48 protein-coding genes (2 of these 48 cut by a window edge) are annotated in these 57,671 nt (G+C 38.3%); 16 read left to right on the top strand and 32 right to left on the bottom strand.

The window, feature by feature from the left end; genetic code table 11:
* Positions 1-2,509 carry the 5' portion of a TonB-dependent receptor gene (locus H4J56_RS07500; RefSeq protein WP_182259122.1) on the bottom strand. Its footprint begins 632 nt before the window's first position, so the window shows 2,509 of its 3,141 coding nt (coding positions 1-2,509); the start codon lies at positions 2,507-2,509; its stop codon lies beyond the left edge, outside the window.
* A gap of 661 nt (positions 2,510-3,170) precedes the next feature.
* On the opposite strand from H4J56_RS07500, the gene H4J56_RS07495 reads away from it, so the two are divergent.
* The 4 genes from H4J56_RS07495 to H4J56_RS07480 all read left to right on the top strand — a co-directional run bounded on the left by H4J56_RS07495 (position 3,171) and on the right by H4J56_RS07480 (position 7,389).
* Positions 3,171-3,815, top strand: a complete 645-nt coding sequence (locus H4J56_RS07495; RefSeq protein ID WP_259367747.1) for a TetR/AcrR family transcriptional regulator — start codon at positions 3,171-3,173, stop codon at positions 3,813-3,815.
* A 54-nt stretch (positions 3,816-3,869) separates the two neighbouring features.
* On the top strand, positions 3,870-5,051 hold the full coding sequence (locus H4J56_RS07490) for an endonuclease/exonuclease/phosphatase family protein (protein WP_182259121.1): 1,182 nt from the start codon (positions 3,870-3,872) through the stop codon (positions 5,049-5,051).
* A gap of 28 nt (positions 5,052-5,079) precedes the next feature.
* Positions 5,080-6,483, top strand: coding sequence for an alkaline phosphatase (locus tag H4J56_RS07485; protein ID WP_182259120.1), 1,404 nt, complete (start codon positions 5,080-5,082; stop codon positions 6,481-6,483).
* 507 nt (positions 6,484-6,990) lie between these two features.
* Complete coding sequence (locus H4J56_RS07480) at positions 6,991-7,389, top strand: type II toxin-antitoxin system HicB family antitoxin (RefSeq protein WP_070373558.1); 399 nt, start codon at positions 6,991-6,993, stop codon at positions 7,387-7,389.
* 262 nt (positions 7,390-7,651) lie between these two features.
* Here H4J56_RS07480 and bioD read toward each other — a convergent pair whose 3' ends face one another.
* The 4 genes from bioD to bioB are packed head-to-tail and all read right to left on the bottom strand — an operon-like array spanning position 7,652 to position 11,340.
* Positions 7,652-8,341, bottom strand: a complete 690-nt coding sequence (bioD, locus tag H4J56_RS07475; protein WP_182259119.1) for a dethiobiotin synthase — start codon at positions 8,339-8,341, stop codon at positions 7,652-7,654.
* The gene (gene bioC, locus H4J56_RS07470) at positions 8,334-9,119 is read right to left on the bottom strand and encodes a malonyl-ACP O-methyltransferase BioC (RefSeq protein ID WP_182215194.1); all 786 of its coding nucleotides are present in this window, start codon (positions 9,117-9,119) and stop codon (positions 8,334-8,336) included. Before bioC ends, bioD begins: the two co-directional genes overlap by 8 nt.
* The gene (locus tag H4J56_RS07465; protein ID WP_182215196.1) at positions 9,119-10,258 is read right to left on the bottom strand and encodes an 8-amino-7-oxononanoate synthase; all 1,140 of its coding nucleotides are present in this window, start codon (positions 10,256-10,258) and stop codon (positions 9,119-9,121) included. The genes bioC and H4J56_RS07465 overlap by 1 nt, the downstream gene beginning before the upstream one ends.
* A gap of 35 nt (positions 10,259-10,293) precedes the next feature.
* Positions 10,294-11,340 (bottom strand): biotin synthase BioB, encoded by a 1,047-nt coding sequence (gene bioB, locus H4J56_RS07460; protein WP_070373554.1) that lies wholly within the window; start codon positions 11,338-11,340, stop codon positions 10,294-10,296.
* 112 nt (positions 11,341-11,452) lie between these two features.
* On the opposite strand from bioB, the gene bioA reads away from it, so the two are divergent.
* Positions 11,453-12,754 (top strand): adenosylmethionine--8-amino-7-oxononanoate transaminase, encoded by a 1,302-nt coding sequence (bioA, locus tag H4J56_RS07455; RefSeq protein ID WP_182259118.1) that lies wholly within the window; start codon positions 11,453-11,455, stop codon positions 12,752-12,754.
* A 49-nt stretch (positions 12,755-12,803) separates the two neighbouring features.
* Here the strand turns inward: bioA and H4J56_RS07450 are convergent, their stop codons facing one another.
* The gene (locus tag H4J56_RS07450) at positions 12,804-13,172 is read right to left on the bottom strand and encodes a hypothetical protein (RefSeq protein WP_182215202.1); all 369 of its coding nucleotides are present in this window, start codon (positions 13,170-13,172) and stop codon (positions 12,804-12,806) included.
* A gap of 198 nt (positions 13,173-13,370) precedes the next feature.
* Between H4J56_RS07450 and asnS the strand changes: the two genes are divergently transcribed.
* Positions 13,371-14,771 (top strand): asparagine--tRNA ligase, encoded by a 1,401-nt coding sequence (gene asnS / locus H4J56_RS07445; protein WP_070373551.1) that lies wholly within the window; start codon positions 13,371-13,373, stop codon positions 14,769-14,771.
* A 69-nt stretch (positions 14,772-14,840) separates the two neighbouring features.
* On the opposite strand, the gene H4J56_RS07440 is transcribed toward asnS, so the two are convergent.
* A complete protein-coding gene (locus H4J56_RS07440) occupies positions 14,841-15,257 on the bottom strand; it encodes an N-acetyltransferase (protein ID WP_182259117.1) in 417 nt (138 codons plus the stop codon).
* An 18-nt stretch (positions 15,258-15,275) separates the two neighbouring features.
* A complete protein-coding gene (locus H4J56_RS07435) occupies positions 15,276-15,824 on the bottom strand; it encodes an NAD(P)H nitroreductase (RefSeq protein WP_182243519.1) in 549 nt (182 codons plus the stop codon).
* A gap of 270 nt (positions 15,825-16,094) precedes the next feature.
* On the opposite strand from H4J56_RS07435, the gene sppA reads away from it, so the two are divergent.
* Positions 16,095-17,981, top strand: coding sequence for a signal peptide peptidase SppA (sppA, locus tag H4J56_RS07430; RefSeq protein WP_182215210.1), 1,887 nt, complete (start codon positions 16,095-16,097; stop codon positions 17,979-17,981).
* Between the two features lie 120 nt (positions 17,982-18,101).
* On the top strand, positions 18,102-19,112 hold the full coding sequence (ansA, locus tag H4J56_RS07425) for an asparaginase (protein ID WP_182215212.1): 1,011 nt from the start codon (positions 18,102-18,104) through the stop codon (positions 19,110-19,112).
* A 372-nt stretch (positions 19,113-19,484) separates the two neighbouring features.
* On the opposite strand, the gene H4J56_RS07420 is transcribed toward ansA, so the two are convergent.
* The 12 genes from H4J56_RS07420 to lrp form a co-directional block, all read right to left on the bottom strand.
* Complete coding sequence (locus H4J56_RS07420; protein WP_182259116.1) at positions 19,485-22,310, bottom strand: DUF349 domain-containing protein; 2,826 nt, start codon at positions 22,308-22,310, stop codon at positions 19,485-19,487.
* Positions 22,307-22,597, bottom strand: a complete 291-nt coding sequence (locus H4J56_RS07415) for a YeaC family protein (protein WP_182243517.1) — start codon at positions 22,595-22,597, stop codon at positions 22,307-22,309. The genes H4J56_RS07420 and H4J56_RS07415 overlap by 4 nt, the downstream gene beginning before the upstream one ends.
* A 49-nt stretch (positions 22,598-22,646) precedes the next feature.
* Entirely contained in the window at positions 22,647-22,973 is a 327-nt protein-coding gene (locus H4J56_RS07410; protein WP_182243516.1) for a hypothetical protein, read from the bottom strand.
* 139 nt (positions 22,974-23,112) lie between these two features.
* Complete coding sequence (locus H4J56_RS07405) at positions 23,113-24,603, bottom strand: sodium:alanine symporter family protein (RefSeq protein ID WP_182215215.1); 1,491 nt, start codon at positions 24,601-24,603, stop codon at positions 23,113-23,115.
* Positions 24,604-24,723: 120 nt separating this feature from the next.
* Positions 24,724-25,851: a carboxypeptidase family protein gene (locus H4J56_RS07400; RefSeq protein WP_182215217.1), complete on the bottom strand. Its 1,128-nt coding sequence runs from the start codon at positions 25,849-25,851 to the stop codon at positions 24,724-24,726.
* Between the two features lie 73 nt (positions 25,852-25,924).
* Complete coding sequence (locus H4J56_RS07395) at positions 25,925-26,410, bottom strand: TlpA disulfide reductase family protein (RefSeq protein WP_310733834.1); 486 nt, start codon at positions 26,408-26,410, stop codon at positions 25,925-25,927.
* A 148-nt stretch (positions 26,411-26,558) separates the two neighbouring features.
* Positions 26,559-27,839, bottom strand: a complete 1,281-nt coding sequence (gene serS, locus H4J56_RS07390; protein ID WP_070373544.1) for a serine--tRNA ligase — start codon at positions 27,837-27,839, stop codon at positions 26,559-26,561.
* A 49-nt stretch (positions 27,840-27,888) separates the two neighbouring features.
* Positions 27,889-28,290: a fluoride efflux transporter CrcB gene (crcB, locus tag H4J56_RS07385; protein WP_146800116.1), complete on the bottom strand. Its 402-nt coding sequence runs from the start codon at positions 28,288-28,290 to the stop codon at positions 27,889-27,891.
* Positions 28,283-29,611 (bottom strand): replication-associated recombination protein A, encoded by a 1,329-nt coding sequence (locus H4J56_RS07380; RefSeq protein WP_182215268.1) that lies wholly within the window; start codon positions 29,609-29,611, stop codon positions 28,283-28,285. The genes crcB and H4J56_RS07380 overlap by 8 nt, the downstream gene beginning before the upstream one ends.
* 46 nt (positions 29,612-29,657) lie before the next feature.
* A complete protein-coding gene (lolA, locus tag H4J56_RS07375) occupies positions 29,658-30,350 on the bottom strand; it encodes an outer membrane lipoprotein chaperone LolA (protein ID WP_182259115.1) in 693 nt (230 codons plus the stop codon).
* Between the two features lie 46 nt (positions 30,351-30,396).
* The gene (locus H4J56_RS07370; RefSeq protein WP_220465915.1) at positions 30,397-32,922 is read right to left on the bottom strand and encodes a DNA translocase FtsK; all 2,526 of its coding nucleotides are present in this window, start codon (positions 32,920-32,922) and stop codon (positions 30,397-30,399) included.
* 140 nt (positions 32,923-33,062) lie between these two features.
* Entirely contained in the window at positions 33,063-33,545 is a 483-nt protein-coding gene (gene lrp, locus H4J56_RS07365; protein WP_182259114.1) for a leucine-responsive transcriptional regulator Lrp, read from the bottom strand.
* A gap of 134 nt (positions 33,546-33,679) precedes the next feature.
* On the opposite strand from lrp, the gene ald reads away from it, so the two are divergent.
* From ald to infA, 6 genes are all read left to right on the top strand, one after another.
* Positions 33,680-34,801: an alanine dehydrogenase gene (ald, locus tag H4J56_RS07360; RefSeq protein WP_070373540.1), complete on the top strand. Its 1,122-nt coding sequence runs from the start codon at positions 33,680-33,682 to the stop codon at positions 34,799-34,801.
* A gap of 160 nt (positions 34,802-34,961) precedes the next feature.
* Complete coding sequence (locus H4J56_RS07355; RefSeq protein ID WP_182243513.1) at positions 34,962-35,801, top strand: isopenicillin N synthase family oxygenase; 840 nt, start codon at positions 34,962-34,964, stop codon at positions 35,799-35,801.
* Between the two features lie 163 nt (positions 35,802-35,964).
* Positions 35,965-36,921, top strand: a complete 957-nt coding sequence (gene trxB / locus H4J56_RS07350; RefSeq protein ID WP_070373538.1) for a thioredoxin-disulfide reductase — start codon at positions 35,965-35,967, stop codon at positions 36,919-36,921.
* A gap of 68 nt (positions 36,922-36,989) precedes the next feature.
* On the top strand, positions 36,990-37,640 hold the full coding sequence (gene aat / locus H4J56_RS07345) for a leucyl/phenylalanyl-tRNA--protein transferase (RefSeq protein ID WP_259368169.1): 651 nt from the start codon (positions 36,990-36,992) through the stop codon (positions 37,638-37,640).
* A gap of 1 nt (position 37,641) precedes the next feature.
* Positions 37,642-38,343, top strand: a complete 702-nt coding sequence (locus tag H4J56_RS07340; RefSeq protein WP_182215222.1) for an arginyltransferase — start codon at positions 37,642-37,644, stop codon at positions 38,341-38,343.
* 84 nt (positions 38,344-38,427) lie between these two features.
* Positions 38,428-38,646 (top strand): translation initiation factor IF-1, encoded by a 219-nt coding sequence (infA, locus tag H4J56_RS07335; protein WP_011043571.1) that lies wholly within the window; start codon positions 38,428-38,430, stop codon positions 38,644-38,646.
* A gap of 100 nt (positions 38,647-38,746) precedes the next feature.
* On the opposite strand, the gene H4J56_RS07330 is transcribed toward infA, so the two are convergent.
* The 3 genes from H4J56_RS07330 to H4J56_RS07320 form a co-directional block, all read right to left on the bottom strand.
* Complete coding sequence (locus H4J56_RS07330; protein WP_182215224.1) at positions 38,747-39,217, bottom strand: low molecular weight protein-tyrosine-phosphatase; 471 nt, start codon at positions 39,215-39,217, stop codon at positions 38,747-38,749.
* A 201-nt stretch (positions 39,218-39,418) separates the two neighbouring features.
* Complete coding sequence (gene nhaC, locus H4J56_RS07325) at positions 39,419-40,954, bottom strand: Na+/H+ antiporter NhaC (RefSeq protein ID WP_182259113.1); 1,536 nt, start codon at positions 40,952-40,954, stop codon at positions 39,419-39,421.
* Between the two features lie 138 nt (positions 40,955-41,092).
* Positions 41,093-41,548 carry a hypothetical protein gene (locus tag H4J56_RS07320; protein WP_182215228.1) on the bottom strand — a complete coding sequence of 152 codons (456 nt, stop codon included), beginning with the start codon at positions 41,546-41,548 and terminating at the stop codon, positions 41,093-41,095.
* Positions 41,549-41,993: 445 nt separating this feature from the next.
* On the opposite strand from H4J56_RS07320, the gene H4J56_RS07315 reads away from it, so the two are divergent.
* The gene (locus H4J56_RS07315) at positions 41,994-42,197 is read left to right on the top strand and encodes a hypothetical protein (protein ID WP_182259112.1); all 204 of its coding nucleotides are present in this window, start codon (positions 41,994-41,996) and stop codon (positions 42,195-42,197) included.
* Between the two features lie 296 nt (positions 42,198-42,493).
* On the opposite strand, the gene H4J56_RS07310 is transcribed toward H4J56_RS07315, so the two are convergent.
* The 9 genes from H4J56_RS07310 to H4J56_RS07270 form a co-directional block, all read right to left on the bottom strand.
* The gene (locus H4J56_RS07310) at positions 42,494-43,222 is read right to left on the bottom strand and encodes a PRC-barrel domain-containing protein (protein WP_182259111.1); all 729 of its coding nucleotides are present in this window, start codon (positions 43,220-43,222) and stop codon (positions 42,494-42,496) included.
* Between the two features lie 303 nt (positions 43,223-43,525).
* Entirely contained in the window at positions 43,526-46,567 is a 3,042-nt protein-coding gene (locus H4J56_RS07305) for an efflux RND transporter permease subunit (protein WP_182259110.1), read from the bottom strand.
* A 2-nt stretch (positions 46,568-46,569) separates the two neighbouring features.
* On the bottom strand, positions 46,570-47,688 hold the full coding sequence (locus H4J56_RS07300; protein WP_182259109.1) for an efflux RND transporter periplasmic adaptor subunit: 1,119 nt from the start codon (positions 47,686-47,688) through the stop codon (positions 46,570-46,572).
* A gap of 88 nt (positions 47,689-47,776) precedes the next feature.
* A complete protein-coding gene (locus tag H4J56_RS07295) occupies positions 47,777-48,247 on the bottom strand; it encodes a Dps family protein (RefSeq protein ID WP_182215235.1) in 471 nt (156 codons plus the stop codon).
* A 225-nt stretch (positions 48,248-48,472) separates the two neighbouring features.
* A complete protein-coding gene (gene putA, locus H4J56_RS07290) occupies positions 48,473-52,297 on the bottom strand; it encodes a bifunctional proline dehydrogenase/L-glutamate gamma-semialdehyde dehydrogenase PutA (RefSeq protein WP_182259108.1) in 3,825 nt (1,274 codons plus the stop codon).
* Positions 52,298-52,430: 133 nt separating this feature from the next.
* Entirely contained in the window at positions 52,431-54,116 is a 1,686-nt protein-coding gene (locus H4J56_RS07285; RefSeq protein WP_182259107.1) for a thiamine pyrophosphate-dependent enzyme, read from the bottom strand.
* Between the two features lie 98 nt (positions 54,117-54,214).
* Positions 54,215-54,712, bottom strand: a complete 498-nt coding sequence (locus H4J56_RS07280; RefSeq protein ID WP_182259106.1) for a pyridoxamine 5'-phosphate oxidase family protein — start codon at positions 54,710-54,712, stop codon at positions 54,215-54,217.
* 334 nt (positions 54,713-55,046) lie between these two features.
* Positions 55,047-55,754 carry a Crp/Fnr family transcriptional regulator gene (locus H4J56_RS07275; protein WP_182259105.1) on the bottom strand — a complete coding sequence of 236 codons (708 nt, stop codon included), beginning with the start codon at positions 55,752-55,754 and terminating at the stop codon, positions 55,047-55,049.
* Between the two features lie 419 nt (positions 55,755-56,173).
* Positions 56,174-56,938 carry a Crp/Fnr family transcriptional regulator gene (locus tag H4J56_RS07270; RefSeq protein ID WP_182259104.1) on the bottom strand — a complete coding sequence of 255 codons (765 nt, stop codon included), beginning with the start codon at positions 56,936-56,938 and terminating at the stop codon, positions 56,174-56,176.
* Between the two features lie 540 nt (positions 56,939-57,478).
* Between H4J56_RS07270 and H4J56_RS07265 the strand changes: the two genes are divergently transcribed.
* On the top strand, positions 57,479-57,671 hold the beginning of the coding sequence (locus H4J56_RS07265; RefSeq protein ID WP_182173371.1) for a universal stress protein. Its footprint extends 257 nt past the window's final position; only the first 193 of its 450 coding nucleotides appear in the window; it begins with the start codon at positions 57,479-57,481; its stop codon lies beyond the right edge, outside the window.

Below are 57,671 nucleotides of genomic sequence, written 5' to 3'. Positions count from 1 at the left end.
CAAATCTGTGTTCTGTTTCAAAACCAGAACGACCTACTACAGCGTCATTACGGTTAATCACCGTATTATAGCCAAAGTTACTGCCTGCTGTAGCACTTGTACTTGTGTGTGCATCAGTTACATCTTGGTTAGTGTATGACGTTGTTAATCTAACACCACTGTCCCAATCTTTGTTCAAAACAACGCTGAAGATTTTAGAACGACCATCTTTACCGGCATTTGTTAACATTAAGTCAGTAATTGAACCATCGGCATCATCATAAATAGTACGACCGCCATCTGCTGTCGTGCCATCTTCATCACCCAACAAACTTGCATCTTGCCAAAAAGCAGTATTCTCTGACTTTTTGTATAAGTATTCTGTGGTTAATAAAAAGTCTTCACCTAATACCGGAATATCGAAGCGGTAATCAAGAGCTATCTGGTAGCGCCAATCAGAAGGTAAATCAAAGTTTGGATCAACAAAGTTTGTGCCAGCAAATGTGGTTGAATTAGCTACTGTGTCTTTATCTTCTTGACGTGGACCGCTAATATCTACATTTTCAAAGGTACCGTTTTCAAAAACTTTACCGATTCCAACGCCAGGGTTTGAATAAGAGTTAGATACCCAAACTGTTGGTTGACCACCAGAATAACGACCAACACCACCGCGAACGATAAGGTCATCACTTGCATCCCACTTAATACCAAAGCGTGGTAAGAAAATACCCGTACCGTCTAAGTTGTCAGTATTGTCATAACCTGTACGTGCTTGAGATTGTTCGTTATAGGTAGGTATGTCGCTAGACGCTAACATTTCGTATCTTAAACCCATGTCGATAGTAATATCGTCATTGAACATCCATTCATCTTGAATGTAAAAAGCATGCTCGTCACGAACAAATGAAGCGGCTGCGTCATTTGCATCTAAGCTCGTTGCATTTTGGTAGATAACTCTGTTTGCCACTTTATTTTCAAAGTCTTCAATACTACCAAAACGGTAATCGCCTTTGGTGTTTTGTAAAAACAAGTTAAAAATGTCTAAACGCTTAAACTGGTAACCAAAAGTTAAACTGTGATCGCCCACTAGGTAATCACCGTCTAAAGCCATGATAAAAGTCTTTTTATGTAAATCGTTAGAATGGCGAGAGTGATCTGCACCAATTGCGATATCACCAGAATCAGCTTGAATAACAGTGTCAGAATAATCACCTAATGAAGCTTGAGTTGTTGGGTTATCAAGGTAAGTTAGGCTAAGTTGAGTTGAAAAATCGTCATTCCAATCAGAATAAAGTTTAAACGCGTAGTTGTTTAATTCTTCAGTTCTGTCATACCAATGTGATGATAAACGTAATTCGCCACCATAAGTAGACTGGTTACGTGTACTGTTACCTTTAGTATATTGGTAAGTAAACGCTGAACGATGATCATCGTTAATGTTCCAATCGAGTTTCAACAATAATTTTTCATCGTCTACTTTAGGAGATAAATCCCATTCGCCTGGCTCTACGCCGTAGACTTCACGAGCAATTCTTTGTACTTCTAAAACATCAGCAACGCTGGCATCAGCAGAGTTAGGTACGTTAGCGCCATCTGGTCCCCACTCAACAGTTGATGTTGCTTCGTAATATTCGTATGAAGCGAAGAAAAACAATTCATCTTCAATAATAGCGCCACCAAGGGTTGCACCAAAAGTTGTTTCATCAAAATCTAATGGTGCTTCGTCTGTACCATTTTTAGGTGTGCCGGCCATGCCGTCATTTTGAGTTTCATAAAAGAATGAACCTGATAACTCGTTGGTACCTGATTTTGTTACTGCGTTAATCTTAGCGCCTTGGAAGCCGCTGTCTTTTGCATTGAAAGGAGTAACATCGATAGTTACCTGTTCAATCGCGTCAAGAGAAATAGGTGAACGCGTTGTAGGGTAACCATTGGCATTCAGACCAAAGTCATCATTTTGGCTAATACCGTCAACACTGATGCTGTTAAATCTTGGGTTAGTACCGGCAACACTTAACTCGCCATCTTTAGAAGATAAAACGGCTAGAGGGTTGTTACGAACGATATCTTTGATATCACGGTCGAAACTTGGAGCATTAACAATATCATCAGCACCAAAATAACTGTTGCTACCAATATTATTAGAAAAAATCTTGCTACCTGTTACAGAAATACGTTCAACATCGTCTGCAGCTTCAAGTTTTGCATTTAAACGAAAGGTATCACCTAGTGTTAAAAAGATATCTCTGTAAACAGTAACACCTTTTTCATCAGTGATTTTAATCGTGTAAGGACCGCCTACGCGAAGACCTTTACTTGAAAAGTTACCAGCGTCGTTAGAAGTGGTAAGCGTTTTTGTGCCTGAAGGTTCGTGGATAATTTCAATTTTTGCGTTAACTGAAATAGCACCCGCTGAATTTTCAATACTACCTCGAATAGCGGAGGAGGTATCGTTTGCCATAGCAGAAGTCGATAAGCCAAGTGCAAAAATAACTGCACTTGAAATAAGTGAGAGACGTTGAGTGTTCATCGGTTATTCCTTGATTACGTTTTTAAGTGTTTACGAATTATTTTTTTTAGCAACCAAAAAACTTAACCAGTTGCTCTGTTTTTAATTTCGGATGAAATTAGACCAGATTTTTATTACACTTTCATTACATATTTTCAGAGTTTTTGAAATTCAAATAGTATCTGTTAGTGATTAAAAAGAAATCAACCAGAAAAGTATTTTAAAAAGCCTTAATAAACAACGGGATGCATCGTAAGCTTATGACTATCATTTATATTAATAACGAAGATGGCCTTTATATAAGATATTGTTATCTATAAACAGGTTTAAGGCTTTTTAGTTATAAGCTTAGTGAGCCAATTTAGATAAAAAACAGACCATAATAAACAATTAGCCATATATACATGGCCTTAAGCCAATTAATACTCATTATTTAACTAAATGTTTTTATATAGAGAAATTAAAAACATCAACTAAAGCACTAAAGTTCCCTTTCATATAAATGGCTAAACATTTATAGTAGAATTTCATTGAAAAATGGCATTTAGTGATTTAAATCAATGATAAAATAAAGATAAGTATAACAAACCATAAAAGTTAACTATTTGGTCAACAGATAGTATTAAAGTAAAATTATAATAACAATTTAACTTAAAAATGTTTTATTTATGCATTTTAAATATTGAGCAACTTAATGAAAAATAACAAAGAAATAAAAAAAACAGGGAATATTCGCGCACTAAGCCAGCACAAGATTTTAATAGCGGCTAGTACAGAATTTGTTTTACAAGGGTATAAAGGCGCTACGGTACAATCCATTGCCGATAGAGCAAGCCTACCTAAGGCTAATATACTTTATTATTTCAAGAATAAAGAAAATATATACCATGCCGTACTAGAACATACCCTACAAATGTGGGACGAAGGCATAGGTGATATAAATCCTGAAGACGGTCCTAAAGCAGCTATTGAAAAATTTATTGAAGCAAAAGTAAGGATGTCTTTTAAACACCCTGAATCTTCAAAGATATATGCCATGGAGATTATTCAAGGTGCACAACATTTGAAAGATTTTGCTCGTACCTATCAAAGAAAATGGGTGAGAGAGAAAGCACAACTATTCCAGCAATGGATAGATAATGGAGAAATGCGCGATGTTAACCCTACTCATTTAATTTTTCTTATTTGGTCAGCAACTCAACACTATGCCGATTTTGAAACACAAATTTTAACGATTATGAATAGAGCGGATTACGAAGATGAAGATGTTGAAGATGTCATCGCTTTTCTAACTGACATGATTTTACGTGGCTGCGGTTTACACTAACGTTGATATAATCATCGACACTTAACCTATTACTTAACATTAGCACTAACTTATATGAGTAGAACACAAGCACAGCCTCTTAAAATAGCAACATTTAATGTAAGTATGGAGGCTTTAAACTATCAGTCTGCGCTGAGTTCTGAGGCTCCTAATATTTCAAATAACACCCTGCAAATAGCCATAGACAGTGATCATCAACAAATTAAAAATATTGCAGAAATTATTCAGCGTAATAACCCAGACATTCTGTTACTGAATGAATTTGATAATCAAGATAATAGCAACAATAACCACCACCACGCCCTAAAGACTTTCATTAAACGTTATTTGAACAAAAGCCAAAATGGACAAAAAGAAATTGATTTTCCTTATTTTTATCAAGGACCCGTTAATACGGGTGTCAATTCAGGCTATGATCTAGATGGCGACGGTAAACAAGGTGTTTTGCCGGGTGATGGTTTTGGTTACGGACATTTTTCAGGTCACTTTGGTTTGGTACTCTTGTCAAAGCACCCGATTAATAGTAACGCTATTCGTACCTTCCAGTACTTTAAGTGGCGAGATATGCCTAACGCCCTTCAACCTTTAGATCCTAAAACCTCGACATCTTGGTTTAGTGATGAAGCTTGGCAAAACATGCGTTTATCTTCTAAATCTCATTGGGATATTCCGGTTGAGGTTAATGGGCAAGTCGTTCATATTTTAGCAAGCCACCCTACACCGCCGATATTTGATGGTCCAGAAAATAGAAATGGTAACCGTAATCATGATGAAATTCGTTTTTGGGATGATTACATTTCGCCAGAAAAATCAGCATACATTTACGATGACAAGGGTCAAAAAGGAGGTTTGAAATCCCTTGAACCTTTTGTTATTTTGGGTGATCTTAATGCATCTAATGTTGAGGGTGATGCGTTGAATTCGGCCATATCAAGCTTACTAAATAATGATAAAATTCAAGATGCATTACCCCAAAGTGAAGGGGGAAAACAGCACAGTAAAAATAACGAACATGCAAATTACCATACGGCCTCCTGGCGAATGAGAGCCGATTACGCGTTACCATCGAAATATGGATTAGTTATTGAAAAATCAGGCGTTTACTGGCCAACAGAAAATGAAGAAACTTTTAGGTTAATAAAAAACAGAGCAGCATCTTCCGATCACCGTATGGTATGGATTGACCTGTTACTGAAGACTAAAGAGTCATCTGAAATAATCACCAACCCTTATTAATTATTAACACTTATATAAGAAGATAAAAATGAAAAAACTCCTATCTGCTGTTAGCATTATACTTGCATTAACAGCCTGTCAAACGATTGATAATGACTCAACAGCAATGCTTTTAAATACAGAGACTGCTAAGAATATTCCTTCACCAAAAAATATCATTATGGTGATAGCTGATGGCATGGGTCCCGCTTATACAACATCGTACCGATACTTTAACGACGACCCAACAACTGACATTGTAGAAGAAACAGTATTTGACCGTTTACTTGTTGGCTCAGCTAGTACTTATCCGGCAAGTGTTTCTGGTGTTGTCACTGATTCCGCCGCTGGTGCTACTGCACTTGCCACGGGTTATAAAACTTACAACGGCGCAATTGCTTTAGACGTGAATAAAAATAGCGTTGAAACTGTACTTGAATTTGCCAGAAAACAAGGCAAAAAAACAGGTGTTGTCGTAACATCACAAATAAATCATGCGACCCCTGCTGGATATTTAACACATAATGAAAGCAGAAATAATTATAATGCTATTGCCGATAGCTATATAGATAACGGTATAAAAGCAGATGTCTATTTTGGGGGAGGCTGGAAATACTTTATACGTGAAGATAGAAATTTAATTGAAGAATTTAAAGCGTCAGGATTTCAGTATATTGATAACTACAACGCCTTAAACACGCTTAAAGCAGATATGCCTGTTATTGGTCTTTTTGATGATACTGGTTTACCGTCAGCCTTAGATGATAGTGACCCATATCGTTTATCCGCCATGACTAAAGTTGCAATTAAACAACTAGAAAATAGTAAAGGTTATTTTATGCTCGTTGAAGCTAGTCAAGTAGATTGGGCTGGTCACTCTAATGATATAGCAACGGCGATGGCTGAAATGTCAGATTTAGCTAAAACGATGGAGTACTTAGAAGAGTACGTAAAACAAAACCCTGATACGTTAGTTATATTAACAGCTGATCATAGTACGGGTGGTTTAACCGTTGGTGCACGTGGCAAGTATGAGTGGCACCCTGAAGTTTTACGCACAATGAAAAGTTCGCCAAGCACAATAGCTAAACAGTTAGCTAACAGCCAAATAACACAACAAGAATTAAGTAAATTGCTTAACTTCGATGTAACAAATAGCGAAGTTGAACAAATTGAAGCGGCGAAAATATTTGCAGTTGAGGAAATTGCTACTTACAAATCACTTGATGAACAAGAAAAACTAAAGACTAAAGAGCCCACCATGAATAACATCATATCAAGTGCAATTAAAAACATTATAGATATTAGAACAAACACTGGCTGGACATCAGGCGGCCACACCGCAATTGATGTTCCTTTACATACACTAGGTAAAAGCAGTGAAGTCTTAAAGGGCAAGGTTGATAATACCGACGTAGCTAAACAAATATTTTTATTACTCGGTAAAAAGTAACCTCCACGTTAATAATATAACAACGGCTAATGAAAATTAGCCGTTTTTTTTGTGTTCAAAAACTACACTCCCTGCTATAAAACCTCTTTATCTCATCAATAAATATTTTATTGATTAAACGTTTATCCATGCCATTGCTACCTTATTTTATGTGAATAACTCAGCTAGAAAGAGTCGCTAAAAATCCTTTGTTGTTTGTTAATCTCCCTCAAACAACTTAATCAAAGTAACCCCAACCCCCCTGTATTAGCTTCGTTAAAGCATTCTTGCCTATCTATAACGATAAAGTTTAACTCGTTATTACTTTTATTATTTATAAAGAGTCTAGTGCTAAGTGACCATTCACTTCGCAACACGTGCAGGGTTATTAGAGTTACCCTTGCGGCTAATCAAGGGGTTACTGGGGTTATCAAATAACTAAACGAGGAGTTATCAGGGTTGTCATGCTATTGCTATCCGGGGTTGCTGGAGTTACACTTAAGGGCGTTAATTAAAGAGGCAAAAACAATGAAATACCCTATCGCATTAAAGAAAATAATTGGCGTTGAAAACTACAAAACATACGTCCCTGACTTACCCGGTTGTGTAGGTAATGGTGAGAGTATTGATGTCTCTTTAAACAATATTAATGACAGCATCGCTGCACATCTTTCTATATTGGCCGAATATGGTGAAGCCATCCCACACGCTACAACGATTGAAAATCATCTGACAGCCTATCCAAATGTTATTTGGTGTATTCTTGATATCGATATAACACCCTATTTAGGGAAAAGTCATAAAATCAATGTCACCTTACCGGAGTTGTTGATTAAACAAATTGATAACCGAGTCAGTAAGTCTTCCACTTATAAAACACGTTCCGGCTTTATCGCAAGCGCGTGTATCAGTGAGTTAAATAAATAAGAGTTTTCCCTGAATTATTATTTATAAATTATGGAAAAATAAGAAAGAGTAAGACTTAACAAGGTTCATGGTGATAAACACTGCAAGATTAGTTGTGAGGATTGTTAAAGGGAGTGCATTAAATTGATAATAGTCTTTTATCGTTAGACTTTTTTCGTAAGGATAAAAGCCTGATAATTATCTATTAATAAACCAAGCAATAAATCAGTTAAGGCACTCACTTATTGCTTGTTCTATCTATAATTTAAAATAAAACTAGTCGCTAAAGCCGTGCCGTTATCGACGATACATTAATGTTTGAACTGGCTTTATTGATATCTGTTTCAAAACCGAGTTGAGCAATCATTGGAATTGGAATAAGTGTTTTGAGTTCAGCTATATTTTCAGCGAGATAATTCATTGGCTCAACGCAGTTTGCTACCCAACCAATACAATCAAGACCATCGGCAACTATCGCTTCATAGGTGAGAACCGCATGATTTAAACACCCTAGTTTCATATTCACCACCAATATTACCTGCTGTTTTGTCTGCTGTACGAACTCAGATAAAAACCTACCTTTACCTAAAGGTAGTCGCCATCCCCCTGCACCTTCAGTGATAACAATATCGCAAGCCCTAGCAATAATTCGCTCGTAACCCGCATTTATATCAGCGAGTTTAATGTCAACATTCATTAAATTAGCGGCGATGTGTGGCGCTATTGCCGGTTCAAATGCAATAGGGTTAATTTCACTAATACCTTGTCCACAGTTTGCTTGCTGCAACAATAATTGTGCATCTTCATTGACCAGTATTTCACCCTGCGCTGTATGCTTAAGCTCACACCCTGCAGATATAGGTTTAAATACAGCAACTTGATAATCTTTTTTAACTAAGGCTGCGGTGAGTATTTGCGCAAAATAGGTTTTTCCAGCATCAGTATCTGTGGCAGTAATAAAAATTTTAAGCATTTAATTTTACCATAATTGCAGAATACACCTTATAAGTCGCCGGATAAATACCACTAGGCTCTTGAAAGTCTTGATAGCAATTAGTCATCTTTTGCCATTTATCTTTACCCGCTAAACCCTTGCCTTGCTGTTTAGGGACATGGTTTGCGCCTAGCCCTTTCAACTCTCGCGCTAGATGTATAACATTTTGATATTCTAATACTAAGTCTTGAGTTTTTTGTTCAAGTAATTTACATGAGGCCTTATCAAAAATAGCTTTTAGGTTTGCATCTGTTTTAAAGTCAATCACGTGCTGTTCATCATCGACTTGTGCCCAAGATGATTTTAACTCATGTAATGTGCCATCGAGTAAGGTGGAAAATATAAACAATCCTCCTGGTTTGAGCACGCGTAAAATTTCTTCAATAATATCATCGAGTGGATCACACCACTGAATAACCAAATTAGAATAAATAACATCAATTGTGTTGGCTTTAAAAGGCAGGTAATACGCATCAGCTTCTAACCAGCAGATTTCCTTACTGCGGTTTTCTTGAGCAAAAGACAGCATTTTAGCGGAGATATCAACGCCAATAGTTTGTTGAAATTTACTGGCAAGAATGTCAGTAAAAAAACCGGTACCTGAGCCTAAGTCGACGACAGTTAGATCTGAACGGTTGGGTAATAAAGACATTAAGTGCTTACCCGTATAGCGTTGTAATCGAGATGAAATATCATACGACTGACTCGCTAAGCCAAATGACTTGGCTATTTTAATTCTGTTTAACACTTCAGGCATTAACGTAAAACCTCATTCAAACAATTAGCTAAGTAATTGATATCGCATTCTTTATGGTTAGCAGTAATAGTAACGCGTAACCTTGAGCTGTTTTTAGCAACCGTTGGTGGGCGTATCGCGGTTAGCCAAATACCTCTGTTTTTCAAATGTTGACATATTTCTAGTGTTCTTTTTTCGCTGCCAATAACAATAGCGTGAATAGAAGAGGATGACGGAATTATTGTTATTTGACTATCAAGTTTATTTGATAAAAGCGCGCTCAATTCAAAAATATTATCTCTGCGCCAAGACTCTTTTTGAGCAAGCTTGATACTAGTTTTTGTCGCCCAAGCAACGGCGGGGGAAATCGCGGTTGAATAAATATAATGACGAGAAAAATTGACTAAGTAATCATAAACATCTTCATCACAAGCGATAAATGCACCACTAGTGGCTAAAGCTTTGCCAAAAGTTGCCATTACTATATCGACCTGACCAAAGCTACTACTGCCCTGACCGGCATGACCAATAATTCCAATACTGTGTGCATCATCCATGTAAAGCATAGCTTGTTGCTGCTGAGCAATCATAATTAACTGGCTAACGTCTGCGCGATCGCCATCCATGCTAAAAATACCTTCAGAAATAATCAGTTTATTGTCAACAGGACTTTTCGCTAAATATTGTTCAAGTTGCTGATGATTATTGTGTAAATATCGCTTCACTGAAGCTTCACTAGCCAGAGCACCATCAATTAAAGAGGCGTGACTTAACTTGTCTAGAAAAAATTGGCAGTCTTTTTTACCCAAGGCTTGTAATACACCGGAATTAGCTGCAAAACCACTGCTATAAAGTAAGCACCGTGGTTTATTTAACCACTGACAAACTTCATCTTCTAAAGCTTGGTGTGCATAATGAAAACCGGTAATTAAACTGGAAGCACTTGCGCAACTGCCGTATTTATCGACACCTTCTTGCCAGGCTTTATTTATTGAAGGGTGATGATTTAAGCCGAGATAATCATTAGAAGAAAAATTTAAATAGCGTTTTCCTGCAACAACCACCTCTCGGCCATTTTGCTCGCTTATACATTGGCGTTGGCGATATTGTGATTTTTCTTTTTGCTGAGCGACTTGCTCAGCAATAAAGTTAAAAGACATAAATTTCAGCTTGGCTCTTGATCAGTAAATAAACGTTAAAGCGCAGCGTCGTAAAAAAGTTCTTTATTTTGCTGATTGACAACGGCAGTCGTTATTTTTTGCTCAGTCTCAATATCATCGGTGGCCACTGTTTCAGTATTAATGCCCAATTTTGCAAATAACTGCATATCTTTATTGGCTTCAGGGTTGCCTGTAGTTAACAACTTACAACCGTAGAATATTGAGTTGGCACCGGCTAAGAAACACATTGCTTGCATTTGTTCGTTCATTGCATCGCGCCCAGCTGATAAACGCACATGGCTTTTAGGCATCATAATACGTGCAACCGCTATACAACGAACAAAATCAAAAGCTTCTAAATCGTCAACATCTGCGAGTGGTGTTCCGGCAATTTTTACCAGCATATTAATTGGAACACTTTCAGGATGTTTAGGTAAGTTAGCCAATTGTGCTAAAAATGACGCTCTGTCTTGAGCATTTTCGCCTAAACCAACAATACCACCACTACAAACTTTCATTCCCGAATCACGGACGTTTTGCAGTGTATCTAATCGGTCTTGATAGCTGCGTGTGGTAATAATAGAGTTATAATGTTCAGGAGAAGTATCTAAGTTGTGGTTATAATAATCTAACCCAGCTTCTTGTAATTCATCGGCTTGACCTCCGTTAATCATGCCTAATGTCATACAGGTTTCTAAGCCAAGTGCTTTAACACCTTTGACCATCTCTAACACAAAGGGCATATCACGAGCTTTTGGATTTCTCCAACCTGCCCCCATACAAAAACGCGTTGACCCTTGGTCTTTCGCTACCTTTGCTGCTTCTAATACTTTTTCAACTTCCATCAAACGTTCTTTTTGAACATCAGTATTATAGCGTGCACTTTGCGAGCAATATTTACAATCTTCAGGACAAGCACCTGTTTTGATTGACAATAAGGTACTAACTTGTACTTCATTAGGATTAAAGTGTTCACGATGAACGGTTTGAGCTTGAAACATAAGGTCACTAAAAGGTCGAGCAAACAATGCTTCCACTTCTGCTATTGACCAATCATGACGAGGTATATTCGTTTGTGACATGTGAAACCTTTACTGTAAAATGTAAATGTGAAAATTGCATCGCTAAATATTAGCAGGTAATCTATACGCCAGTCATTAATTGTCAACATAAAAAACATTGCAAGCTTTACATATGAACAAAAAACATACAGATTTAATCGATTTTGATAAGAAACATGTTTGGCATCCCTACACATCGATGTCAAACCCTCTGCCCTCATACTTAGTTGAATCGGCCAAGGGCGTTTATATAAAGTTAGCTACGGGTGAAGAACTTGTTGATGGTATGTCGTCCTGGTGGTCTGTTTTACACGGATACAATCATCCAAAGTTAAATCAGGCGCTTGTTGATCAAACACAAAAGATGGCACATGTTATGTTTGGGGGCCTAACGCATGAACCCGCTATTAACTTGTGTAAGAAGCTCATTGAGATCACACCAGAGCCGCTACAAAAAGTTTTTTTATCAGACTCTGGCTCTGTATCGGTAGAAGTTGCCATAAAAATGTCATTACAGTATTGGCACAGTCAGGGCAAAAGTGAGAAGCATAAATTATTGACCGTTAAAAATGGTTATCATGGTGATACTTTTGCCGCAATGTCGGTATGCGATCCTGTTAATGGTATGCACCAAATTTTTGAAAGTGTATTAATGAAAAACATTTTCGCTCCTGCGCCACAGTGTGATTTTTATCAACCTTGGGATAACTCTGAGTTAGCGCCCTTAAAAGCCTTATTTGCACAACACCATAATGATATTGCAGCCTTTATTATTGAACCTATTGTCCAAGGTGCTGGTGGTATGCGCTTTTATCATCCTGAGTATTTAAAAGCTTGTCGCGCCTTATGTACGCAATATCAGGTGTTATTTATTGTTGATGAAATTGCTACGGGTTTAGGCCGTACAGGAAAATTGTTTGCTTGTCATTGGGCGGATATAAGTCCTGACATTATGTGTTTAGGAAAAACCCTGACCGGCGGTTATATGACCCTGGCAGCAACTTTGTGTACGCAAGAAATCGCAAAGACCATCAGTGATGGAGAAGCCGGATGTTTTATGCACGGCCCAACGTTTATGGCTAATCCGCTGGCTTGTGCGGTTGCAAATGCAAGTCTAGAGCTTTTGGCAACAGGAGAATGGCAACAGCAAGTGAGTTTTATTGAAGATTATTTAACGCGACACTTATTAGTGTTAAATCAACATTCAAGAGTAAAAAATGCCCGCGTCTTAGGCGGTATAGGTGTGGTAGAAACAAGGGTTGCGGTTAATATGGCAAAGATACAAAAAAGATTTGTTGAATTGGGTGTCTGGATCAGACCGTTTGGCAAGCTTATTTATATTATGCCGCCCTTTATTAGTGATGAACGGGCTTTAGCGAAACTTGTTAAGGCGATAAGCACGGTACTCGATGAGCAGCAGTGTTTTGAAGATTAACCGACACAGATTTGCTGTTAGGTAAAACGGCGTAGAATTATTAATAATCTTACGCCAAGTTAAGTTTCACTAATATATAGATGACCCAAGCAACCGTTATCGTTAGTAGCAGAACGATATTAAAATGCTTACTGTCTTGTTCTCTTCTAGTGCGATAGTGATCGACAACCAAACAAAGGTAACTACAAAGTGCACTTACCCAAAGCACGATATATAAATAGCCCGTTAATGGCGTTAACCAAAATTGCCTTATTTCGATATTTCTAAAGCGCAATAAACCATAATCTTGCTCTGGTGCAGCATAATAAGACATAACAATAGCAAAAATGAATAATATCCATCCGCTTAATGCCAAAGTTCGGCTTAAGAGAACCCAAAAATCTGTTGAATGTCGCCTGTTTTTTAATCCCAATATCATTGATTCAAACCCTCTAAAGTCAATATTACTGTTTTTTGTTTTTATATAGACCGGATCAGCAACTTTTACTTGTTAAACACCGCAGTAAAGGTAACATATCACACCTTAAAGTTAGTGCAAATAAATTCAGTATTCTACACTGGGTCTGTGCACCGACAAAATCTATGACAATAATTAAATAAAGAAAAGAGGTTGATAATGTCAGTTATCTCAATCACTGATGTACTTGCTGGTAAGTACCCAGTAAGTGAAGCAGTTACAGTACACGGATGGATCCGCACTCGCCGTGATTCTAAAGCAGGTATTTCATTCCTAGCGGTTCATGATGGATCATGTTTTGATGCGATTCAAGCTATCGCACCCAGTGATCTCGATAATTATCAATCAGAAATATTAAAATTGACTACGGGTGCTTCAGTTAAAGTCACCGGTATTTTGGTTGAGTCTCCGGGCCAAGGCCAATCTTTTGAAATTCAAGCAACTAAAGTAGAGATACTTGGTTTGGTTGATGATCCTGATACCTATCCTATGGCAGCAAAACGTCACAGCATTGAATTTTTACGAGAGCAAGCACATCTTCGTGCTCGTACTAATATGGGCGGAGCTGTTGCTCGTGTTCGTAATACGTTAGCTCAAGCGGTACATCGCTTTTTACACAGTAAAGGTTACTTTTGGATCAGCACGCCGTTAATTACTGGCTCAGATTGTGAAGGCGCTGGCGAAATGTTCCGTGTTAGTACGCTTGATATGGAAAACTTACCTCGCACCGATAAAGGTAATGTTGACTACGCTAAAGATTTTTTTGGTAAAGAAACTTTCTTAACCGTTTCAGGTCAATTGAACGTTGAGACTTATGCATGTGCCCTTTCAAAAGTTTATACTTTTGGACCGACCTTCCGTGCTGAAAATTCTAACACAACACGTCATCTTGCAGAATTTTGGATGATTGAACCAGAAATCGCTTTCGCTGATTTGTCTGATGCTGCTGACCTCGCAGAAGAAATGCTGAAATATGTCTTCCAAGCTGTGCTTGATGAACGTAGTGATGACATGAATTTCTTCCAACAACGCATTGATAAAACAGTTATTGACCGTATGAATTCTGTTATTAATAATGATTTTGTCCGTTTAGATTACACTGACGCTATTACAATATTAGAAAATTGTGATAAGAAATTTGAAAACAAAGTGGCTTGGGGTGTTGATCTTAATTCAGAGCACGAGCGTTACTTAGCCGAAGAACATTTTAATGGCCCAGTCGTGTTACAAAATTACCCTAAAGATATTAAATCATTTTACATGCGCTTAAATGATGATGGCAAAACCGTTGCTGCTATGGATATTTTAGCACCAGGTATTGGCGAAATCATTGGTGGTAGCCAACGTGAAGAACGTCTTGATGTACTTGATGCGCGTTTAGCCGAAATGAATTTAAACCAAGATGATTACAGTTGGTATCGCGATTTACGTCGTTACGGCACTGTTCCTCATTCAGGTTTTGGTTTAGGTTTTGAGCGTTTAGTGGCTTATGCTACCGGTATGCAAAACGTTCGTGACGTAATTCCTTTCCCAAGAACGCCAAACAACGCTGCGTTCTAGGCTAAGAATAATAATCCCATAAAAAAACCTCATTATTGAGGTTTTTTTATGGGTGAAATATCTAGTTTACTAAGTAAGTTCTTTTACCATAAAATATTTACAGCCTGTTTTTGGATAATTTTCTTGTACCCATTTTGTTTGATAACCCTGCTTTTCATAAAACGGCATTGCTTGAAAGTTCAGAGTATCAAGCATACTTAACGTACATCCCCTCGCCACTGCTGCAGTTTCAAGTTGTGCTAATATCTTAACACCCATTTTTTTACCACGAAGTGACTCGTCAACCCACAGCGTATTAATTAACAGCCAATTACCAAAGGTGCGTGCGGATGAACCAGCAATAATGTTACCTAGTTCGTCCTTTATTTGAATAGCTAATGGCTTTCGTTCGCTTACTTCCCAGTGCGCCCAATTGAAATCTGCAATTTTTTTATCTAAAAAATCTATTAGTGCTTGCTCAGGCGCATCCAAAATTTCAATATTCATCGCTCCCCCCCCTTTATTTTACAAATATGAAACATGAGACGTTAAGCTTTTAGCGGGTTTAATAGGACGATCGTTTTCGGCGGTGCCTATGTAAACAAATCCAATAATATCATTATCTTGGTCTATTCCTAAACCACGTTTTACTGAAGGATCGTAGCTAAAGTCACCCGTTCGCCACACAGCGCCATAACCTAAACTAAAGGCAGCCATTTGCATAGCATGGGCACAACAACCTGCTGCGATTGCTTGTTCAAATTTAGGCACTTTGTCGTGCGCTTGATACCGCGTGCTAACAACGATAATTAACGGTGCACGATACGGCATATTTTTAGCTTTTTGTATTTTAGCTTCAGTAAACTGATGAACTTTAGCGACATCTTCAAATATCAGGCTTAACTTATCTAACCCTTGTTCTTTAACTAGGGTAAAAAACCATGGTGATAAACAACCGTGATCAGGAACACGCATTCCAGCGTTCAATATAAATTCAACATCGCTAGCAACAGGGGCTGGTGATATTAACCTAGGATTAGATTGTCGTTTTAATAATAATTCTTTGGCATTCATTAATTATAAAGACTCATGGGTAGTTTCAATACTAAGGATTATATACCCGTTATCCTTCAAAGTGCACGCGGATCCCTACATCTTGTTTAATAAACAACATAGATAATAATCAATACGGGTCAACCGACCTGCACAAAAAATCAAAGGCGTAACATATAATGAAAAAAGTTCGCTAATAACACATTTATTTACTAATCAGACTACATAAGTGATCAATAATTAAGTAGCATAGCCAGTAATTACAATTACATACTAACTGTGCCGGATATTATGACAGAACCCACATCGTTACCTAATGCTCCTGTAAAGCAAAGTGCTTTAAAACGAGTTACTTTAAAATTTTTTAGTTTATTAAATTCATTTAGAAAAATAATTATTAATGTTGTTTTTTTTCTGGTTTTATTTTTATTTATCGCGGCACTTGGCAGCGATGATGACAAGATCGTTGTTCCTAACAATACAGCCTTAGTGTTAAATCTTACTGGAGATATCGTTGAACAAAAGAATGCGATTGACCCGATGGATGCTTTAATATCAGAAGCCTTAGAAGAAAAAGAAAAAAACCCAGAAGTTTTACTTAGCGACTTATTGAATGTCATTGAAAGAGCAAAAAATGACAGCCGTATAGAAATGATCGTATTACAGCTTCAAGGACTTAACAGCACGGGTTTAAGTAAATTACAAGACATTGCCCAAGCTTTAGAGACGTTTAAAGCTGCTGGTAAAAAAATAATTGCTGTTGGCGATCAATATTCGCAAGATCAATATTACTTGGCAAGCTCTGCTGATGAAGTATGGCTCAATCCTCGTGGTTGGTTGTTACTTGACGGTTATGGCCGTTATCAACTTTATTTTAAATCCGCATTAGATAAGCTCTCTATTAGCCAACATATATTTCGAGTCGGTACCTATAAATCTGCTGTAGAACCTTACATGCGCGACGATATGTCAGCGGCAGCTAAAGAAGCCAACAAATTATGGTTAACTGATTTATGGTCACAATATAAAAGTGATGTCGCAAGCAACCGAAAATTTTCGATTGATAACTTTGATGAAAATGCTGATGTTTTAGTGGCAAAACTTGAGCAAGCTGATGGTAATATTGCGCAGTATGCTTTAGATAATCTTTGGGTTGACGCATTAAAAAATCGTCAAGAGATGAAGCTGTCTTTGATTAAACTTGTTGGAAAAAATTCAGCCGGTGATAGCTATAATAATATTAGTTTCAAACATTATTTGTCTGCTACTAAACCTTTGTATCCAATGGTGAACCCAAATACCGATAAAGTCGCCGTTATTGTTGCTAAGGGGACTATTTTAGATGGTCGCCAAAAGCCAGGAACCATTGGCGGGGATAGTACAGCATCACTATTAAGAGAAGCGCGTTTAAACAATAAGGTGAAAGCGGTAGTTCTTCGTGTCGATAGCCCCGGTGGAAGTGCTTATGCCTCTGAAATTATTCGTCAAGAAATTGAACTGATCAAGTTAGCAGGAAAACCTGTTGTTGCTTCAATGGGAACTTATGCCGCTTCTGGGGGCTATTGGATATCGGCACCTGCTGATAAGATAATAGCTTCTCCAGCAACGATCACTGGCTCAATTGGTATTTATGGATTTTTCATGACCTTTGAGAACTCATTAAGCAAACTAGGTGTCTACACTGACGGCGTTGGTACCACTGATATAGCCGGATTTGGTGTAACCCGCCCACTGACTGATGGCATGGCAAGAGTATTTCAATTAAATATTAATAGAGGCTATCAAGACTTCATTGGCCTTGTCGCTGAAAATAGAAATATGAGCCTTGAGCAAGTTGATAGTATAGCCCAAGGACGTGTCTGGTCAGGTGCAAAAGCGAAAGAGTTAGGGCTTGTTGATGAGTTAGGCAACTTAACGACCGCTATTAATGCAGCAGCAGAATTAGCCGAGTTAGCAACGTTTGAAACCTTATTGATTGAAATAGAACAAACGCCAAAAGATCTTTTCCTGCAAGGGTTATTAGGTCAAGCGAAGACTTTCTTTCCTGAAACTGAAATAATGACTCTAAGCAATACGGATAAATTATTTTTAGAAATGAAAGCACAGCTATCTCACCTCAACATACTTAATGATCCGCAAGGGGTTTACTCCTTATGTATGACCTGTGAAATTAATTAGTTCGCAGTGACCTAAATCGCTTTGTTATATTCACATGGAAGTGAATAGAGAACAATATTTAACAAGCGCACGTGATTATCAGACCAAACGACAAGACAGTAATAATTCTAAGGTAACAGTATGAAAAAACGCATTTATATCGCCTACACTGGCGGTACCATCGGCATGAAAAACAGCGGCCAAGGTTGTGTTCCGGTAAAAGGACATTTAACCGAGTCGATTAATGGTACGCCTGATTTTCATCGACAAGAGATGCCTGACTTTACCATTAATGAATATTCACCATTAATTGATTCATCAAATATGACACCGCAAGATTGGCAACGTATTGCCGATGATATAAAAGCTAATTACGATAATTACGATGGCTTTGTTGTTCTTCATGGTACAGATACCATGGCTTATACCAGCTCTGCGCTTTCGTTTATGTTTGAAAATTTATCTAAACCTGTCATTGTTACCGGCTCACAAATTCCGTTAAGCCAATTACGCTCAGACGGACAAGTAAATCTGTTAAATTCACTTTATATTGCGGCAAACTACCCCATTAATGAAGTGGGCTTGTATTTTAATAATAAATTATACCGGGGTAACCGTTGCATTAAAGCTTACGCTGATGGCTTTAACGCTTTTGATTCCCCCAATATGTCGCCACTTCTAGAGGCTGGAATTAATATTAAGCTCCTTGAAGGTAAACTCAACGTTGCTGTTACCCAACCATTCTCGGTCGCACAAATAACACCACAACCGATAGGTGTTGTTCATTTGTACCCAGGGATTTCTAGTGAATTAGTCGCCAATATTATCAAGCAACCGGTAAAAGCGTTAATTATTCGCAGTTATGGCGTCGGTAATGCGCCACAAGATGAACAGCTACTTGCTTGTTTAACGCAAGCTTATCATCAAGGAATTGTCGTGGTAAATTGTAGCCAATGTATAAAAGGGACTGTGAATATGGAAGGTTATGCAACGGGCGTCGCATTAAGTAAATGTGGTGTTGTCGGTGGTGGTGATATGACGCTAGAAGCAACATTAACTAAACTACATTACTTACTCAGTAAAGAATTACCTCAAGCTGAAATTTGTCGTCTTTTACAAGAAAATCTCCGTGGTGAACTCACGACTCATTAAACCATTACGCTCTGGTTGCTATGATTAAGAAACATGGCAGCCTTATTTATCTCTCCTATACTGCCAAATCACCCCTAGCCCAAACAAAGAATATAAAACATTTAAAATCAACAGTTTAAAACAATACCGGTACTTATTCTCGTCGATTTACAAGGATTATCCTTTAAATAAATAGTTACGCGTTACCAATAAACAGAATGAAATCAACATTAAATATAATAGTAGCCCGCTTTTACTCTCCTTAAAAAACTGGCAATATTTAGTAAACACCAGAAAAGATAAAGCCACTAAATAATCAGTGGCTTTGGGGGTATTGATAAGTATAATTAATGAAATAAACTCATATTCAACTCATATAAAACTTAAGTTACCTTAACAGTAAATAGGTTTAACTCTGGCCAGTAATGGTAAATCATTTGCAGATAACGCCCCTAATTTTAACCATTCAATAAGCGATTTAGTTAAATCGATAGATTGCCCTGACAACATTTGATTTTGTAATAATTGTACCTGTACTTGCATCCGCTCGGCTTTAAATTCTGCAGGTGACTCTTTACTTGCTAAAATTTCGAGTTCAAGGGTTTTGTTACTTCTGTCAATCAGTTTGCTGTTTTGATAACACTCTTGTAAACGTTTCTGCCAAACATTGGGTAAATCTACCAGTGTTTCAGAAAAATCTGCTGCCGTTTCCGGTTTATTAGTAGCTAAACTTTCTAAGCAATCGAAAACAAGTTGCCAAGTCTTGGCCTTTTTGTTTTCTGTCATTTGCATGAGTTGTTGAGATATTTGCGCAAGTAATTTTTCAGCTAAGGTTACGGCACTTCTTATTACCGGACGTTGACTGGTAATTTTTACTCGTAATTCTTCAATACTTACTTGTAAGCTTAATAATGCTGTTTCTGATATATCCGCGACTAGTTGTTGCTGATAGCTTTGTAATTGTTGTGATAATTCAATTTGTTGATTTTCACGGTTCGATTGTTCAAGCAACTTAGCTTCATCACGCTTTGAAAATAGCTGGTCATTCACTTTTCTAAATTTTTGCCAAAGCTGATTCTCTTCACGTTGACCGCTGTAGCCAATGGCTTGCCATTGTGTTTGCAGTTTTTTAACACTCTCAATTGCAGAGAAAACGTCATCGTCGTTCAATGCTTGAGTAACTTGAGCAATCAATAGGTTTTTGCTATCACTGTTACGTTGATGATAATTTCTTAATTCAGCTTTAACGGGTTGTAAGCTCGCCGTAAACGATTGACTAAGTAAGTTGAATTTAGTTTTATCAACCTGCCCCGCGTTTTGCCATTGCTGTATTAATTTATTGAGTGTTGCATCAGTAAACTTCCAATCGATGGCTTCATTATCAATGCCTTCATTGAGTTTTGCAGAAAAGTCGTCGGCAAAACTTTGGGCTTTACTAATAAGTTGCTGGCGAGATTCAAGATGTAGTTCACGTAACTTTTCTTGTTCTGCATAAAATAACCGACATGGAGCAAAAGCTTGTTCGCAAAGTGCGTTGAATTGATAATTTAACTCTTTTTCAATTGACTCTTCAGCATGTCCAAGTGAATTCCACGTAACACGAAATTGTTTAACTTTTGCTGCTTGCTCATTGGGGTTATCAATTGGCTGATCAACGAGTAACTTAATATCCACAAGTAACTGCTGTTTTCTAGGCGTAGCAATAGATTGCTCTAAATCACTTAACTCGGCTATTTTATCTGCTATATCATCAAAGTCACGTTGAACTCGTGACTTTTGCTCTTCGGATAAACCATCAAAATGTTTTTTAGCTTTTTTGAAAACACCAAAAGCCGCATTGTACTTACCTGTCATTATTAAGCGCTTTACATCAGCAACTTTTTTCTGGCATTGTGATAAAAGTAAGCCTTGTTCTTTAATTAACGATTTTAGCCCTTGCTGCCATTGTTGTCTTATTTCTTTAAAGGCGTCAACAATAGATTGTGGTAATACCCCCGCCGCTTTTAGCTCAACAGTTTTCCATTCTTGTAACCACTGATCGAACAGAGGTTTACGAAGATTCAATTCTTCAATGTTTTTAGGTAAAGCAACTTGTGATATTTTTGAAATTAGATGGGTTGCATCACTCACCGATTGTGCAATCTCAGGCAATTGAGCCAGTTTTTTTGCTTGGGCTTTTACTAAAGCAATAAAGTGCTGTTGTTCTTTACTGTTTAATATTGAAGAGGTTATTTCTTCGCGTAATTGTTCAAGTTTATCTTGATACTCAGCTTCATCAAGATCACCACTTTCAAAAATTGTTGTGGTAAGCTTTTTACTCATTTCATTAAGGGCACTATTAAAATGCTCATTAGCCAAACGTTTGTCTGCCACTAATTTTTCAGCAATGATTTCTTGTTGATGGGCTTCATGTAACGGAGAAAAATGTTTAATGAGTTGGCTATTAATTATTTTATACTTTTCTGTAAATTTCTCAGCTTCTGGCGAAGAGAGACAAGAGAAATCTTGATAATAGTTTTGCCACTGCGTTTCTAATTCAGCTTGTTTTTCTTTGAGTTGCAGATAATCATTTACCTCTTTCAAAGCAAGTAACTTTGCTAAAACTAACTGAACACCTTTTTTAATTTTGTCAGGTTGTTCTGCCAACTCGTGTAAATGTTGTAACTGTTGCTCAATATTAGTTTTTATTTTTTCATTACATGATTTTTTAAGTAATTTATCTAATACATCAAGAGGCAATACTTGTTTGAGTAAATAAGCTTGTACGACTTCATCTTGCTTATGGGTAAATATTGAATGGGTTAACGATGGTTTATTAATTTTTTCAAATAAAGCGATAACAACATCGGCTTGTGTTTCATTTTGTAACCATAGTTCCAAGGACGGTAACTTATCATTGCTTTTCAATAAGATTAATTTGTCTTGATTACTGATCGTTATTTCGTGCTGGCCAAGCAGAATCTTTTCTACTTGCTTAAGACAATATTCACGGACTTTTTTATTATCGTTGTCGATACTGTTTTTATGCCAAACAGTAAAGTCAGCCATTTTAATGAGAGCAGCGCGGCGCACTAATTCGTTAGGGTCTGTTTGTGCAAGATTTGTTAATATAACTAAGTCATCTGGATTGCTAAGTAATAAATCTTCACTGATTGCCGTTAACCGAACATTGTGTTCTTTACTTTGCCATTTTGCTTTGAAAAATTTAGAAAAAATCATAAATCGGAAAACCTTGCAATATTATTGTCTGGGTTGTTTTTAAGATCAGCGAACTCGCTTTTCAACTGGCGTTTAGTTTTATCTACGATAAGTCCATCTGCACCAACGCTTAAGATTTGATCTGAATTTAAATGTCTTGATTGATAAGCCATAGTAATTTGCAGCGCTGATGTTTTTTGTGCTGTATCAACTGTAGTTCCCTCTGGCCATTTGCCCGTTTCAGCGGCACACTTTAAGCGCAAGTACATTTCTTCTGACATATCGTCTACTAATGAAATAATATCCATTGTTATATTTACAGCCTTTGTTTCTTAATTCTTACGAGAAAAGTTAATGTTAATTTCGGTATTTAAGCATCAGCAAACGAATGCGAGTTGCAATATACCAAATAAAGCCAAGCACTGCCGCACCAATACTTATAAAATATTGCCATGTGCCCTGCTGTGCGTCTTGCCAATACAAAAATAGAAAACCACCACAAAAAAGTAACATAGCGATAAATGAGTGATTCATCAGTTTTTGGGATTGATCTATTTTGCTCAATTTTTTCATTGATGCTATTTGACTGGCATCAACTTTGGTCAAATCGATTTCACAATGAGAGCAAGACTTCGCTTTGTCAGATATCTTTTTCTTACAGTTTGGGCAATTAATTACAGCCATAGGAAGATAACGCTCCATAAAATAATTAGTGTTAATATTCTACCTAAATTTAAGCAAAAAAAAACGTCCTATTGGACGTTTTTTAAAGTAATTTTACTTTTATTGCAAATTAATAAAAGTAAATCAATTATAAATAAAATTACTTGTTTTTATTAAAACGATCTTCCCAGAATTTAGCTTTTTCAATACCCAGCTTTTTAGGGTCAAAGGTAAATTTTGTCACCCCTAGTTTCTGCTGACGTTCATAATCTTTTAGTGCTTTAATCGCGGGCTTAGCCATAAAGAAGATGGCGATAAGTGCAAAAATATTCAACCAAGCCATTAACCCAACACCAATATCACCAAGACTCCAAGCAGCACTAGGTTCTGCAACAGTACCGTAAAAGACTGCTGACATTAGCACCACTTTAAGGAGGAATCTAAGTGCCGGCATTTTAATTGTTTTATTAATATAAGAAACATTATTTTCCGCGATAAAGTAATAAGCTAGTACCGTTGTAAAGGCAAAGAAAAACAAAGCAATAGCAATAAAGGGTTTACCAAAACCGGTTAAAACACTATCGACCGCAATTTGCGTAAAAGCAGGACCACTAATAACAACGTCACTGGCTAAGTTACTAACAACAAAACTAGTCGCGCCTTCTGGCATAACATTATACGACTGTGTGATTAAGATCATAAACGCAGTAGCAGAACAAACAAATAAGGTGTCAATATAAACTGAGAAGGCTTGCACTAATCCTTGTTGCGCTGGATGTTCAACTTCTGCAGCAGCAGCAGCATGTGGTCCAGTACCTTGTCCGGCTTCATTTGAATAAACTCCGCGTTTAACACCCCAACCAATTGCTGCACCAAACCCCGCCATTGGCGTAAAAGCATCGGTAATAATTAGCATAAAGACACCAGGTAGCTGATCAATATGCAATGCTATGATAGTACACGCAATGATAATGTAAGCAAGCGCCATAAAAGGCACCACAATTTGGGTAAAGTTAGCAATACGCTTAACACCACCAAAAATGATAAAACCAAGTAATAAAACAATAAATACTGCGGTATATACTTTCGTTAAAGGTAAGTCGCCCATAAAAGAGCTAACTGAACCACCGGCGCCAAACACATTGACCATAGCATCACCGATGCCGTTTGATTGCACAACAGGTAATAAAACACCACATGCAAGAATAGTTGATAAAGCAAATATCCAAGCATACCATTTTTGACCTAAGGCTTTTTCAATGTAGTAAGCTGGGCCACCACGGTACTGACCGTCCTCTTCTTCTTTATAAATTTGAGCATTAGTTGATTCGATATAAGCCGTTGCTGCGCCTAAAAAGGCAACCACCCACATCCAAAATACCGCGCCAGGTCCACCAAAACCAATGGCAGCGGCAACCCCTGCAATATTACCAGTACCAACACGTCCAGATAAAGACACCGCTAATGCTTGAAAAGATGAGATACCCTTTTCTGAGCTTTTACCCGAAAGTAATAGGCGAAACATTTCTCTAAAATGACGTACTTGCGCAAATCGCGTTAAGACAGAGAAAAAGACCCCCGTTCCTAAACAGAGATAAATTAAGTACGGGCTCCAAATATAGCCGTTAATGGTATTTACAATCGCTTCCACATGACACTCCAGATTTATTATTATTATTATTTAATTTGTTGTTCGACGCTAATCGTTTAAGTGCAACTTGATATAGCACTTAAACGATCATCGAACTTCAATTATTGATTTTAGATAGGTTTAGCGTAAATCATCAACAACATGATAAATAGCCGTTAAAAAGTCACGACCAAATAAGCTACTACGCGTGTCTGACCAACCGACACTGCGGTCTGGTAATAAGTCATTATCTTTAAAAGGCATTTCTACGGTATAAGACAAACATTTGAAGTTATTACCAACCCAATTAGCACCCACAGTTAAGTTAGCTTGGCCGGGCTCATCTTTATCATATCCTTTGTCATCTTGAAACTCAGGAGTTACCGCTAGAAGAATGGCTTTGAATTTTTCTTCTAAGGCTTGATGTTTAGCGTCATATGCGGGGACACCTTCACAGCCAGCAACAAAGTTAAACGGTAGAGCTTCATCGCCATGAATATCAAGAAACATGTCAACACCGGTAGCTAACATTTTCTCACGCACCAAGAAAACTTCTGGACTACGTGCCATTGAAGGCTCTAACCACTCACGATTTAAATTAGTACCGATAGCATTTGTTCTTAAATGTCCTCGAACTGAACCATCAGGATTCATATTAGGCACTAAATAAAACACCGAACTGTCTAAGAGTGAGCGAGCAACGCCATCGTCTTCATCGAGCAAACGGTCAATAAAACCTTCCATAAACCATTCAGCCATACTTTCGCCAGGATGTTGACGAGCAGTAACCCAAATAACTTTCTTGTTGGGACCTTCTTCTCCAACTTTTAATACTGACACATCGCGTCCATCGAGGGTTTGTCCTAAAACTTGCAACTGGCAATCAATATCTAATTGCGCTTGATGCAGTAAGTCTTGATGACGTTCGTAGCTATACGGAGCAAAATAAGCAAAATAAACTGAATCATATTCTGGGGTTAAAGTAATACTCAGTTTTTCTCCATCAAATTCAGTTGGTACTCGAAACCAATGCTCACGGTCGTAGGACGCCACTGCTTGATAATCTGTCCATCCTTCTGTGTAAGCAGAAGTTCCAGCATTCATTAAATGAAGGGTATGTTCACAACGGTCGGTATTATTAAGTTTAAAATGAAACCACTGATAAAAATCAGATTGGTTGTCTTTAACAATTTCAAGTTGAATATTATCGGCTTGGCTTGCATCAATAACGCGGATATTTCCACTATCAAAGTTAGAGGTAATTTGCATGACAGGATCTGCTATTTTTATTATGAATAGCCACAGTGTACACAAACAATGAAAAGATCAGAAGTAATATGCGTTAAAGTGTTCTAAGAAACAGCCCAATTTCAGAAGAATAGCCCATTGATTTTGCAATAACGGTATTTTTATCATCAATGACATAATAACTTGGATAACCTTCTATCTTGAATTGATGCTTGATTTGCTCTGTACCTAAGGCAATAGGGAAAGTTAATTGATGCTGGCTAGAAAATTCAAAGACCTCTTTTTTATCGACATAATCTAATGCAATGGCGATAACATTTATCTGTTGGTTCTTTTCATATGTCTCTTGAAGATTACTGATACTGATATGACATATTTGACACCAAGGAGCAAAAAAATAAATAATGGTAGTTTTCTTAAAATTGGCAAGTTCAATGGTTTTATCATCGAGCGTTTCTAATGAAACAGTTTGTGGCGTTATCTGTTCTCCCGTTGATAGCATGTCTGATTCTCTGAACATTGTCAGTGATTGAAAGATAGCTAAAAACACCACAGCTTGAATAAATAAACTCTTCAACACAACTCACCTTTATAAATAATATAATAACGAAATAGTTATATTTATAGACCCGATCACCAGATTAAAAATTCAAATTAAAACAAAAAAAATCCAATACCTAGGTATTGGATTTTTATTGCTATTAATAGAGGAAGGTTAACAAGTAGCGTTAGCCTATCTGTGTTAAACCATTCATGTAAGGTTGTAATGCTGTTGGAATTTTTACACTGCCGTCAGCTTGTTGGTAATTTTCTAAAATAGCGACTAATGTACGACCAACCGCTAAGCCAGAGCCATTTAAGGTGTGCAATAATTCAGGTCTCTTCGTTTCACTGCTTCTAAATCGTGCTTGCATGCGGCGAGCTTGAAAGTCGCCCATGTTAGAACAAGAAGAGATTTCACGGTAAGTATTTTGTGCAGGCAACCATACTTCGATATCGAATGTTTTAGTTGCACTAAAACCAATATCACCCGTACATAAAATAACGGTACGGTAAGGTAATTCTAATCTTTCAAGAATTTTTTCAGCATGACCTGTTAAGGCTTCTAACGCGGTAAATGAATCTTCTGGCTTAACAATCTGCACCATTTCAACTTTATCAAACTGATGCTGGCGAATTAGACCGCGAATATCACGACCACCTGAACCGGCTTCACTTCTAAAACATGGGGTATGCGCGCACATCTTAATAGGTAACTCTGCCTCTTCTACAATTTCATTTCTTAATAAATTTGTTAAAGGGACTTCAGCCGTTGGGATCAAAGAGAATTTTTTATTACTTAAATCAGTGTGAAATAAATCTTCACCAAATTTAGGTAACTGTCCTGTGCCATAAAGTGAATCTTGATTCACTAAATAAGGCACGTACATTTCTTGATAACCATGCTCTTCGGTATGAACATCAAGCATTAACTGTGCAAGCGCACGGTGCATTTTAGCAATTTGGCCACGTAAAACCGCAAAACGTGTTCCCGCAAGTTTAGCACCACTTTCAAAATCTAAACCGTTGCCAATACCAGCACCAACATCAACATGATCTTTAACTTCGAAATCAAAGACACGGGGTGTTCCCCAGCGTTTAATTTCAACATTATCATCTTCACTTGCCCCGTCTGGGACTGAATGGTCGATTAAATTTGGTACCGCCGAAAGAATATCATCAATTTTAGCAAGCACATCATCTTGTTCAATTTTGGCAGCATCTAGATCAGCACCTAATTGACTCACTTCAGCTAATAATGGCTGAATATCTTCTCCACGCGCTTTAGCTTGGCCAATAGATTTTGAACGGGTATTGCGTTGATTTTGTAATTCTTGGGTTTTGATCTGAAAAGCTTTTCGTTGCTCTTCTAAATCGATTAATAACGCAGTATCTAAAGAAAAGCCACGTTTCGCTAATTGTGCCGCAGTGGCTTCGATATCATTTCTAAATAATTTTGGATCAAGCATTTTATTCACATCTACAAGTTAAGTGGTTGTTTATTTATTTTAGCTCTGCTTACTTAGTCGCATAAGTTACTAAGTACAGCCCAATACCAGCAGCAAAAACACATAAGCTGACATTAAGTAATATATTTATCATGCCTTTTAGGAATTCACCTTGTTGCATTAACAAAAGTGTATCCAATGAAAAGGTTGAAAATGTGGTGAAAGCTCCTAGAAACCCGATACCTATTAGGGTTCGGTAGACACTTACTTCAATTACACCATTTTCAATAAGACCATATAAGGTACCCATGATCAATGAACCGGAAATATTAACCGCCAATGTCGCAAAAGGGAAACCTTTTCCGAGCCAATTCAATATTAATTGCGAAAAATAAAAGCGTAGACTTGCCCCACACGCTCCGCCAAGTGCTACAAATAGATATAATGAAAAGGTACTAATGGTATTAGTCATAACGTTTATTATTACTTTGGTTATTTAATTCATTGAGAAAATTTTGTTTATCTTTTAACTGTTTTTCCAAGCCACGGTCTGTTGGTTGATAAAGCGAGGTATGTTGCAAGGATTCAGGAAAATAATTTTCTCCTGCAGCAAAGCCATTATCTTCATTATGAGCGTACCTATATTCGCTGCCATGACCGAGTTCTTTAGTAATACTACTGGTGGCATTTTTTAAATGGAAGGGGACGTCGAGCTCTGCAGTATTTTTAGCAAGCTCTTTGGCCTGGTTAAAAGCCATATATACGGCATTACTTTTCGGTGCTAAAGCCATGTATACAGTTGCTTGAGCTATAGCTCGCTCACCTTCACTAGGTCCGACACGCTGAAAAGTATCCCAAGCATTAATAGCGAGTTGCATTGCTCTAGGGTCGGCATTACCAATGTCTTCACTGGCGATCGCTAACAGCCGACGGGCGACGTAAAGTGCATCTCCGCCCCCTGCTAATATTCTCGCGTACCAATAAAGTGCGGCATCAGGAGAGCTACCGCGCACAGATTTATGAAAAGCACTGATTAAATCATAAAAGGCATCACCACCCTTATCGTATAAAGCAATTTTATTGCCCGCTACTTGTACAACAGTTTCTAAAGTAATGGTGATTTTGGATCCTGACAGAATATCAACGCAGTTTTCAAAGACATTCAATAGACGTCGTGCATCGCCATTAGCCAAGGTTAATAATTGCTGCTGGGCATTATCGGCAATATATATCTTAATGTTTTTGCTGTTTTGCTGATTTTCACAAGCGCGCGTTAAAATAATTGATAAATCATCACGCGTTAACTTTTTTAAAGTATAAACACGTGCACGTGATAAAACCGCTTGGTTAAGTTCAAAAGCGGGATTTTCAGTGGTCGCGCCAATAAAAATAATGGTGCCATCTTCAATAAAAGGCAAAAAAGCGTCTTGCTGTCCTTTATTAAAACGGTGAACTTCGTCAACAAATAACACGGTGCGTTTTTTATGGCGAAGTAAACGTTGCTTAGCATTATCTATTGCTTGACGTATATCTTTAATACCCGAGGTTACCGCCGATAAGCGTTCAACCTCGGCATTTGCATGACTAGCGATAATTTCTGCTAAGGTGGTTTTGCCTGTACCCGGCGGCCCCCAAAAGATAACAGAATGACACTTCCCCTGCTCAATCGCGATCGTTAACGGCATACCTGGCGATAAGATATGTTGTTGACCTTGATAATCGGCTAATGTTTTAGGGCGAAGTTTGGCCGCTAATGGTTGAAACTGATCATCGTCATTGTCAGTTTTAATCATTCCTTCATCAGCGAAATCTAAAGGTAAAGAGCCATTAGCGTCGTCGTTAGCGTTGATCATCTAACTCAACACCTTCGGGTATTTTAAAGGTAAATAGTGCACTTTTGGGAACAGTTACTTGGTCAAACTGTGAAAGCTTAAACAGGCTTAACTGCCCTGTTGCGTCTAAAATAGTAAAGCTGGTAAGCATATTACTATTTTTCTTAAAACGTAATTCTAACGTCTTCACTTGGGCATTAGTATCATTAGCATGAATGAGGTAATTGTTTTCATCGGTTGAGCTAACACTATAATGTTGCCATAGTGTTGGATCGCTGCTTGTTAATAATAAAATGGGGGTGTTGAGTAACGCTTTTTCTAAAAGATAAGCACTAACCTGCTCTACAAACGGGTCAAAAAACCATAAGGTATCACCATCTGAAACGATTAATGACTCATCTGGTTCTGCCGTTTTCCAGTGTACTAAGTTAGGTTTTTTAACCGCTAGAGTGCCCAAAGCGTTTTGTAACTCATTACCTTCGGCATCCAGAACTTGCTGGTTAAAATTCGCCGTAAAATATTCAAGTTTTGCTAATTTTTGTATTAAATTACTTTTAATGATTAGAGCATCGTTGCTTTGCTTATCTATAACATTGGTCGGTTCATCGAACGGCAAAGCAAAAACGGAGGTACTTGCACTGCTTAATACAACAACAGAAAAAAATGATAAAAGTGCTGTTTTTTTTAGGGAAAAATTCATTCAGTTATCCTTATAACTTGACTACATAAGTCGGGGAAAATAACACCTACAAATCTCTTACAGGTGGTGGTGCCAATACTTCACGGGCACCGTTATGGCCTGGTGAACTTACCACACTTTGGTTTTCCATATCTTCAACAATACGTGCTGCACGGTTATAACCAATTCTAAATTTACGTTGCACACTTGATATGGAGACACGTCGACCTTTAGTGACAAATTCAACCGCCTCGTCATACAAGGTATCCAGTTCAACCGCTTCATCGGCTTCGGCTTGCTCTCCGGGTAATAAAATTTCATTATCAGTATCACCTGACAATATTTCTTCAACATAATTAGGTTCGCCACGAGACTTCCAGTCGGCAACAACAGCATGTACTTCGTCATCGTTAACAAAAGCGCCGTGAACACGCACAGAAACAGCCTCGCCAGGCGGTAAATAAAACATATCTCCCATGCCTAACAGCTGTTCAGCACCTTGTTGGTCAAGAATAATACGTGACTCCATTCTTGATTGTACTCGCAGTGCCATACGAGTTGGAATATTTGCTTTAATTAAACCGGTAATTACATCCGCTGAGGGACGTTGAGTCGCTAAAATTAAATGCATACCCGCCGCTCGGGCTTTTTGAGCAATACGCGCAATAAGTTCTTCGACTTTTTTACCTGCAACCATCATCATATCGGCAAATTCGTCAACGAGTATAACAATCGCAGGCAATTTTTCTAACAAAGGCGGCGTTTGCGTAAAAGCATCATTAGGTTGCCAAGTAGGATCGATTAACGGCTCTCCAGCTTCAATAGCATTAAGCACTTTTTCATTGTAGCCCTTAAGGTTACGTACACCCAGAGACGACATAAGTTTATAGCGACGTTCCATTTCACCGACACACCAGCGCAGCGCGTTAGCCGCTTCTTTCATGTCGGTAACCACTTCAGCTAACAAATGTGGAATACCGTTATAAACAGAGAGTTCAACTTGTTTGGGGTCGATCATTATCATCCGCACATCTTCAGGTGTGGATTTATACAATATACTGACAATCATGGTATTAACCGCAACTGACTTACCTGAGCCTGTTGTTCCTGCTACTAATAAATGAGGCATCTTGGCTAGATCGGCTATCACGGGTTTACCTGAAATATCGCTACCAATCGCCATGGCTAAATGGGATCTTGATGCAGCAAATGCCGGGGCAGAAATGACATCAGTAAAATACACCGTTTCTCTATATTTATTGGGTAACTCAACACCAATGACAGATTTACCTTCAATAACTTCAACGACTCGGACACTTTTAGCAGATAAGGAACGGGCAATATCTTGCGACAAACCGCTTACTTTACTGGCTTTAACACCTGGCGCTAAATTTAACTCGAAACGGGTAATAACAGGTCCGGGATAAACACCAACGACTTCAGCTTTTACACCAAACTCTAAGAGTTTTTCCTCAACTAGTCGACTGACTAATTCAAGCTCTTTCTCGTCAATAGGGTTTTCAGTCCGGTTGGGGCGATCTAATAAATCAAGCCCCGGTAGTCCTTGGTAAGTTGCGCTATCTCTTTTTACGGTGACCTTTATCGGTTCTTCAACATTGATTGGATCAACTTTCTCAAAGGCAGCCGTTATTTCATCATCGCTAACATGTTCTTGAACATTAAAAGCGAGTGGTTCACCGATAAGGTCATCTATTGCAACAAAGTGCTCGATGTCCTCTTCGAGATCAAAAGAAAGATCTTTTTTACTCGGTGCAATAATGTCTTCATATTCTTGTTCATTTATTGCATCAAAAGCATGATGTAGCTCTTCGTTTTCATCCACTAGATTTTCATCTACTTGAAAACTTACCGGTTGTTTTTCAGTTAGCTCAGGTAAAGCCTCTGGCTGTTCTTTTTTCTCAACAGTACTAACCAATACTTGTTTTTTTACTTTTTCAGTCTTCAATGCAGTGAAGTAGGCTTGTAGTTTTTGAGGTATCGTTAATAAATATTGGGCGAATAGTATTGTATAAGCACCGGTTTTATCAATAAAGGCGATCAATGAGAAACCGGTTAGTAGCACAAAACCAGAGAGGAGAAAGGTCAAGAATAATAAAGTACTACCGACAAAAGAAAAATAAGGCAGCACCGTTTGACTTAACGCGTCACCAATAATACCACCGGCTGAAAAGTAAAAGACATCATCAAAATTCATACTGGCAATTGATGTTATACCAATATAAAAAAGAATAAAGCCAATACACTTTAACCCTAAGGTTAAGTAATCTAATTGAATTAAGCGATGATATTTTTGAAACAATAACCACCCTGTTATTGCAGTAACAAAGGGTAGACTATAAGAAATAAAACCAAATAAGTTTAACAGTAGGTCAGAAATATAAGCGCCAACAGCACCGCCTAAATTACGAATAGGTGTTTGATAACCACTTTGAGACCAACCAGGATCAGCGGGGTTAAAGCTAAATAGCGCTAACATAATAAACATGGCAAAAAGAAAAGAAACCAACAAACCAGCTTCTAGTAATCGTTGCACACCATTTAATTTACTTTGAGTAGGAGATTCTGTAGACAATATAATAAACCGAGTTAATAACTATTTTATAGCCATACCACTCAAGTTGCAGTAATACGGGTATGTTTATATACAGTAAAATAACAAACTATTGTAAGGAGTTAAATGTTTAAATCACTTACTTGAGCTCAATGATGTTATTAACGTTTAATCGGTAGAAAATTAGTCGATTTAACCTCTTCCATAACAACATAACTTCTACTTTCGCTTACTGAGGGCAAACGAAGTAAAGTATCACCTAGTAATTCTCGATAGGCGACCATGTCTGCAACGCGGGTTTTAAGTAAAAAGTCAAAGTTTCCAGACACTAAATGACACTCTTGTATAACATCAAGGTCATGGACCGCCCTAGAAAAATCATCAAAAACATCAGGACTGGTTTTGGTTAAGGTTATTTCCACTAATACAAGTAATGCAGCTTCAAGCTTTTGGGGGTTTAATATCGCTTGGTAGCCTTTGATATACTTCTCTTTTTCTAATCGCTTAACCCTTTCTAAACATGGTGTTGGACTTAGCCCTACTCTTTTAGACAACTCTATATTGGATATACGAGCATTCTTTTGTAGCTCAACGAGAATATTACGATCGATGCGATCAATACTTTTGCTTTGAGACGACAACATTATATAAAACACTACATTTTCGAGATATAACAGGATTATATATCGATTTATAAAATATTACGATAGGTTAATTCGAGAATAACGCATTATAATAGCCGCAAATAATATAAAAACATTTAACAGGTGAGACGATTATGATTATTGGTGTTCCTAAAGAAATTAAAAACCATGAGTACCGTATAGGCTTAACTCCAGCAGGCGTTAATGAGCTAACGGTTAATGGTCATGAAGTGATTGTTGAAAATAACGGCGGCGAATCTATTGGTTTTGAAAACGAGCAATATATAGCAGCCGGTGCCAAAATTATAAACACGGCGGCAGAAATTTTTGCAACCGCTGACATGATAATAAAAGTAAAAGAGCCACAACCTGACGAGTGTAAAATGCTACGCCCAGGTCAAATACTATTTACTTACCTACATTTAGCACCCGATGCTAAGCAAACTGAATTATTAGTTGCTTCTGGCGCAACCTGTATTGCCTACGAAACGGTAACCTCTGCTCAAGGTGGTTTACCTTTATTAGCGCCAATGTCTGAAGTCGCTGGCCGTATGTCTATTCAAGCAGGTGCTCATGCGCTTGAAAAAGCACAAGGCGGTTTAGGTGCTTTATTAGGTGGTGTTCCTGGTGTTGCTCCTGCGAAAGTATTAATTATAGGTGGCGGTGTTGTTGGTACTCAAGCTGCTCGTATGGCAATAGGTATGGGCGCTGATGTAACGATATTAGATCGTTCATTACCCCGTCTACGTCAATTAGATACTGAATTTGATGGCCGTTTAAAAACAGTTTACTCTACTGCCGATGCGATGGACCAATTGATTGTTGAAGCTGACTTAGTCATAGGCGCGGTCTTAATTCCAGGTGCAGCTGCACCTAAATTAGTAACAAGAGCCCACATCAAAATGATGAAAAAAGGTGCTGTTGTTGTTGATGTTGCGATTGACCAAGGCGGTTGTTTTGAAACATCAAAAGCAACAACTCATCAAGACCCAACGTATGTTGTTGACGACGTAGTACATTACTGTGTAGCTAACATGCCAGGTGGCGTAGCACGCACATCAACAATGGCATTAACTAATGCAACCATGCCATTTGCGGTAATGCTTGCTAATAAGGGTGCAAAACAAGCCATGCTTGACAACGTACACTTAATGAATGGTTTAAACGTATTAGGCGGAAAAATCACTTACCAACCTGTTGCTGAAGTTTTAGGCTACGACTACATACCACCTGAAGTGGCTATAGCGACTTTATAACGACTGAAAATAATACTTTGTGAGTTCTACATAAAAACAATAAACCTCTGTTATATTTTTAATAGAGGTTTTTTTTAGAATAAATCTAAAAGCTGACCATTTGGTTAGGTTATGTTATATTCAAATAAACATGAAAAAAATAATATAGAGGAAATCAATCATGCAAATTCAAGTAATCGATTATCAAGATAAAGATGCTGGAAAATTATTTGTTCAAAGCTTAAGAGAAACTGGTTTCGGTGTGTTAATAAATCATCCAATTCAGCAAGAGCTTGTTGAATCAATTTATAAAAATTGGTATGAATACTTTAGCACTGAAGAAAAGCGTGAATTAAGCTTTGATCCAAAGAAACAAGATGGCTACTTTTCAACCGAAATATCAGAAACGGCTAAAGGCCATGCTAAAAAAGATATAAAAGAATATTTTCATGTTTATCCTTGGGGCAGGATCCCCGAGCAACTAAAAGAAGAAATTCTTACTTATTATAAGAATGCTTCTGATCTTGCTGCTGAGCTTCTTGATTGGGTAGAAAAATACAGCCCAGAAAATGTATCATCAAAATATTCAGAAAAACTTTCTAATATGATTAAAGACACGCCGAATACCTTATTACGAATTTTGCATTACCCTCCCCTAAGTGGAGATGAAGAACCGGGTGCAGTCAGAGCCGCTGCTCACGAAGATATTAATTTATTAACCATATTACCGGCAGCAAATGAACCCGGTCTGCAAGTACAAAAGCAAGACGGGTCTTGGATTGACGTTCCGAGTGATTTTGGCAGTTTAATTATTAATATTGGTGATATGTTGCAAGAAGCCTCAGGTGGATATTTCCCATCTACCAGCCATCGGGTTATTAATCCTTCAGGTAAGGCCAGTAAAAAGTCTAGAATATCATTGCCGTTGTTTCTTCATCCACGAGACGAAGTCGTCTTGTCTGAACGACATACTCAAAAAAGCTACTTATTAGAAAGATTAAAAGAGCTTGGCGTAAAATAGCGATGAGTGGTGGTGTATAAGGGTTTATATGCCATCACTGTACATTTAATATTGCACTCATAGAAATTTTTATCAAAAAATTAATTTACCCTCTTGAGTTCTTTGCTTAAACTCCCAACTAATACCTTATAATTATACTTTTTATCAATCTTTGGAGTCATTCATGAGCGAAGCAAGACATTGCCCGTTACTCATTTTAGGATCAGGTCCAGCTGGTTACACTGCTGCAGTTTATGCCGCACGCGCAAATTTAAAACCAGTGATGATCACTGGCATGCAGCAAGGGGGTCAATTAACAACGACCACTGAAGTTGAAAACTGGCCTGGTGATGCCGATGACCTTACGGGTCCAGCATTAATGGATCGTATGCAAAAGCATGCAGAAAAGTTTGATACCGAGATTATTTTTGACCATATCAATGAAGTTGACTTTTCGAAACGCCCTTTTACCTTAAAAGGCGATAGCATGAGCTATACTTGTGATGCACTTATCATTTGTACGGGTGCTTCTGCACAATACCTAGGTTTACCTTCAGAAGAAGCATTTATGGGTAAAGGCGTTTCAGCCTGTGCTACCTGTGATGGTTTCTTTTACCGCAACCAAAAAGTTGCTGTTGTTGGCGGTGGTAATACCGCTGTTGAAGAAGCGTTATATTTATCAAACATTGCCTCTGAAGTTCACTTAGTGCATCGTCGTGAAACTTTTCGCTCTGAAAAGATTTTAACTGACCGTTTATACGAAAAAGTTAAAAACGGCAATATTACCTTACACTTAAATCAAACCTTAGATGAAGTGTTAGGCGATAAAATGGGTGTTACTGGTGTACGTTTAAAAGAAACGCAATCTGACACGACTAAAGATATTGACGTTATGGGTTGTTTTATTGCGATTGGTCATAAGCCAAACACTGATATTTTCAACGACCAATTAGCGATGAAAGATGGCTACTTAACGATACAAAGTGGCACTAACGGTAATGCAACACAGACCAGTGTTGAAGGTGTTTTTGCCGCGGGTGATGTAGCTGACCATATTTATCGTCAAGCAATTACCTCTGCTGGAGCTGGTTGTATGGCAGCCCTTGATGCAGAACGTTACTTAGACGCTAAAGGCTCTTAGTCATTAAAAACCAGATTGTCGCATTACTCGATGTCGATGATCTGGCATTTCCACCCTTAAAGCATGCGTTGATTGAACCTAATGGCTTACTTGCTTTTGGTGGTGATTTATCTGTAGCGCGATTAAAGTCGGCCTATCGAAGTGGTGTCTTTCCTTGGTACAGTGCTGGCGAAGCCATTATGTGGTGGAGCCCAGATCCGCGTGGTATTATCCTAACCGACCAATTACGTATTAATCGCACCTTGCGAAAAGTATTAAAACAACAGAACTTCACCGTAACCTTAAATCAAGCCTTTGACCGTGTTATTCATTATTGTGCCGACGCTCCCTTTCGTAAGGAAGATACTTGGATAGTTGATGATATGTTAGCGGCTTATCAACAAATGCATGACAATGGTGTCGCACATTCGATAGAAGTGTGGATGGATGGTGAATTGGCCGGCGGTTTATATGGCGTGGCAATTAATGGCAGCTTTTCTGGAGAATCAATGTTTTATCGAAAAAGCAATGGCTCTAAAATCGCATTAGTTTATTTAAATGCTTTATTAAAAGGCCAAAACATTCCATTAATTGACTGCCAAATGCTCAACCCTTTTTTAGAAGACATGGGCTGTATTGAGGTTTCACGCTCGCAGTTTATGACATTGAAAGCAAAAGCATTAACGGTTTCATTTCCACCGGATTTTTGGCTACCCCGCCAACTGACAGAAGAGCCTTAGTATGAGCACAAATTTTCAGTTAGGCATTACCGGTTCGTTTCCTTGTAACTACTTGCCCAACCAAGAAGAACGTTTACTGATTGCAACCGATGAACGTTTACATAACAGTGAACATTATGGTTGGTTAATGTCACAAGGCTTTAGACGCAGTGGTGATCAGATATACCGACCTCATTGTGAACTTTGCTCTGCATGCAAATCTCTGCGGGTCTTAGTTAAGGAATTTTTGTTATCTAAAAGTCAAAAACGAAATATAAAGAAAAATAACCTATTTACTATTAACATTTCAACTGAAAAAAAAGCTATTTATTACCCGCTGTACGAAAATTACATCAATACTTTACATACCGATGGCTCAATGTTCCCCGCGACAAACGATCAATACAATAGTTTTATCCGTTGTAATGTCACAGAGCAGCTCTACCTTGAAATTTGGCATGATAATCAACTTATTAGTGTTGCAGTAACCGATGTACTAAAAGATGCTCTATCAGCCGTATATACCTTTTATCATCCGGATTATAATAAGCACGGCTTAGGCGTGTTTTCTATTTTGCAGCAAGTGTATTTAGCAAAAGATAGGCAGAAGAACTTTCTTTATCTGGGTTACCAAATTGATGACTGCAAAAAGATGAACTACAAGGATCGTTATTACCCACATCAAGTATTGATAGAAAACAGATGGCAAACAGTAAATAAATAACACTATAGCTTTACATTCCGGCCTGTTTTCGGCATCATCTGCCCAGATTTTTGTTTATGCACAACTTTAGAGGTTTAGCGCCCAATGGCGAAAGAAGAAAATATTGAAATGCAAGGTACGGTTCTTGATACCTTACCAAATACTATGTTCCGCGTTGAACTAGAAAATGGTCATGTTGTTACGGCACATATTTCAGGAAAAATGCGTAAGAACTACATTCGCATATTAACGGGTGATAAAGTAACGGTTGAATTGACACCGTATGATTTATCTAAAGGCCGTATTATTTTCCGTGCTAGATAATTAAGACCCTATAAAGCTAAAAGCCCTGTGAATAATATTCACAGGGCTTTTTTATTGCTTTAGTTTTAGATCCTTAAACCTAACATTCAATCATTGACGATTAAGCCAGCTTTTTTAATAAGCCGTCGCTAGCATCTTCAACTAAATCTAAGACAAACTTAAATCCCCTCGCCCCACCATAATATGGATCAGGTACTTCTCGTTCTTCAAAATTATCTGCATATTCTAAAAATAATTGAATCTTTTCATGTAAATGCTCTGGTGCTAACTTTTTAAGCTCTTTAACATTTTGCTCGTCCATCGCTAAGACTAAATCAAATTTGGTGAAATCTTCAACAATAACTTTACGTGCTTTAATTTTGTCAAATGAGTAGCCACGTTCAGTACCTATCTTTTGCGCACGATGATCGGGCTTTTCACGCGCATGAGAGCCCGTTGTACCCGCAGAATCTATCGTTAAAGAAATACCCTTTTCTTTAACTTTATGACGAAAGACCGCCTCAGCACTTGGCGAACGACAAATATTGCCCATGCAGACAAACAGAATGCTATTTATTTCTTTATAATTCATAAGTTTAGTTACCAATCTCCATGTATTTGACATCTGATCACTAGTGTTTTCATACCAGTAAAATCAATGACTTATGTATTGTTAGTGTATTTAACGAAACTATCTTGAGCTATTTTTATAAGAAGGTAAAGGATAATTCTTGATAGAAAGTTACTTTACGTCAAACTAAATTCAATGGTGTAATAAATCATATCAACAACACTATGACTTTTTCGTGACTGAATTGTTATCTACATCATCTTTCGCAGTATCTTCAACTTTTGGTGTACCGTTAGCATTAAATTCAGCTATTGCTTCACCAGAAGATTCCCAATGCTCTCTTTCTTCTTCGGTTGCTTTGGGTGAGAATAATCCAGTAAAAGCATAGAAGATCCCAATAAGTGGTGCCATCCAACAGGCAAAAGCAAGGGGGATATACAAAAGGTTTTCTATATTGCCATCAGCAATACCAAGACCTAGCGCTGAAATTACAAATGCACCACCCGCATTCCATGGAATAAGGGGAGACATTAATGTTCCACCTTCTTCGATTCCACGTGATAGATTTAAGGTTGAATAACCCATGCCACGGTAAACAGGTGAGTACATTCGTCCCGGTAAAGCAATCGATAAGTAAGGGTCACCAGCAACTAGGTTAGTCGCAAAGGCAGTACCAATCGCCGCTGTTTGAATACCTGCAAAACTACTCACCTTACTCTTAATAGCATTAATAATTGACTTCAAACAACCTGTTTTTTCGAGCGCACCGCCAAAGCCTAGTGCAATTAATATCAAGGAAATAGTCCACATCATCGATTGTATGCCCCCCCTATTTAACAGACTGTCAATTTCTTCAATCCCCGTACTTATTGAGTAGCCATTATTGGCAAAATCAAAAATTGATTGCAGACTCTGCCCCTGAACAACCATTGCCGTTGCACCACCGGCAACAACGCCAGCGAATAATGATGGCATAGGGGGATATTTTTTTATCGCTAAACCCATGACAACCAAAGCAGGTAATAATACCCATCCTGAAATATAAAAGTTTTCGTCTAGGGTGTTAGTTATAGCGTCAATTTTTTCAAATGAAATGCTTTGAGTGTCGATGACGAAAAACCCCACCAACAAATAGATGATAAGAGCGATGAGCATAGCTGGGATGGTCGTTGCCATCATATTTTTTATATGAGAAAAAACATCGGTTCCAGTCACTGCAGGGGCCAAATTAGTTGTGTCGGAAAGTGGTGAAATTTTATCACCAAAAAAAGCACCAGAAACTACAGCGCCAGCTGTCCAATATGCAGGAATGTTAAAACCTTCGCCAATGCCCATTAAGGCTAAACCAACCGTACCGACACTCGCCCAACTAGTGCCAAGAGAAAGTGAAACAACAGCACAAATGACCATACCAGCAGCCAGAAAGATTTCAGGCGAAAGGACCTTTAAACCATAATAAATAATGCTGGGTACTGTACCGCTAGCAATCCAGACCCCAATAATCATCCCAACCGTTATTAAAACAGACACTGAAGGTAAAGCGACGTGAATAACGTGAAAAATTCCTCTTTCAATATCTTTCCATTTCAGCCCTAACTTAATGCCAACAATACTGGTAATGGCTAAACCAATGGCAAGAGGAATGTGTGGCTCAAAAACGCCAAAGTAAAATATTTGTGTCCCAAGAATAAGTAGAGTTAATACGACAGGCGTCAAGGCAAGTAATAAACCCGGATTGGCATTTTTTGTCCGTTTCATTTAAATACCTCATGTTTTGTTATTCATAGATTAGTTGAAGAACAGTCATCGTGATGGGTAAAGCAATAGGCCAATTTAACTTGTTACGGCTTTGAAAGAATCATTACATCGTCGATATAAAGGATAACAAAGGTAGGGTCACACATCATTCATCCTTTGAAGGCCATGCATTATTTGCTGATTTTTTTGATGTAAATTATTGATCAAATCCAGAAGATACTCTTTACTGTAATTGTTAATTATCAAGGGTAAAATGGATCTTAACCACATTTCTATCTTCTCATTTACCTCTAGCATTACAGTGGTTATTGTTTCACTGTTTGCATTAGGAGCTAACGCTAGTGTTTCTATATAAACTAATAATTGTTCGTCAATATCGTCATCGAACCACATTTCAAATGTTTTAATAGGCGCCTCTATCAATGAGGTGATTAAATATTGGTTTCTGACTTTTTGCTTGTCTGTTAAATAATGTAAAAACATTCTAGCGCGCTCTTGCTCTGTCACTTTAAGACTTCTCTCATAAAACGCTAGCGTTGCGGTATTCAATGTTATTAGGTGTTCAAATACTTCACTTAACTGGTGATAACGCATAACTTTCCTTCCTATTCTAAATTTTTGTGAGCCTATTTTCGAAGAACCTAACGATTAACTTATAAATTAAACAACGCCACTTGAATTTTCTGCTTATGAATAATTTAGTCATGTAGGATTTATTTTTACAACTCAAAGTAACAAAATATCAGCCTGCTAGATGTGCGCTAGCGCACATACTTAATTGATGTAGCAGAACAAAAATCAATTTTTAGCATTATAAAAAGCCTAAAGGGAGAGATGTTACATATACCGCTAATATACACATTTAAATATAACCTAGACTACTGAGAATATAGCAATACAGGGGGTAGTAGCTTTGTAGATAAGAAAACCGTTAAGTTTTGTGTGATGGCGTACATATTTATTTTCACATTCCGTGCAAAATAATAGCCGTAACCTATAACTTAACTAATTTAACAAAACTGAACTATTGGGATTTAATATGAGCAATGAAAACGAACGCAGTATCGCGACCTTTGCGGCTTTAAAAACTTGCATAGCAAATGGAGAAACACAATCAGTAAAAGAATTATTAGCAAAGCAGCCAATACATGCAATTGAAAAAAGCTATCTTATTGACTTAGCGAAATTAAATAACAATCCTACTATAATAAAACTCATTGAAGAAAGCCCAATAAACGAATGAATTAATTAAAACTTAACATCACAATTTAAAGAGTGCCAGATGCAAGGAACAAGAAAGGCTAGTCTCTATTTTATTGATTATCTAATTTTATTGATAACAATGCGCCTATAGCCAGCGATGTTAAGCGACACGAAACAGCTTTATGGTCTGAAATAGTCGCGCAACTTAACCTATTACTACGTTAGAGTTTAAGAATGGAGAAGGTATCGTAATATATTATCCATTTTTGTTAGCCAACGCTTATTTACCTTGGCTAACGGTAACCCTTAACAAAGTTTAATAACTTTTAATAACTTTTAATAATACTTACGGAGCTCGTTTTCATCTTCTGGGTCAATAAACCGCTCTTGATCGAATGGTGGATTTTCCATTATTTTCTCAGCGTTTACATTAACGGTTATATAACAGTCAGTCCAATTGACTGCCTCAATACATTTATGACTAATCAAAACCTTGCGACCACCGGGTGCCCAATTACGCGTATCTATGACGATATACGAAATAGTCCAATTATCGTCATTTAAAATAAAGTCTTTAATATGGCCAATTTTTTGATCTTTCGCATAGATCTCAAATTTCTTAACATCATTGGTTGAATGTAAATGCCAATCTTCTGATTTTACTTGAGTATTATCCTTAGATAACTTTGTATCAACTAAGGGTTTGGGACTAGGAGAAGTTCTCCATAATCCTTCGTTCATCCAATAGTAAGCATAACCGTAGAATTGAAATAATTCAGTTTCATATTGATGAGATATTTGCTGGTGTTCGTCAAGTGGAGGACTATTTTTAATTTTTTGTTGAGTTAAATCAACAGGGAATTTGTAATGTTCCCACTGAGGTTTTTGCAGTGAGATGGTGCTGATTAATATTTTTCGTTCTCCACAGAGCCACTTTTTAGTATCAGGAACTATGTAACGTATTACCCATAATTTATCGTCAAAGAGGAAATCCTTACAAAGACCTATTTTTTTGTCGATACCTTGTAATTGAAAACGCATAAGTTCATTGAGACTTCGTAACATTGTCCTACCCTTCTATATTAATTAAGCTTTAATTTTCGAAAGTCATGGCTTATATCATACTCGGTCAGTTATTTTTCGTATGTACGTCAACACACTTATCAGTGATATTTTCAATCCAAAACATGGAGATAATATTTATACCTGTTATCAATCAAGCACCTGAAACATGCATTTTGATTGGTAGCAGGTACATACCCTTGTTCTACTCGATATAGATATAAATCATGGTAGATTCAATCAACGTGAACTTTCTTAAAAAGAAAGTTCACTCTTAGATGATGATAGCTTTATCGTTGGAGGTCCTTATGTTTCCTGATTTGACGTCTTAATTTTCTTTGCTAGCACAATGTAGAACGCTGGCAACACGTACAGTGTTAATATAGTACCAATACCAAGCCCTGCAACAATAGTAATACCAATCGCAAAGCGCGACTGTGCGCCTGGACCAACTGCAATTAACAGCGGGATCATAGCCACAATAAGTGCCAGCGACGTCATAATAATGGGTCTCAAGCGAATCGCAGCCGCTTCAATGACCGCGTCGCGTTTGTCGCGCCCTCTCTGTTGTAGAGTATTCGCGAATTCCACGATGAGAATACCATTTTTTGCGACTACACCAATCAGAGTGATCAGGCCCACTTGCGTATAAATATTCATTGAAGCAAAACCAAGCATAATAAAAGCCATAGCGCCGGCAATAGACATAGGTACAGACACCAGTATAATAAGTGGATCGCGCCAACTCTCAAATTGCGCTGCCAGCACAAGGTAGATAACGAGTAACGATATAAAGAAGGTAACGATTAGTGCGCTACCAGAATTTTCGAATTGTCTAGACTCGCCCTTAAAATCGTAGCTAAAGCCGCGTGGCAAGATATCAGCAGCCTTGGCTTTCATGAAACCAACAGCATCTCCCATGGGTACTGATGGCACGGGAATACCTTCAATTGTTATCGAATTTAGCTGATTAAATTGTGTCCTTGACGAGGGTTCAACATCATGTTCGAAATTAACGACCGAGCCAAGTGGAACCAACTCGCCAGAATCAGCGCGGATGTAATAATCGTTTATTGCCAGTTCACTATCTCTAGCATAACGCTCAACCTGAGGAATAACTTCGTAAGAGCGCCCTTCCATATTAAAACGATTAATATAGCCACCACCAAGCATACTACTGAGCTCTTGACCGATTTCTTCCATCGACAAACCTAAATCTGCAGCGCGATCTCTGTCAACCTTTACCCGAGTAACTGGCTTGTCGATATCGATTGATTTTTGCACGAAGGTAAAGTTGCCACTTTGCATGGCGGCAACAACCAATTCATCTGCCACCTGGTTAAGCTGATTAAAATCACTCCCTGAAGTCACTACAAACTGAAAAGGTAAACCACCACTGGAACCAGGCAAGGAGGGGATCGGAAATAATGCTGTTTTTAAACCAGTAATATTTGCCACAGATGCCTGTAGTTGAGGCATTATGTCGAACTGCGATATATCACGTTCGCTCCAAGGTTTCATTTTGAAACCACCAAATACAGCATCTGAGCTTGTCATACCCACCAGCATAAATGTCTCGTCGTAGCCTGGCACCTGCTCAAACGCTGTCTGCATTTCAGCGCCATACTTTTGCAAGTATTCAAGGGTAGCTGTCTGTGGTCCTTTGCCCTGAAATAGGATAATGCCACGATCTTCAGTAGGTGCCAGCTCTTTCTCACTTAACATGACCATAAAAAAAATCGACACGAGAACAACCAATGCAAACATGATCACAGGTGACACCGCCTTAACAACGATAGTCAATGAGCGCTGATAAAGGTTGGCTAGCTTTTCAAACAAGTCTTCTACAGTACTTTCAAAACGCGACGACTCTCCATGAGGTTTCAGTACCTTGCTAGCTAGCATAGGCGATAAGGTCAAGGCGATGATCCCTGAAATAACGACCGCACCTGCAAGCGTGAAAGCAAACTCAGTAAATAGCGAGCCAACTAGCCCTCCCATAAAGCCAATAGGTGCATAAACAGCAACCAGCGTGATTGTCATCGCAATAATTGGACTTGCCATTTCACGGGCGCCAATGATCGCAGCCTCCTTCTTTGACTTACCATTAACGATGTGACGATGGATATTTTCGACAATAATAATCGCATCGTCGACGACTAAACCAATGGCCAAAACAAGTGAAAGTAATGTCAGTAAATTGAGTGAGAAACCCAGTACAAGCATTATAAAGGCACCACCAATCAGTGAGAGTGGTACCGCTAGTGATGGAATGATGGCAGCGCGAAGGGAACCAAGACACAAAAACACAATAACAAGCACAATACCTATTGCCTCGATCAGCGTTTTAATGACCTCATTAATTGAATCGTCGATAAATTCTGATGCATCATAAGGCAGTTCAACCAGCAAACCAGACGGTAGTTGAGATTTAATCTCAGGTAGAAGTTCTTTTACCCGTTCTGCCACAGACAGCGGATTTGAGCCAGGAGAGAGGCTAATAGCCACGTATGTCGATGGTTTTCCTTTGTATAACGCAATGTTTTCGTAGGTTTGCGATCCAAGTTCCACCCTCGCAACATCCTTGAGACGAATAATCGTGTCTTCAGTTGATTTGATAACAAGATTCTTGAACTGTTCAGTGTTAGAAACGTCAGTGTTACTGGTAAGACTAATCTTTATTAACTCTCCTTTTGTTTGTCCAACACCAGAGAGATAATTGTTTTCGCGCAGGGTCTGAACAATCTCGGTCGAGGTAAGATTAACCGCAGCAAGTCTTTGGGGGTCTAACCAAACTCTCAGAGCAAAACGCCGTCCTAAAAGTTCAGCTTTACCCACACCCGATAGTGCCTGTAGTTTTGGCTGTACTTCACGAGCAAGATAATCGGTGATTTCTGGTACCCGCATAGTCTCACTGAAGAAAGCAATGTACATAAGCGCGCGACCTTCACCTGTTGTCGAATTAATAACAGGGTCTTGAGCGTTTACAGGTAATGCGTTCCGCTTACTAGCGACTTTAGATTGGATCTCGGCTAACGCGTCATTAGCATCGTAATTAAGTTCCATCTGTGCTTCGATTGTTGAAAACCCCTGCGTGCTCGAAGAGCTTAAGAAGTCGATGCCTTTAGCTTCGGCGATGACCTGTTGCAAAGGTTGGGTGATAAACCCCTGAATTAGTTCGCTGCTAGCACCTGGATATGCAGTCGTAACCGTGACTTTAGTGCTTTCTAGCAAAGGATATTCGCGGATCTCCATTTCCATGATGGACCGCACACCAACCAGTAATATCAGCAAACTTACTACCGTGGATAAAACGGGCCGTTTTATGAATATGTCTGTAAAACGCATGGCTATTTTACTCCTGTGCTAACAGAAGCAGGGTCGCGTGAGGAGTCGTTCTGCTTGATTTTTACTTGCTGGCCAGCCCTGAGGCGCAAGAGGCCTGAGGCAACAATACGCTCTCCAGCTTCAAGTCCTTGCTTAACTTCTGTCATACTTCCTCGTTTAAAACCTGTTTCTAATGTTCGGCGCTCAGTAACCAGTTGACCCGCTGAATTTTCTGTTAATACATAGGCAAAGTTACCGTAGGTGTTGAATGATATTGACGTGTTTGGAATCGCTACCACCTCTCGAGGACCTTCTGCGAAGGTTCTGACAGTAGCAAACATTCCAGGTTTGAGTCCTTGTTGTAAATTAAGAAGCTGAGCACGTAATTTAACGGTGCGTGTTTCAGGTGTGACCGAACTGTTGATAGCGGTAACGGACCCCTTAAATACCTCGGAACCTTTTGCCGCAACAGTGACTTCAACAGGGTCTCCTATGTCAACACTTCGCAGCTCTTTTTCAGAAAGTGTATATTCAACAAGAATTGGGTTAAGCATATTGATTTCAACGATAGGCGTACCTACGAATAGATATTGGCCAATGTCGGCTAAACGGAGCCCGAGAACACCATTGAAAGGTGCTGTAATGACTTTTTTGCCAAGCTGAGCCTCTGCCTCTTGCACTCTTGCTCTGGCAGAATCTTCCGCAGCCTTAGCTTTATCATAGGCTAACTGTGAAACAGCTCGTTTGGAAATCAGATCGACGTTATGTTGAAACTCCTTCGATGCAAGCTGTTCCTCAGCCCTACTTTTTTTAAGTATGGCTTGCTCTATTTCGCTATTCAGGCGAATAAGGATATCACCTTTTTCAACACGCTGACCCGATTCGAATAAGACCTCAGTTATAACGCCTGGCATCTCATTAGCGATCCGAACACCATTTATAGCCCTAATACTGCCAATTGATTGAATGCTCGTTTGCCAGGTAGCCATAACAACCTGTGTGGCTTCAACAACCGCAGGTGGTCGTGGCTGCGAGAACTTCGCCTTTATTTGCTCTAGTTGATAGAACTTGTAGCTGAATACGCCACCAAGCAAAACAAGCAGTAAAACAATAGCCATTGCAAAGCGAGAAAAAGTGCCCATTCTGGTGATCCTTTTAAATAAAATAGGTGAATAACGTTGAAATATATAACGAATTTAATTTCAAAACATTGAAAGGTAATTACTCAAGCTACTTATTTGAAGCTCTTAGCATCCACGATGTTTTTTCATGAATTCGCATTCGGTCAGAGACAAGAGATACCGTTGATTCATCGTCTAATTGATGAGCCACTTTTAAAACGTCACGTGCGGTCTTTATAAGTGTTTCATGCCCAACAGTTAATACTGCAATCATTTCTGTGGCATTAGGAACACCATCCACCTCGTGGATTGAGCTTAATCTGGAAAATTCTTTATAAGTGCCTGGCGCGGCAACATCAAGCGTTCTAATACGTTCTGCAATGTCGTCTACAGCAATTGCTAATTCTGTATATTGATCCTCAAACATTAAGTGTAACTCTCTAAACCTCAACCCCGTAACATTCCAGTGAAAGTTATGTGTTTGTAAATAAAGCGTATAAGAGTCTGCTAGTAATTTTTTTAATCCTTCAGCGATTTTGCTTCTATCTTTTTCATCAATACCAATATCAATGGTGCTCATAATTACTTTTCCTTTTTTCATTAAAAAAATCAGTATAGGGAGGCGATTTTTGCCGCCCCATCAAAAACATAGTGTACGACTTTATCGATTTAGGCTCTGTGCGATATCGAACCAAAAACGTTTGGCTGATGAGTATACGGGGGATAACTCTATTGGCTTTAGGTTGCCTGCCGATAGTTATTGTAGATTTATAACAATATCTAACGGCTAACAATGGATTATTAACTAATATTCTTCCTCTAAAGTCATAAGCGATGTGTTACCACCAGCAGCGGTAGTATCAATGCTAACTGATTTTTCTGTTAATAGACGCTGAATTAAATTATCCAAATATTCTGAACTGATCACCGGTAATATTGCACCTTGACGTTCAGCTAACTTCTCACTGATATAATGTTTTCGGTCGCAATGACTATCAACAACAACACCTGACAAAGCAGGATGCGCCAACAGCGCTGATAAATGACATAACTTAGCAACTTGAAAAACATTTTCATCTTCGCCTGTTGCAACAAACTTATCTCTAAAGGCTAAAGCTTCCTGATAAAATAAATCAGAGACAACCGTAATAACGGTATTACCCGTCGCCAACGCCGTTATAATAGACATCAACAAAAACTGAAAGCTGACATTTTTATCCGCAAAGCAAATAATATTACCGCGGTTTTCTAAATACAACATATTAGACTCACCTGTTGGCCCAGGTAGAGTTAGTGGTTTTTTAAGGTGTTTTTCAATACGTATTAATTGTTCACGAGCCGCTGTTAACGTAAGATTTAGGTCATCAAATAAATCATCAACAATATCAACATCAGCAATTTTGGCTAACAATTGACGCACGCAAGAAATACGCGTATTTAACTCAGTTAAACGCCAGCACTTTTCAGCGACATCGGCCTTATCCATAAGTAAAACTGCCTCTTTTTTAGCTTTTTCATCTCCCTCTAACACTTCCTCTTGTGAGGGCGATACATTAAGTTTCGCCGCATCAGGGGTAGATTTTTCTTTCACTAAGCGCGTTAAATAATTGGGACCCCCTGCTTTTGGCCCAGTACCAGAAAGACCTCGACCACCAAAAGGTTGTACACCAACAATGGCGCCAATTATATTACGGTTGATATAAACATTACCGGCACGTGACCGCTTAGCTAAATCAAAGGCACGGTGTTCAATACGTGTATGAATACCCATGGTTAAACCAAAACCTGTACCATTAATTTTATCGATAACCCCTTCTATCTCATTACTTTTAAAACGTACAATGTGCACACAAGGACCAAAGACTTCTTTTTCTAACACGCTAATATCTTCAATTTCATAAAGACGCGGGGCAAAAAAGAAATGCTCATTATTTTCTACCTCGGCAGATATTTCACATTGGTATAATAACTGACCATGTGTTTTCATATAATCGCTGTGCGCATTTAGAACGCCGAGTGCTTTTTTATCTATAACAGGCCCTACATCAGTGCTTAAGTACGCTGGATTACCGACATGTAATTCTGCTAAGGCACCCTTAAGCATAGTAATAACATTATCAGCAATGTCTTCTTGTAAAAATAATACCCGAAGCGCAGAACAGCGTTGACCTGCCGATTGAAATCCTGAAGAAATAACATCGTCAACAACTTGCTCAGGCAAGGCAGTTGAGTCAACTATCATACAATTTTGTCCACCCGTTTCAGCGATGAAAGGCACCTGATCGCCACCTCTATCAGCCAAGGTTTGTGAAATTATTGTCGCTGTGTCACTAGAGCCAGTAAAAATAACGGTTTTAATACGATCATCCGGAATAATTACACTACCCACTTTACTACCACGGGCAATAACCTCTTGTACAACGCCTTCAGGTAGTCCAACAGATTTCATCAGTTCAATGGTGCGCAGCGCAATCAAACTGGTTTGTTCAGCGGGTTTTGCCAATACAGTATTACCCGTCACAATGGCTGCAGCGATCTGCCCTAAAAATATCGCTAAAGGAAAATTCCATGGGCTGATACAGAGCACTACACCACGAGCTTCGAAACGTTCGTCTTCCGCAAGATTAATAGCTTTTTCAGCATAATAACGACAAAAATCAACCGCTTCACGTACTTCATCGATGCCATCTTGAGCTGTTTTACCCGCTTCTTTAATACATAAGGCGATAAGCTCGTCCATATGATGTTCAAGAATATCGGCAACCCGGCACAATAACGCTGCGCGTTCAGATACTGGTGTTTGTGACCATGATGAAAATGCTGTTTTAGCCAACGTTATCATTGCCAGCATTTCATCTTCGTTGTGATGACGATAAAAGCCTATTATTTCAGTTTGGTTGGCAGGATTATTAACGGCAAAAGCCCCTTTTGGAACGTTACTTTCAGAGAGTAGATGATCAGTAAACCAGCTACCTAAAAACGACTTCAAGGGTGTGATTGTATTAATATCAGCTAAATCGACGCCTTTAGAGTTATCACGACCGAGACCTTTTTCATCATGGTATAAAGCTATGGGTTTGGTGATTTGGGTGTTATATTTATCTTTTAAACGCTGCGTTTTTTCAACGGGATCTCTCAGTAAAGATTCAACAGGTTGAGTCTCATCAACAATGGCATTAACAAAAGAAGAGTTAGCACCATTTTCTAGCAAACGCCGCACTAAATAAGCTAATAGCTCTTCATGATGACCAACTGGGGCGTAGATGCGACATTGAATATTTTCACTAGAAACTATTTGATCATACAAAGAGTTCCCCATGCCATGTAAACATTGAAATTCAAAACCCTCTTTATTGCCATCAACGAGTTCAAGAATGGCGGCAACAGTGTATGCATTATGCGTAGCAAACTGTGGATAAATGGTATCTCTATAAGCTAATAATTTTTTTGCACAAGCGCGGAAAGAAACATCAGTAGAAGATTTTCGTGTAAATACAGTGAAATGCTGATGACCCTCTTTTTGAGCCTTTTTAATTTCAGTATCCCAATAAGCCCCTTTTACTAGGCGGACCATCATTTTTCGGTCAACTCGCACCGTTAATTCACGTAACCAATCAACGACAAAAATAGCCCGCTTTTGATAAGCTTGTAATGCCATACCAAAGCCAGTCCAATTTGCTAAATCACTATCACTAAAAACCGCTTCAATAATATCAAGTGATATATCTAAGCGTTCAGACTCTTCGGCATCAACGGTTAAACCAATATTGTAGCTTTTAGCTTGTAAACAAAGCGCCTTAAGTTTTGGCACAATTTCAGCCATAACGCGTTCTTTGTGATTAAATTCATAACGAGGGTGAATAGCAGAAAGTTTCACTGAAATACCAGGAACTTTACGAGGATCATCTTTACCCGTAGCACGCGCTACATTCCCAATCGCCTCTATTGCCTCTTGATAAGCTTTAAAATACTTATCAGCATCATTCATCGTACGGGCACCTTCACCGAGCATGTCAAATGAATAGACATAGCCTTGCTGCTCTTTATCGGCAGCACGCTCAGTTGCGGCAATGATTGTATCGCCCATCACAAACTGCTTACCCATAATTTTCATGGCGTAGTTCATTGATTTACGAATAACAGGTTCACCTAAACGACCAACAATCTTTTTCAATAAACCAAAGCTTTCCTTTTTGCGTTTATCGGCATAATTAACCATAGTGCCGGTAATTAACAAGCCCCATGACGAGGCATTAACGAACAATGAATCGCTGCTGCCTAAATGACTGTTCCATTGCCCTTGAGAAATTTTGTCACGAATTAAAGCATCTTGAGTATGTTTGTCTGGTACTCGTAACAAGGCTTCGGCCAAACACATTAAGACCACACCTTCTTCACTTGATAGGGTGTATTCTTTTAATAAGGCGTCTATTGCACCATTACCTGACTCGACTTTACGAATTTGAACAGCCATTTTACGCGCTCTTTCCCACGCTCGACTTCTGGCACCAACATTTACTTCTGCCAATGGTAAGATATGATCTACCGCGATTTTTTCATCGATACGGTAAAACTCACGAATTTTTTGACGAAGAGGACAGTCTGTATTAAACGAACCATTGAAAAGCATATAGTTATCCTTAAAAAATTATTAAATAGTCTTTTGTAATCTCTTAAGTGATTACAATTTAATTTATGCTACGAATGCTTTGTTAGCTCTTTTTCAATCATCGCCGACAAGATACGTAACAAAGTCTGTCCTTTTAATTTAAAAACTCTTTAGCTTTAGCAATCGAATAATTTACTGCTTGTGACAGTTCAAGTTTGGGCGGCATAACCAATTCATTTGGATCGACATGGACATCAAGCACACAGGGCTCAGTACTAGTAAATGCCTCTTTCAATGCGTCGACTAGCATTTCAGGGCGTTCTATAGTCCAACCCTCACCACCACATAATCGAGCAAATTCAGCAAAATCTGGATTTTTTAATGCCGTTTTATAATTGGGGTAACCACTGCTTTCTTGTTCCAGTTGAATTAGTCCCAATTTGGCATTGTTAAAAATAATAACCTTTATCGGTAATTTACGATTGACCACGGTAATAAATTCTTGCATTAACATACTAAAACCACCATCCCCGATAAGTACTATTACCTGCCGGTCAGGAAATTTTAATTGTGCGCCTATCGCGCCAGCCATGCTAAATGCCATCGTGGCCAAGTTACCTGAAAGGGTAAATAGTTGGTGTTCAGTTACGGGTAAATGACGTGCGGCCCACGCAGTCACCGTGCCAGTATCACAAAGAAAAATCGCATCTTTGTTGGCAAGCTCGCCGATTGTTCGTGCTAGAAGCTGCGGTTTTATTGGCGTGGCTTGCGAGCTTTCTTTTTCGCCTTGTTCTCTTGACCATTTCATTTTCTGGTGACGACATTCATCAAGAAAATTTTTGTCATCTTTTTGGGGTAAATCAATAATTAATTGCTCTAGCACCTCACTTACCTCTCCAACTATCGATACATCGACAGGGCAACGTCGACCTATGTGTCGAATATCCTTGTCCACTTGAATGACTTTCGCTTTTCCAGGGTAATATTCTTTGTAGGGAAAATCAGTACCGAGCATAATAAGTAAATCACAATTATTTATTGCCTCAATTGATTGTCGCGTACCAAGTAAGCCAAGTCCTCCTAAGGAATATTCATGCTCATCTGGCAGTAATACTTTTGCTTTTAATGTTCTAATAAGTGGTGCATTGCATTTTTTCAACAAAGTAAGTAGCTGTTGACGCGCTGGAATAGCCCCTACGCCCGCAAGAACTACAATTTTATTAGCTTGCTGAATTAGGCTAAGTGTATTGTTTAATGATGATGCTAAAGGTTTTGTACTGCCCTTTTCAGTGCCCGCGATTGGATGACAAGTAATACCTGCTTCTATTTGCTCCGTGGCCACATCTACAGGTAGGGCAATATGAGCAACTCCGCTTTCAGTAATCGCACTATTACACGCTTGCTGGATGATCTCAGGGACACGATCAGCAGCAAACAAGGTTTGATTAAACACAGCGACATCAGAAAAAAGAGCGGATGAATTGATTTCTTGATGTGAGTTATTACCTATTTCAGAACGCCGTAACTGCCCCGTTATCGCTAGGACAGGTGCATGGTCGAGCTTAGCGTCGTACAAGCCATTGAGTAAATGTATGGCTCCACCTCCAGCAGTACCGACACAAACGGCAAGCTTACCGGTTAATTTTGCTTGGGCTGATGCGGCAAACGCCCCACTTTCTTCATGACGAACCTGTATGAATTCTATCTTTCCATTGCGGCGTATAGCATCCATCAAATCATTAATCGCATCACCTGGAATACCAAAGACATGGCGGACACCATATTTGTAAAGTGTCTCTACAATGTGGTCGACAACTTTACGTTTTTTGATTGTAGACATGTATTCCCCTTTCAATTTCAAATAAGTTCATCGATATTTACTTTAATTAAGCACAACGCTCAAAGCGTTATGAATTTATCTATTATATTTACTCACTGTTAACGACTTTCATCAGGCTCAATTGATTCATGAACATTATTTACTGCTGAAACTCCCGGAGTAAATAGTTGTCTGATGCTGTTCAACATCGTGTTATGCTTCCAATGCTCTGCTCGCACTAAACTTACTTTCAATAAAGCAATGTCTGGGTTATCCAATCCATCTTGAATCCACGTTTCATAACGTGACTCCCATAATTTAATCAACATAGCTTCACTTTTAATTATCTGAGTGATCCCAGATACCGAAATAAAATTGTTATCTTCTTTGATAAAACTAAGATTGACGAAGCTGTTTTCAGTCAATTCACCAATCAACTCTGAAGATAGCGTTGTAAAAAAGAAGAGTTCTCCTTCAGCACTAACTTCAACGGTTTCCATCGGTCGACTTTTCATTATTCCATCAGCGGACCTAGAAACAAGCATTGCTACATCACCTATATTAATGAGCTTTTGAATATGTGAGATATCTCTCTGTAAATGCTTTTCACTTTGCATGCTAATTTTCTCCGATTAAATGTATTCAACGGTGTTATCTGTTTTTAGAGACGGCTAAGATAGTTAACATAAAAACAGTTATATTTGATTTATTAAGCTAAATCTAAAAATATTATACGGTGACAAGGGAGGTCGCTCTGTACGTTAGCGTACTGTCTAAAGAGTGTGTTTTATCCTAAACGGCTTAAAACTAATGCTGGCAAGTTGAAACAGAGGGTTTTTAAGGTGGTCTTAGCGCTGATTAACAGACTAAAAATAGTGTAAAATACTGTTTGAGGTTATAATAAATGACTTTACTAATGCTTATTTAAAACAAACAAATAGCTAAAGTGGTCTAGTTTAACCTATTGGTATAATTACCTTTCATCAGCTGATAACACTCACAAGCTTCCCGCTCTAAGCCCTTACGATTAAGTATCTGAATGGTACCTCGTGTATAGCTAATTAACTTTTTATCTTTTAATAAGCAAGCGGCTACTGTTATCCCGCTTCTTCGGACACCAAGCATATCAGCAAGAAATTGATGTGTTAGGTTTAAATGAGTAGAATGTGCCCTATCATCAGTCATGAGTAACCAACGAGCAAGACGAGATACTATGGGATGAAATCGCATGCAGACTAATGATTGTGAACCTTGCACAAACAAAATATAAAGGTAATCATTCAATCTTTTTAACAGTAATGGAAAGTTTTTCAGTTGATACTGAAATTGCTTAACAGATAAGCGCAGCGCTGTTCCAGACCCCTGAACAACAGCTCTATCAGGAGCCGATTGTACCCCTGAAATATTGGAAATACCCAACATACCTTCATTACCAATAATACACAATTCAAGCGGTGGGTGTCTCGTACCTGTAGTGACCAGTGAAATATACCCTGTTAAAGGATAAAATATGTAGTCAATGCCTTGCCCGCGCTCATGCAATATATCACCGGAGGTTAAATGAACCTGCTCGCATTGCGCTAGAATAGTTTTTCTGAGTTTATTTGGTAGCCCATCTAACAACTCATTGGTGACTTCTTGCTTTTCTTTTGATCGCATATGTTTGCTCTCTGATACAGAAAAATGATATTGCCTTAAATAATTAAAATTTAATTTATAGCAGCAATAGTCAAGTGTAAGCGATATAAAATAGAGGATCTGTGCGCTGGCAAACATTACTCACTTATATGATGACTTTATAACTTACATATTTAAAATGATTAGTTCACTAAGCAATAGCGGTGTCTATAATGTCGGGAGGTTTTCTTCAATGCCAGCGCTAAAGTCTTAACGTTTTGATGCGGATATTGCAGGAAAATTTTTGATAAAAGTCAATGGCGTGACAGCCTTATTTAGCGCAATAGCTGATATTGTGCTAAATATCATAAATCGATTAAAGACCGAGCCTTAATACTGATAAAAATCATCAACTTATAAAGATAAAAGACAGTATTACTCACTAAAACAAATAACCTTGATTAAAGATTAATAACGTTTTTTGATTGATAATAAACTTTTTCGTTTTCATGAGGGAGCAATCGGTCGGTTTCTTTTTTTACAACCGCATAGCATTCACAACTTAAGCTTTCAAGTTTCTGCCTATTTAACACGGTAATATGACCGCGATGATAATCAATGACACCCAACTTCTGCAGTTTTCCCGCAGCTTCGGTTACACCTTCTCGGCGTACCCCTAGCATATTAGCAATAAGTTCCTGTGTCATCGTTAGGGTATTATCCGGTAAACGGTCAAGCGACAGTAAAAGAAAACGGCATAATTGCTGATCAATCGTATGGTGGCGATTACATACTGCAGTCTGTGACATTTGAGTAATAAGGGATTGGGTATAACGAAGCATTACACCTAACAATTTTCCATGTCGATGAAATTCTTCGGTTAAGCGTTTTCCTTTAAGCCGATAAGCATAACCTGCACTTTGAACCACAGCTCGGCTAGACGTACTTTCTCCGCCCATAAACAACGCAATACCAACAACGCCTTCGTTACCTACCACAGAAATTTCTGCCGAAGCGCCACTCTCCATTACGTATAATAAAGAAACAATAGAGTCAACGGGAAAGTATACATTAGCGAGCTTATCACCGGCTTCGTACATAACCTCGCCTAACTCTAGCTTTACTAATTCAACAAAAGGAAAAAGTCGTTCTTTTACTTCATCAGGCAAGACAGCTAGTAAGTGATTTTGTAAGGGGGTAATTTGAGTGTCGATTATTTTTTGCATCGTGAGTCGTCCCTTCTTAAGAATTAAATCAAGCTACTAGATATTATTATACCTTAACAAAAACAATCTCGCTGTTCGGTTCGATACCGTACACAACACTCTTTTTAGATGATCATTTTTATTTTAGGTAATTAAAGTATATATCGCACTAATCGACATTTAGACCACCTAAAGTAGATGCGCTTACATTCAGATATAACAACATAACAAACAACAATAACATTTAAAGACAAAAACTTAAACTTTCCACTACGGTAAAGTCTAACGAAGAAATAGCCTACTGCTCTAGTGGCTTTCGCATAAAAAATAGTACGATAATTATTAGGTTATGTGTGACAGCGTACAGATATATCTTTACGTAAAGTACAAGGTAGTATTTAGAGCTTAGCGTTATAAAATTTTATTCATTAATGGAATGGACAAGACCATAAAAGTTTTACTTCAGTAAAAGAAGTAGCACCCTTTAAAACAGGTAAAACAACAAGTTAATGCTTTGCCAGCCACCAATAAAACCCTTATCATTTAATAGAGGAAAACGTTATGTATAAACATATTTTATTTGCCACAGAACTTCATGATTCAAAAAACTATATTGAAGATAAAGTCGCTCAATTACAACAGTTCACCGACGCTAAACTCAGTATTATTCATGTGGTAGAACCGATACCTAATTATGGTGGAGCACTCGGTGTTGTTCCGAGTCCAGACCCAGTTGGCAGTTTTGGTAATACAG

Source organism: Colwellia sp. BRX8-4 (assembly GCF_014077345.1).
Classification (GTDB): Bacteria; Pseudomonadota; Gammaproteobacteria; order Enterobacterales; family Alteromonadaceae; genus Colwellia_A.
Note: the sequence above shows the minus strand (reverse complement) of the source record. Positions and strands in the feature narration are given on the sequence as shown.

What these genes read in the sequence shown, in the direction of transcription:
- H4J56_RS07480 (WP_070373558.1), top strand. Translation starts at nt 6,991, where the DNA reads ATGAAATACCCTATCGCATTAAAGAAAATAATTGGCGTTGAAAACTAC.
- lolA (WP_182259115.1), bottom strand. Translation starts at nt 30,350, where the DNA reads ATGAATTTTTCCCTAAAAAAAACAGCACTTTTATCATTTTTTTCTGTT.
- H4J56_RS07275 (WP_182259105.1), bottom strand. Translation starts at nt 55,754, where the DNA reads ATGCGATCAAAAGAAAAGCAAGAAGTCACCAATGAGTTGTTAGATGGG.
- H4J56_RS07340 (WP_182215222.1), top strand. Translation starts at nt 37,642, where the DNA reads ATGAGCACAAATTTTCAGTTAGGCATTACCGGTTCGTTTCCTTGTAAC.
- H4J56_RS07295 (WP_182215235.1), bottom strand. Translation starts at nt 48,247, where the DNA reads ATGAGCACCATTGATATTGGTATTGATGAAAAAGATAGAAGCAAAATC.
- H4J56_RS07305 (WP_182259110.1), bottom strand. Translation starts at nt 46,567, where the DNA reads ATGCGTTTTACAGACATATTCATAAAACGGCCCGTTTTATCCACGGTA.
- H4J56_RS07465 (WP_182215196.1), bottom strand. Translation starts at nt 10,258, where the DNA reads ATGTCTTTTAACTTTATTGCTGAGCAAGTCGCTCAGCAAAAAGAAAAA.
- H4J56_RS07415 (WP_182243517.1), bottom strand. Translation starts at nt 22,597, where the DNA reads ATGGATATTATTTCATTAGTAGACGATATGTCAGAAGAAATGTACTTG.
- H4J56_RS07450 (WP_182215202.1), bottom strand. Translation starts at nt 13,172, where the DNA reads ATGATATTGGGATTAAAAAACAGGCGACATTCAACAGATTTTTGGGTT.
- serS (WP_070373544.1), bottom strand. Translation starts at nt 27,839, where the DNA reads ATGCTTGATCCAAAATTATTTAGAAATGATATCGAAGCCACTGCGGCA.
- ansA (WP_182215212.1), top strand. Translation starts at nt 18,102, where the DNA reads ATGAAAAAACGCATTTATATCGCCTACACTGGCGGTACCATCGGCATG.
- lrp (WP_182259114.1), bottom strand. Translation starts at nt 33,545, where the DNA reads ATGTTGTCGTCTCAAAGCAAAAGTATTGATCGCATCGATCGTAATATT.
- H4J56_RS07315 (WP_182259112.1), top strand. Translation starts at nt 41,994, where the DNA reads ATGAGCAATGAAAACGAACGCAGTATCGCGACCTTTGCGGCTTTAAAA.
- H4J56_RS07410 (WP_182243516.1), bottom strand. Translation starts at nt 22,973, where the DNA reads ATGGCTGTAATTAATTGCCCAAACTGTAAGAAAAAGATATCTGACAAA.
- sppA (WP_182215210.1), top strand. Translation starts at nt 16,095, where the DNA reads ATGACAGAACCCACATCGTTACCTAATGCTCCTGTAAAGCAAAGTGCT.
- infA (WP_011043571.1), top strand. Translation starts at nt 38,428, where the DNA reads ATGGCGAAAGAAGAAAATATTGAAATGCAAGGTACGGTTCTTGATACC.
- asnS (WP_070373551.1), top strand. Translation starts at nt 13,371, where the DNA reads ATGTCAGTTATCTCAATCACTGATGTACTTGCTGGTAAGTACCCAGTA.
- H4J56_RS07300 (WP_182259109.1), bottom strand. Translation starts at nt 47,688, where the DNA reads ATGGGCACTTTTTCTCGCTTTGCAATGGCTATTGTTTTACTGCTTGTT.
- H4J56_RS07310 (WP_182259111.1), bottom strand. Translation starts at nt 43,222, where the DNA reads ATGTTACGAAGTCTCAATGAACTTATGCGTTTTCAATTACAAGGTATC.
- H4J56_RS07320 (WP_182215228.1), bottom strand. Translation starts at nt 41,548, where the DNA reads ATGCGTTATCACCAGTTAAGTGAAGTATTTGAACACCTAATAACATTG.
- bioB (WP_070373554.1), bottom strand. Translation starts at nt 11,340, where the DNA reads ATGTCACAAACGAATATACCTCGTCATGATTGGTCAATAGCAGAAGTG.
- H4J56_RS07330 (WP_182215224.1), bottom strand. Translation starts at nt 39,217, where the DNA reads ATGAATTATAAAGAAATAAATAGCATTCTGTTTGTCTGCATGGGCAAT.
- nhaC (WP_182259113.1), bottom strand. Translation starts at nt 40,954, where the DNA reads ATGAAACGGACAAAAAATGCCAATCCGGGTTTATTACTTGCCTTGACG.
- H4J56_RS07355 (WP_182243513.1), top strand. Translation starts at nt 34,962, where the DNA reads ATGCAAATTCAAGTAATCGATTATCAAGATAAAGATGCTGGAAAATTA.
- bioD (WP_182259119.1), bottom strand. Translation starts at nt 8,341, where the DNA reads ATGCTTAAAATTTTTATTACTGCCACAGATACTGATGCTGGAAAAACC.
- H4J56_RS07270 (WP_182259104.1), bottom strand. Translation starts at nt 56,938, where the DNA reads ATGCAAAAAATAATCGACACTCAAATTACCCCCTTACAAAATCACTTA.
- H4J56_RS07280 (WP_182259106.1), bottom strand. Translation starts at nt 54,712, where the DNA reads ATGCAAAGTGAAAAGCATTTACAGAGAGATATCTCACATATTCAAAAG.
- H4J56_RS07420 (WP_182259116.1), bottom strand. Translation starts at nt 22,310, where the DNA reads ATGATTTTTTCTAAATTTTTCAAAGCAAAATGGCAAAGTAAAGAACAC.
- crcB (WP_146800116.1), bottom strand. Translation starts at nt 28,290, where the DNA reads ATGACTAATACCATTAGTACCTTTTCATTATATCTATTTGTAGCACTT.
- H4J56_RS07490 (WP_182259121.1), top strand. Translation starts at nt 3,870, where the DNA reads ATGAGTAGAACACAAGCACAGCCTCTTAAAATAGCAACATTTAATGTA.
- putA (WP_182259108.1), bottom strand. Translation starts at nt 52,297, where the DNA reads ATGCTTTTCAATGGTTCGTTTAATACAGACTGTCCTCTTCGTCAAAAA.
- H4J56_RS07435 (WP_182243519.1), bottom strand. Translation starts at nt 15,824, where the DNA reads ATGAATGCCAAAGAATTATTATTAAAACGACAATCTAATCCTAGGTTA.
- trxB (WP_070373538.1), top strand. Translation starts at nt 35,965, where the DNA reads ATGAGCGAAGCAAGACATTGCCCGTTACTCATTTTAGGATCAGGTCCA.
- H4J56_RS07285 (WP_182259107.1), bottom strand. Translation starts at nt 54,116, where the DNA reads ATGTCTACAATCAAAAAACGTAAAGTTGTCGACCACATTGTAGAGACA.
- bioA (WP_182259118.1), top strand. Translation starts at nt 11,453, where the DNA reads ATGAACAAAAAACATACAGATTTAATCGATTTTGATAAGAAACATGTT.
- ald (WP_070373540.1), top strand. Translation starts at nt 33,680, where the DNA reads ATGATTATTGGTGTTCCTAAAGAAATTAAAAACCATGAGTACCGTATA.
- H4J56_RS07380 (WP_182215268.1), bottom strand. Translation starts at nt 29,611, where the DNA reads ATGATTAAAACTGACAATGACGATGATCAGTTTCAACCATTAGCGGCC.
- H4J56_RS07440 (WP_182259117.1), bottom strand. Translation starts at nt 15,257, where the DNA reads ATGAATATTGAAATTTTGGATGCGCCTGAGCAAGCACTAATAGATTTT.
- bioC (WP_182215194.1), bottom strand. Translation starts at nt 9,119, where the DNA reads ATGCCTGAAGTGTTAAACAGAATTAAAATAGCCAAGTCATTTGGCTTA.
- H4J56_RS07485 (WP_182259120.1), top strand. Translation starts at nt 5,080, where the DNA reads ATGAAAAAACTCCTATCTGCTGTTAGCATTATACTTGCATTAACAGCC.
- H4J56_RS07400 (WP_182215217.1), bottom strand. Translation starts at nt 25,851, where the DNA reads ATGCAAATTACCTCTAACTTTGATAGTGGAAATATCCGCGTTATTGAT.